The sequence below is a fragment of the Sphingobacterium sp. JUb20 genome (assembly GCF_004342035.1).
GTDB lineage: Bacteria > Bacteroidota > Bacteroidia > Sphingobacteriales > Sphingobacteriaceae > Sphingobacterium > Sphingobacterium anhuiense.
In genome coordinates, this window is the sequence record NZ_SLYV01000004.1 from 115,344 (window position 1) to 173,014 (window position 57,671).

The following is a 57,671-nucleotide window of genomic DNA, read 5'->3' on the forward strand; positions in this document are numbered from 1 at the left end:
GCTACAGAGATTTATAGTGATCAGGAATACTCGATGCGTATTTGGTTGAAACCGGATGTTATGGCCACTCATGGTCTTATACCGGAAGACATTATGGCAGCATTAAGGGAACAAAATATTGAAGCTGCACCGGGAAAAATAGGTGAAAATAGCCGTCAATCATTACAATATGCATTGAAATATACGGGGCGCCTCGAAGATCCTGAACAATTTGAAAATATTATCTTGAAAAGTGGTGTTGCGGGCGATTACTTACGTTTAAAGGAGGTCGCAGATATTGAATTTGGCGCCCTGGATTATACGACATCGCTAATTACGCAGGGAAAGCTTTCTTCCGGAGGTGCCATTAGCCAGATTTCGGGATCTAATGCAAGAGATTTGATCATTGCTTGTGAAAATATTTTAAAAGAAGCGTCAAAGGATTTTCCTCCAGGAGTGGAATATCATACTTTCTTGAATGCAAATGATTTTTTGGATGCTTCGGTTGAGAAGGTTATTTATACAATTATTGAAGCATTTATATTGGTTTTTTTAGTGGTCTTTCTCTTTTTACAGGATCTGCGTTCGACTTTGATTCCAGCGATCGCAGTACCGGTAGCCATTATAGGAACGTTTTTCTTTTTAAAGCTTTTTGGTTTCACCATCAACCTCCTTACTTTGTTTGCACTTGTGTTGGCCATAGGCATTGTGGTTGATGATGCTATTGTGGTGGTCGAAGCAGTACATGCAAAATTAGATCAAGGGGCTAAATCGGCCAAGAAAGCTACATTGCATGCCATGAGCGAAATCAGTGGTGCCATTATTTCAATTACTTTGATTATGTCGGCGGTTTTTGTACCAGTCACTTTCATTACAGGATCTGCTGGAGTATTTTACAAAGAGTTTGGACTGACATTGGCAGTGGCTATTATTATTTCAGCAATAAATGCGTTAACATTAAGTCCCGCTCTATGTGCTTTACTGTTAAAACCCCATGTAGCAGATGTTGAAAAGCCAAAGGGTTTCTTGCCAAAGTTTTTTGCCAGTTTTAATGTGGCTTTTGAAGTAGTAACCAATAAATATATTGGTGTCGTACGCCTTTTAATCCGTTATAAATGGATTTCATTTGCAGGTATTGAAACATTTGCGCTGGTATGTTATTTCTTGGTTAAAACAACACCGACTGGTTTTGTCCCTAATGAAGATGGTGGTGCTATCTATGGAAATGTGGTTTTACCCCCGGCATCTACTCTAGAACGTACGGAAAAGATTGCATTTGAAGTCGACAGTATTGCGCGCAGTATACCGGAAGTCGAATTATCTTCTACACTCTCAGGCATGGATTTATTGCACGGTACAGGAGGTTCTTATGGAGCATTGTTCATCCGATTAAAACCCTGGAAAGAACGTGCCAGGAAAGATCAAAGTGCTGCAGCTGTTGTTCAGAAATTATTTCAAAAAACTGCTCATATCAAAGAGGCAAGTATTATCTTTTTTGCTGCACCGACATTGCAGGGGTTTGGTAATAGTAATGGTTTTGAGCTGCAGCTACAAGACAAAACAGGTGGAAATTATCTACAGTTTAATAAAAATATCGATACGTTCATTGGTGCTTTAAATCAACGCCCTGAAATCAATTATGCTACGAGCTCTTTTAATATTGGTTTTCCTGAGTTGGAAATTAATGTCAACGTAGCCCAATGTAAGGCCGCAGGTGTAAGTGTTAATACGGTACTGACGACACTTCAGGGATATTTTGGAGGTATCTACGCCTCCGACCTTAATCGCTTTGGAAAGCAATACCGCGTCATGATGCAGGCAGGAGCTGATTATAGAGCAAAAGAAGAAGATATTAATAAGATTTACGTGCGAACTTTAAAAGGTAATATGGCACCGATATCTGAATTTGTTACTTTGAAGAAGACGTATGGACCGGAATTTATTCAACGTTTTAACTTATTTACTTCAAGTACCATAACAGGGATACCGAATGAAGGATATAGCTCTGGAGATGCTATTAAAGCAATAGAGGAGACAGCGGCTCAAACTTTAGACCGTGGCTATGCTTATGAATTTTCGGGTTTGACACGCGAAGAGCTGTCCAGCGGTAGTCAAACAGTATTAATATTTTCACTGTGCCTTCTTTTTATCTATTTCCTTTTAAGCGCTCAATATAAGAGTTACATCCTGCCACTTTCTGTTCTTTTATCATTGCCAATCGGTTTGGCAGGAGCATTTATTTTTGCGAAGCTATTTGCGGTAGATAATAACATATTCTTACAGATCAGCCTCATCATGTTGATCGGTTTATTGGCTAAAAATGCGATTCTTATTGTGGAGTTTGCACTCTTGCATCGATTGAGCGGAAGAACATTGGTGCAGTCTGCAATTTATGGCGCAAAATCAAGGTTAAGACCTATTTTAATGACCTCCTTTGCATTTATTTTCGGATTGATTCCATTGATGCTAGCTACTGGTGCCGGTGCATTAAGTAATAAATCTATCGGCACTGCGGCTGTAGGGGGGATGTTGATCGGGACTGCATTTGGTGTATTTGTTATTCCTATTTTATTTATTGTTTTCCAGGCATTACAGGAGAAACTCTTTGGTGTCAAGGAGCCAAGTCATACAGCCCGTATATTAGAAGATGAACAGTAACATCTTATGATTCTAGTTATTCGCTCGTTTAATAAATGAAATTTTCGTGCTTAGCGCATGTAACCTTATGCTAGCTTCATGTTGATCAAACAGAGAAAGCTAGTGTGAAAATTTAAAAATTAAGATATGATTCATTATTATATTCAATTGAAAAAAAAATCCTATGGACTGGCATTCATGTCAATACTGGGACTTTTGGCCTGGAGTTCTTGTCAAGTAACCCGTCCCTATAATGCACCGGAAAATAAGGTAAAAGACAGCTTTCGTTCACCTACTTATAGTGCTCTTGATTCAGGTTATGTGAAGAATATAGCTCATGATACGACCAATATAGCTAAAGTGAAATGGTCTGATATGTTTACAGATACGATGTTGCAGCAATTGATCACAGAGGGGTTACAGGCAAATATAGACATCAAAATTGCAGTTGAGCGGATTACAGAGGCGCAGGTAAATGTGCGATTAAAAAAAGCGGCTTTTTTACCTTCATTGGAAGCTAGTATCTCTGCCAATAAACAACAGGTGCCTACTTTTCAAAGTTTTGGTTATCCGCGTAATAATACCCAATATGATATGCGATTAAATACGGACTGGGAAATTGATATCTGGGGTAAACTTGGAAGTGCTAAACGAGTTGCATTGTCACAGCTTTTAGCGACTGATGCCGCAAAGCGTGCAGTGCAAACACAGTTAATTGCCAATATCGCCTCAGATTATTACGAATTACTGGCACTGGATCAACAGTTGATGATAATTAAAAAAACTGCTGAGAATCGTGCTGAAGATGCTGCCGCAATAGCGGAACTTTTTGAAAATGCAATGCTTAACGGCGTAGCGGTAGTACAGAGTAAAGCAAACTATTATGAAGCAGAACTAGATGTGCCGGATATTGAGCAAAAGATTAAAGAAACTGAAAATAGGCTTAGTTTTTTAGTAGGCCGACATCCTGGTGCCATCCTTAGACAGTCTCTAATGAAACAACAGGTGAATTATGATTTAAATCCTGGAATTCCCGCACAATTGCTCGCGCACCGTCCTGATGTTCAAATGGCAGAATTTAATTTTAGAGCGGCATTTGAGGAAACGAATGTAGCACGTACATATTTCTATCCTGCATTATCTATAACAGCTGCTGGAGGTTTTTCAAATCTTGGTTGGAATCAATGGTTTTCGAGTGCTAGTTTATTTGGTTCTATAGCAGGGGGGATTGCACAACCTATTTTCAATAAAGGTGTCAATAAAGCAAGACTGTCAACTGCTCAAGCAAGACAGCAACAGGCGTTGTATCAATTCGAGAAATCTCTACTGGTAGCCAGCCAGGAAGTTTCTAATGCGCTTTTTGAATATGATACGGCTATGAAAAAAATGAAATCCCGCAAAAAACAACTTGAAGCATTAACGCAGGCTGTTGCATTTAATAAAGAATTGTTCCTGAACCACCAGAACACCAATTATACCGACGTACTAACAGCAGAGCAAAATCTGTTACGTGCAGAATTGAAAAATATAGCAGATCAAAGTCAAAAATTGTATGCTGTGGTTCAATTGTATCGAGCCCTTGGTGGCGGTTGGGATTAACGGCTAGTAATAAAGGGCTACCTGAGATAATGGTAGCCCTTATACTATTGACTGTAGGCTATTAAGCTCCTAAAAAGTCTTTTTCTAAATCTAAAGGGGCAATATAGCTTCCATTTTTGTATACGCGCATATTTCCACCTGAAATCTCGTCGATTAATAATAGATCTCCAGTAGCTTTATCTCTTCCGAATTCCAATTTGATATCGTAAAGTTCTAAATCCTTCTTTGCCAATTCCGTTTTTATGATTCCACAGATTTTTTTTGTTAAAGATTTTAATTCTTGATAATCTGCTTTTGATAAAATATTTAATAATTCCAAAGCATCATCCGAAATTGTAGGATCGCCTCTTTCGTCATCTTTAATCGTTACTTCCACAAAAGCATCTAGCGCATCACCTTCTTGGCAATAAGCAGCGTATCTTCTCAAGAAACTGCCTACAGCACGGTATCTACAAATGACTTCCAATCCTTTCCCAAATGGAGTCGCTTCTTTAACCACCATACTAACCTCATCTAAATCAGCGGATACATAATGTGTTGCAATACCCTGTTCAGCTAAACGCTCGAAGAAGAACTGGGTCATTTTAAGTCCTGACTTTCCAGCACCATCAATGGTTAGCCCAACAGTATTTGCTCCAGGATCAAATACACCATTTTCACCAGTTACGTCGTCTTTAAATTTCAATAGTACTTGATTTTGTTCTAGACTGTAGACATCTTTGGTTTTACCCTTGTAAATTAAATTCATAAATAATAAGAATAGATCAATGTAACTAGCAAAAATAATGTAAATATTATAAAGAAAGTTGATTTCAGATCATAAATATGAATAATGAAAGTTTTGGATTGATAAACAAGTCGACATATCTTTAAGATTCGTGAATAAATACCGATATATAGCTTTAAAGATTATAATCAGTGCTATTTTATTGCGGATGTAATCAAAATTATCTAAGTTTAGCATTTATAAACCATTATAATCTTAAACTAATGTCACCTCTATTCAATTTAGTAAATAAGGAACACTTGGTAAATATTGCCAAGAATGGGAGGGGACAATGGAACTTTAATTTTATTGATTAGAAATTAAATTTGTAACCTAATATTATTTACAAGGGCAGTGATCAAATGTATTTTTCACTGACCTTAAAAAAGAGGAATCTTAAAATATGTTGAAAACTACATTATTGATCAGTGCTGGGCTTTTAATAGGGCAATCTATGTTTGCGCAAGAATCTATCAAGTTGAAAGATCTGGATCTATCTCGTGCTTGGCAGGAGTATGGTATTTTGCAGAAGGGAAGATCAGTTACAGGCGAACCTGTAACGATTAATGGGAAAGTTTATGATGATGTGCTTGGAGTGCAAGCGAAAAGTATGATCAAGATTAAGCTGGACAAAAATGCAACGCGTTTCGTTGCTCAAGTAGGAATAGCTGAATCTAAGATCGATGTTAAGGATAATTCTTTGACCATTATACCATTAGTGGACGGGACCAAATTGCATTTCGTTCAAAAGGAAGGACAAAAGCAGTTTGTAGGTGTTACAAAGAGTAAACCTGTCTTAGAAAAAGGTTCCGTAAAATTTATTTTGAAAGGTGATGGTAAACCTATTTTTACAAGTTCAGTAATTAAAGGCGGAGATCGTCCTCAGCAGATTGACGTCTCGTTAAAAGACATAATGTATCTTGAACTTGTAGCCGAGACAACTGATGATGGACCTAGTGGTGATCACGCCGTTTGGATTGCACCAAAGATTGATTATAAAACTGTAAAACCCGTACTTGTTGACGTTGGGACAGTGGGTTCGGGTTCCACTATGGATGCAGGAATCAGTAAGCAACTTGCTGCGAAAATCAAAACATTACCAGTGATGAAAGAATTGTCATCAGACAAGACTGCATTTGATTGGTTAATTACTCCTCAGAAATCTAAAGCTGGAATTTACACTTCGGCAGATGGTAAAAGTATCATAATTGCAAATGCTATGATGTCGCGAACTTTTCGGATTTTCCCTAATTTGGCGACGGTAGATATTACGAACCGCATGTTAGGGGAAAGCTTGATTAGGGCAGTAAGTAGTGAGGGAACGATACAGATTGATGGTAAAAAATGGAATATTGGCGGTTTAAATGGTCAAGAAGAACGGGGATATCTTAAGAATGAGTGGTTAGATAAAATGACAACATTACCGGAGTCGTTTATGGTAGAAGATTTCGAAATAAAACCACTGGAAGAACGAATCAAATGGGCCCGCAATCGCTGGGCACTTAATAAAGAACCGGTATCAGGCCAGCAACTTGTATTTACCCTTCGTGGTGAACGAGAGTTGAAGGATGTGAAAGTGAAGCTTTATTTTAGGATCTATGATCATATTCCGGTAATTAGTAAAAGAATGGAAGTGATTAATGAATCTACATTACCAATAAATATTGATTTCTTTCAATTGGAATATTTGGCATTCTCAGAACCTGAGTCACCAGGAGATGGTGATCCTTCAGTTTTTAGATTACCCAATATTCATGTTGAAAGTGATTTTGCTGCAGGAGGAGCTTTTACTGAAAAAACAACCGATATTACAGAAAAATGGGTGACAGATCCTGCATACACTTCGCAACGTAATTATCTCTTAGAAACACCTTGTGTATTGGATGTATCACCTAAGCTTGGTCCAGATTACAACTTAGAAAGTAAAGGAACTTTTCAATCCTTCACGGTTTATGAAATGCCATTTGATAGTGATGATCGCGAGCGTAAGGGATTGTTTACACGTAAAATGTACCGAACCATAGCGCCATGGACCAGTGAGAATCCCATCTTTATGCATCTAACCTCAACCGACCCTGAAGTGGTACATAGAGCCATAGATCAGTGTGATTCGACAGGTTATGAGATGATTATACTGAGCTTTGGTTCGGGGTTAAATGCGGAAGATATCTCCGATGCAAACATTGCTAAATTCAAGGGGTTTGTTGATTATGCACGTAGTAAAGGCATTGATATGGGATGTTATTCCCTTTTAGCCAGCAGATGGATCAGTGACGAGGTCGATGTTATTAATCCCGAGACAGGTAAACGTGGAGGTATGCGCTTTGGAAGTTCCCCATGTCTGGCTAGTGATTGGGGGTATGAATATTTTGAGAAAATAAAATATTTTTTTGAAAAGACAGGCATGAAGTGTTTTGAACATGATGGTTCTTATCCCGGAGATTTCTGTGCTTCGACTACCCATGCACATCACGAGGGTTTAGCAGATTCACAATGGAAACAATTTCAGAAGGTTACTGAACTTTATCACTGGATGTCTACGCAGGGAATATACATGAATGTACCCGATTTTTATTTCTTGAATGGATCTAATAAAGTTGGAATTGGCTACAGAGAGGCTAATTGGTCTTTACCTCGCGATCGTCAACTCATACATGCACGTCAGTTAAATTATGACTGTACATGGGATAGAATTCCCTCTTCTTTATGGAGTTTTGTGCCCTTAGTAGAATATCAGGGAGGAGGAAAAGATGCGACTTTAGAGCCATTGAATGACCACCTTCATGAATATAAGATGCATATGATCCAAAATTATGGTGCAGGTGTGCAAGCATGTTACCGAGGGCCTCGTCTCTACGATACACCAAAAACGAAAGAAATGGTCGTCGATGTGATTAAATGGTATAAGCGTTATCGCAATATATTGAACAGTGATATCATCCACTTACGTAAACCTGATGCTCGGGACTGGGACGGAATGATGCATGTGAATCCTGATGAAAAAGAGAAAGCTTTTGCATTATTTTTTAACCCTACAGATAAAGAAATCGTACGTAAAATTCAGGTACCGCTTTATTATACCGGATTGTCCACAACAGCAAAAATTAGAGAACAAGAAGGTAATTTAATATCTTACAAACTGAACCGTGATTATACAGTAGAATTGACGGTTAAAATACCAGCAAATGGATATACTTGGTATGTGGTAGAATAACCTATTTTAATTAAAATTTGAGAGCGCTAAAGCAAGATCTCTGCTTTAGCGCTCTTTTTTATATACATATTTTTCTAAAATTAATGTGGCTTGTTAATTTACATTTTAGAGAGTTTGCGATAGCTCGGATATTATATCAATTTTTAAACATTTTAAGAATAATAAGTAAAAGGATTCATTGATTTTTCCGATAATATAATGAATTTTTACAAATATAAGAGTAGTAGTACTTCTATATTTGTTCCATATTTAATACAATCAAATAGAATAAAATTCCAATGAAAAAATCAATTTTTATAGTGATCGTTGCAATAATGGGAGGTGCTTTTCATACTCAAGCTCAAGAGAACAGTAGGCACGAAGTAAGAATAGATTATAGTGATGCTACACCGCTGGTAATAGCAGATGTATTTACAAATGCTTTTGTAAGTGCAATATCGGGAAGCGAAAGTTCAAATGAAAAAGCATTTGGCATGTTGTCTACGGGATATCGCTATGCGGTGAGTAATCGATTATCTATAGGAGCCGATCTGAGCTATGCTAATGCTTCTTCAGATATGAAAAATAAAAGTACAAATGAGATTACCTACAGAAAGAGTAATTTCTATATGGTATTGCCTACTGCAAAATATTCTTATATAAAACGAGGAATAATTGATTTTTATGGTACAGTTGCTTCTGGAGCAATATTGACAAACGGAAGTGACAGAATCGATCAAGAAAAGACCACTACCAATGATGTAATCTTTGCTTTTCAGGTAAATCCATTAGGTTTGCGAATTGGTAAAAATTGGGGCGGTTTTCTTGAAGCTGGTTATGGTTTTAAAGGCATTGTTGCACTAGGTGCCAGTTACCGTTTCTAATGATGCATTTTTTTACGAAATAAAGGCTATTTTCAAAAGAGAGTAGCCTTTATTTTTAGAGTTATGTTCTAGTAGAGATTGGAACTAATAATCAATTTCATCTTTACTTTTACTGTGCTATTTTTCTTATCTTGACCTGCTGATTTTTTAGACCATTTATCCAAAAACCTTGATATTCATATGATGAATTCTTTTTTGACAGTTGTGTTTTTATTGATTTGGTGTAATAATATATTTGCTATTGCTCCCCCTATTATTCTACCGACACCCCAAAAATGTGAAGTACTAACAGGTAAGTGTCCATTGTCTCAGATTAAAAATTTGAAACGTTTTCATGATGCAACAATTCCTGCAGAGGGATATCGTTTGAAGATAGAAAAAAAAGGTGTTAACATATGGTGTTCGGATGACAGTGGTTATATATATGCGAAACAGACGCTTAAGATGCTAGCGTTTCAGTATGCAACTATAGGTTATATACCGTGTCTGTCGATTGTAGATGCACCTCGAATCAAGTGGCGTAGTTTTATGATGGATTCCGGCAGGCAGTACCAGCGGGTGAGTACGATAAAGAAATATATTGATATGATGTCTATTCTGAAATTTAACCGTTTTCATTGGCATCTGACGGAGGGACTTGGTTGGCGTCTAGAAATTAAAACTTACCCAAAACTAACTTCGATTGGTGCCTATGTTGGTAAAGAGAAGGAACAGCAGGGCTATTATAGTCATGAGGATGTACAAGAAATCATAACTTATGCTAAGGAAAGAGCCATAACTGTCGTGCCGGAAATCGATATTCCAGGACATGCAGAAGCCGCCCTCAATGCCTATCCACATTTGGGTTGTTTTGGTGAAGTACCTTTGGTGCCAAAAGAAGGGTTTACCCAGCATATATTCTGTGCTGGAAAGCCTGAAACGATCAATTTTCTTAAAAATGTTATTGATGAAGTTTGTGATCTTTTTCCTTCAGAATACATTCACTTAGGTGGTGATGAAGCTCCAAAAGGTAACTGGGATAAATGTTCAGATTGTCAAGGTCGAATTAAAGAATTGGGGTTAAAGGATAGCCATGATCTCCAACTATGGTTCTCGGCCGAGATGGCTAAGCATCTCAAAGCCAAGGGAAGGAAAGCAATCTTTTGGGGCGATGTTGTTTATACTAATGGTTACCCATTGCCTGATAATACCGTAATCCATTGGTGGAATTGGAGAGGTCACCAAGATCTTGCTTATCGCAATGCGGTCAAAGGCGGACATTCTGTTATCGCTGGCACAAATAATTATAGTTACCTTAATTTTCCGTTATCACCTTGGCGCGGGTACCATGCAGATCGAACTTTTGATATCGAGGATATTTACAGAAGTAATCCCTCTAATATAAAAGGAGGTGATTCGTTACTGATAGGAATGAGTGCAAGTCTATGGACCGATTATAATGTTACGGAGAGTATGATTGACCGTAGATTATTCCCGCGTATATTTGCTTTGGCACAACAGATGTGGTCACAAACGAATGATATATCTTTTGAACAGTTTTATGGAAATGTGAAGATGCTGAAGCCTTTCTTTGAAAAATTAAATTATGAATTTGGTCCAGGACTTAAATCCGAAGTGCCAAGTAATTATAGTTGGGAATAGTTTGTAACTTATTTAATATATAACGCAGGTCAAGCGGCGCCTCTAAGTATGTTTTTTTCTATTAAAAACTATGTAGTATTTGAGCTCAGGTAAATTAACAGGCTTTTATATATAAAAACTAATAAATAGGAATTACTAATTTATAAAAGTGCTCTCGCTTAGTCTGTTTGTGTCTCCTTTTATTTTTTATATCTTAGGAAGAGTAAACTAAATATGAACCTGAAATCAATTGATTTATCATATCCTGATCCTTTAAGGTTAAATTATTCATTTTAATTGGTGGGGATAGTTATAGGTAAACTTTTGTAATGGCAATCAACGCCTAAATTATGATGAATAGACAAAAATTTATTAAAACCTCTACATTATTAGCGGCATCTGCATTATTTTTTAAAAGAACAAATGTGTTGGCAGATTCAAAAAAAATACGCATTGGTGTAATCGGTGTAAATGGGATGGGATGGTCCAATCTCACCGCAATATTAAAAAATACAAATGTCGTATGCACTGCACTTTGCGATATAGATGAAAATGTTCTAAATAACCGTGTTTCCGAATTGGAAAAGCGTGATATAAACGTTAAGACATATATTGATTATAAGCAATTATTAGCAGATAATAATGTTGATGCTGTGATTATAGGAACTCCCGATCATTGGCATTGTTTGATGATGGTGGATGCCGTTACGGCGGGGAAACATGTCTATGTAGAAAAACCGATTGGCAATTCGATCAAAGAATGTGAACTCATGGTGGCCGCCGCTCAAAAGTATAATGCTATTGTTCAAGTAGGGCAGTGGCAACGTAGTCAACAGCATTTTGAGGATGCTATGAAATTTCTACATGCTGGTAGTCTCGGTAAGGTAAGAATGGTTAAAGTATGGGCCTACTTAGGTTGGAAGAAGGATGTTCCAATTGTCCCGGATTCAGCAATTCCAGCAGGTGTACATTATGATAGATGGTTGGGCCCTGCTACAAAAAGGCCTTTTAATGTAAATCGTTTTCATTTTAATTTCCGTTGGTTTTGGGATTATGCCGGCGGTCTGATGACAGATTGGGGCGTGCATATGCTGGATTTTGCGTTGATCGGTATGAAAGTTTCGGATCCACGTTCGATCATGGCAGCAGGAGGGAAATTTGCTTATCCCGATGATGTTGAGGAGACACCAGATACTTTGACAACTTTATATGAGTTTGATGGGTTTAATGTGCAGTGGGAACATGCAATAGGTATTGATGGTGGACCTTATAACAAAGGCCATGGTGTGGCTTTTATCGGAAACAATGGTACTTTAGTACTGAACAGACAGGGGTGGGAAGTATTGCCAGAAGGGGATCGAATGGCTACGGTACCATTTCAAAAATCAAAAGATAATGGTTTGGAAAGGCATATGGACAACTTTGTTGAAGCAATTCTTACGCGAAATAAAAGTATTCTGAAAGCCCCTGTTGAAGCGGGGGCACATATTGCCATTTTATCTCAAATGGGAAATATTGCATACAGAACGGGTAAAAAATTGTACTGGGATAAGGACAAACGTCAGTTCTCAGATAAAGAAGCGAATAAGTATTTGGCAGCAAATTATCATAATGGTTATTCGTATCCTAAAGTGTAGATATTTAGGATTGCTAGTTACTTGTTGGAAATAATTATTGAAGAATTGTTCAATACTTGTTTGTGTTAGTCTATTATTCTTTTGTCAAAAAGGATTTTTTGAATTTCAAAAATAGCCATGAATGTAAAGTACTATTGGTTAATGTTTACATCATATTTTTCTTTATTAAAATCTAGTTGTTATATTTAGATCAACCAAATAATAAATTTTTGTAAAGTTTAATTCTAAACATGCTATGAAAACTCTCCAATTTAATGTGCCGACAACACAAGGACAAAGTTTAACGATACAAGAAGATGTAATGGATTCATTTTATCCGCATTTGCACAGTCATCAAGAAGCACAATTAATGTGGATTAAAAAGGGTGAGGGAGTTTTGGTTGTCGAAGATACTTTGCACCCTTTTAAAGAAAATGATATATTTTTTTTGGGAGCCAATCAACCTCATGTATTTAAATCGATGTCTCAAGATGGCTTATTCAATGAATCAAGATCAATTTCTATTTTCTTTGATCCGCACGGTAAGTTGAAGTCCTTGTTTTCATTAGGTGAGTTTGAATCCCTGAATCATTTTATTAACCGTAATTCATGTGGATTTAAAGTGCCAGAGGCTTATTTTAATCAAATTTCTGAAAGAGTAGTACAATTAAAGAGTGCTGATGAGCTGGATAAATTAATGCAGTTCTTTTATTTGTTACGCTCATTAGCTTCAATTTCTAAAGAAACAGTTCCACTTTGTACTGAAAGAATTGAATCAGCTATCCAATCCAACGGAAATGTAAGTCGAATGACTTTAGTTTGCAATTACATAAAAGAAAATTATAAAAAAGAACTTACATTGGAAGATGTCGCTAACCATGCCAATTTAACTCCGCAGGCCTTCTGTCGGTACTTTAAAAAACATTGCGGAATTACTTTTGTATCTTATTTAAATCGCATCCGCATAAAAGAAGTCTGCCATAAATTAAATGGAGATCACTTAGACAGTGTGTCGTTTATTGCTTTTAGCAGTGGTTTTAATAGTATAACTAATTTTAATCGCGTTTTTAAACAGATCATAGGATGTAACCCAAAGGAATATACAAACAACTACAGACAGACTATTTTTACAGAAATTTAAAAAATCCTTAGTTGTGAAGATCTTCTAATGATCTCCATAACCAACATCATCCAGTTTACCTTTAAACACTTTAAATTGGATAATGAAATAAACAATAACCAATACAGCGGCGATAGAAAACCAGCCCAGTCCAACAGATAATCCATATTCGTGTGCGGCTACGTTTTGCACCGTTAAAGATGGGTTTACAGTATTTGTCGATGGAAGTAAGATTGGAAACATAGATGCTATAGTAGAGCCAAAACTTCCGAAGATAAATAGGGATGAAAATATAAATCCTGATAAGTCTTTTTTGAATTTTTTAATTTGAAACTGCCCAACTAGTCCGATAGAAGCAATGATCGGGAAAATCCAAAGCCAATAATAAGTTCCAAAATTATGTAGTGAAATTGGTTTCACGTAGTGCCACACAAAAGCGGATAAGATTACTGAAAATAATAAGACAAAGTTGAGCTTAAATATGACCTCTTTTAATCGCTGGCTTAAAGAGCTAGAAGTTTTTAATATAATCCAGTTAGCGCCGTGGATAGTCAGTGTAACAACTGCGACCAGGCCTAATAGTATGGTGAACCAGTCAATGATACCTTGATGTTCTGCCAGTGGATCAAATGTTGGGTTCCAAAGTGCCAGAAAGAAATAATGTGGTTCCTGTGTAGAGACACCATTTTCAACCATACCAAGATTTACTCCCCGGACAACATTACCTAAAGCCGCTCCAAAGAATAAAGCAAGCAGGAGACTAGCTAAACCAAAAGCCTTGTCCCACAATGCTTCCCACATGCGGTTATGTACCTGGCCTCTTAATTCTAAACTTATAGCTCGAAAGATAAGCAACCAGAGAACAAGCATCAAGGGTAAATAGAAGCCGCTGAAAGCAGAAGCATATAAAGTTGGGAAGGCAAAAAATAAGACCCCACCCGAAGCGATGAGCCATACCTCATTAGCATCCCAAAAAGGTCCGATAGAATTTGTTACTGCTTTTCTTTCTTCTTCTGTCTTTGCAAAAAAGAGATGAACAATTCCTGCTCCAAAGTCATAACCATCTAGAATAACATAGATTACCAGCATGACCATTAATACAATAAACCAAAATATTTCCATGATCAATTACGTTAAGGAGATTTGAGGCTCAGGACCTTTTCTTATTATTTTTAACACAAGCATTAAAAATAATAATCCTAATAAAATATATAGTCCAACAAACCCTAGTAAGGTAAATAGGGCATTGCCAGAAGAAACGGTTGGAGAAACACCATCTACCATGCGCATCAGGTTGTACACAAGCCAGGGTTGTCTTCCTAGTTCAGCTGTATACCATCCGGCAGTATTAGCGATGTAGGGAAAAGGAATCATAAACATGATGATCCAAAGCAACCATTTTGTCTGAAATAATTTGTTTTTCCAAAGTAAAAACGTGGCCGCTACCATTATTGCAATAAAAATGGTACCTAGGCCCGCCATGATATGATAACCATAATACAGTCCAGGTACATTGGTAGGATGTATGGATTCGTCAAATTCATTCAAACCCTTAATCTCTGCATCCCAACGTTGATAGGTAAGAAAGCTAAGGACATTTGGAACAGCAATTTTGTTATCTAATTTTTTATTTTGCATATCTGGCTGACCAATAAGTACGATTTCTGATCCCCCTTTTTCGGTCTTAAAAATACCTTCCATAGCCGCAAAGGTGACCGGTTGATATTTGACAACATTCTTAGCAGCCATATCACCTGTTGGAAAAGCAACTATAATAGAGGATATAACACCGAAAATGACACCAGTTTTAACGAACATTTTTCCAAATTTGCTGTGTTTATTACTCAATAAGTAAAAAGCACCTATGGACGCTACAAAGAATGAGCTCGTAATCAGAGAACCTGCCTGATTATGTAAATAGGAAGGCCATAGCCATGGATTATTAAAAAGCGCTGTAAAATTATTTAATAGAAATTTTCCATTTTCTAATATTTCATATCCTACTGGATACTGCATCCAGGAATGGGTTGCAATGATGAGAAAACCGCTCGCCCAAGAACCGATAAATACCATTAATCCAGAGAGGAAATGGAGTTTGTGTCCAAGTAACTTTTCTCCAAAAAGAAACATCCCAAGAAAGGACGATTCTAGAAAGAATGAGAACATGCCCTCCATGGCTAATGTTTGTCCGATAATACCACCCGTTAATTCGGAAAATTTTGCCCAGTTGGTCCCAAATTGAAACTCCATAGGAATTCCCGTAACGACTCCCATGGTGAAGTTCAATGCAAAGATTTTCATCCAGAATTTTGCGGCATGATTGTAATCCTCAATTTTGGTACGTAAGAATTTCCATTTGAAGTAAACGATCATCAGGGAGAGGCCCATCGTTAATTGCGGAAACAGGTAATGAAAGGTAATGGTGAAAGCAAACTGTAACCGATTGTAAAGTATCATGTCTTCCATACGACATTATATGAGGTTAAAATATAACCTAAATATAATTGTTTTTTATATGGGAAACAATAAGGTGCTTTTACTTATTTGTGATGATTTTTATAAACCATCCTGCAGACTGTTTAAAATGCAGGATGGTTTATATGTTACTTTAAAAATTAAAAGCTATACCTACAGATGCATTGTTGAAGATATTGCTAATGAGATTGAATTGAGAATTTTTATAATCATCTTCTTTATTACTTTTTTTATTGTAAGATACCAAGTGATTGATGCGTGCTTCAATTCCTAGGGTTTTAGTGAATTGGTAGCGGCCACCTAAATTTAGGCCAGCTTCAAAGGAATTATATTTTTGAGAATTTGGACTAAAACTTATACCGTCAGGTACATCTACCATTTTGCTTTTGTAATTTCCAAATAATCCGTTGATTTCAGTAAATAATTGAATCGTACCATTATCATATAAATATCTTTGCATGCTAAGTCCGTATTTTATTGTAGTAGCTTTTTGGCCATACGACGTATTTGAAGGGATATAGTTATTATAATTTTTCATATCATAGGATTGTTTACTTATGCCTATGCTCACAATTGGCCCTAGAGCCCAATGTATATTTATGCGGTACATTAACTGTGGATTGATCAGGAAATTACGGGCTTTCGTTAACGGTGAGTACTCGTCACCGTAGTTATCAACAGTATATTGTAATGGAGCAGATAAGACAAACTTTTTTTCCTGTGCCTGACTAACTTTTGTAAGACAAATGACTAAAGTCAGCAACAGTATAGATTGAATAATTTTCATGTTAAAATTGATATTGTACGCTAAAAAAATTGTTAGATAAGATTTGTTCGAAAAAGCGGTATTGTGTTGTCTTTTGATCACCAAATTCGTGTTGAATCTGCATGATTGATCGTAAACTTAACTGAAGAGCCCAATTATGATTGAGCTGATAAGAAGATCCAATGGATAAGGAACCATCTAAAGTTTTAAATGCTCTATCAATGTGTATATTTACTATATTTTGGGGTTGATCATAAGCATTGTTATAATATGTACTAGATAATTCATCGATATTCTCTTTGCTTTTTCGAAATGAAGGAGAAATTTCTACAAATATATTCCATTTAGAACTTTCCTTTTCTCTAAAATAATAGCGATAAAATATACCAAAGTTGTTTGTTTTGGTAATGTTTTTAAATGATCTTTCACTACGAAACTCATGGAACACATACCTATTATCTTGTTTCTGATTAAAAGTTTCATATGCATATCGTAATCCGATTGCAGAATGTGAGGATAATTGATAGCCAAAATTTCCGTCAATAACCGAAGTTTTACTTAAGTTATAGAAATCTTCAGATCGCTTGTCTTTGAATTGTTGATAAGATCCTCCGGCTTCAATAAATAATTTTGACTGTTGCGCAAGCACAGTTGATGCGGACAAGATTAAAAAACTTGAAAATATATATTTGTTCATAAAAAAGGTTGTTCGGTTGTAAATTTAATTAAATTTATTTCATTTTCGAAATATTTAATTAATTCAATGTTGGTTTTAAGGGATTTATTGGCTGAATAAAGGTTATCAAATAATAATCTTTAGTAAAGCAACATGGTTGCATTTGTAATATTATTTATTATATTTGCAACATAGTTGCGTATATGGCGACTTTGAATTGTTTTACTTAAATCAAAATCTAATCATGAAAATGAAATTTATCAAACGTATTGCTGTAGTATTATTGGCGTTAGTAGGGTTATTAATTGGAGTCAGCTCTTGTAAGAAAGATGAGCATGTCCCTGTTGCAGGTGAAGAAGTAAGGGCATCTCTCCAGTTTACTGAGCTTTTGGAAACCAAGGGAGCAGGTCATGGGGACCATTTTCACGGTGTTACTACCGCGAAAGAGGGTGCCGTGATTACTGTAAACTTTGATGCATCAGGAAACTCTCTAACAAAGGGTGCGATTAATTTAGATGCTGAGCTCGCCTACAAAATAGATTTAAAAGTTTACGATGAAAAAGGAATAGAAATTCAAGATAATTTTGTAAAGAATCAGGCAACAGCCGGCGAATACAAGGCATTTTTAATAGGAGATAAATTAATCGCAAATGCAAATACGGAGACAAATGGAGGTGCTATTTTTCAACCACGCGAAACGGATTATGCTGATGGAACTAAAGTTAATGGTAAATATGAGATGACAGGCCTAAAGGCATTTTTTACGTTGGGCTCTGAAAATAAGGGAAAAACTAAAAAATTAATTTATTCCTTGCGTAAAATAGAGCCTGGAGTAAAAGCTACCATTGAACGCGTCGATTTACTTGATCCAGGCTATGCAAACAAATTTAAAGGTGCAAACGTGCTCGAATTAAAATTTGATATTAAATAAAAGACCTTATTTAATCTGAAAAAGGCAAAAGAGGTGTAACCATTTTGATTACACCTCTTTTAAATCATATTGCGTTACTTAAGAAGTAATTTTTCTGCTCGTAAGATCTATGACTGTTTTAGTTCCTAAAAATCATTAGCCCTGTGATTTTTCTAATAGTGAAATCGCATCAAACAATACGCCAGCTTCACCTCTAAAGGTGCCTGATCCTTCAGGTTTATTATCCTTTGTGTACCACTCATAAAAGCCTTTATTTTTTATTACGCGATCCAACATCGGTTTCATTTGTTCATATGCCTCCTTTTCGTAACCATTTTTCACCAACTGTTGTATCATACGGCCACCAAACCAGGTCCAATCCCCACCGTTTTGATATCCATATGGATACATACCTTTATTTTTGAATGAACCTGCAGGGTAAGTCGGATAGATCGTCAAGCCGATTGTAGCGGCACCGGAATCTTTCACATTTTTGACCATCTCATCTAAGGCTGTTTTTATTTGCTCCTTACTCAGTAAATTGGCTTCGATAGCAATAGCAGTACCACCATGATAGTAGATCTGATTCTCATCGAAATCTGAAGAAAATGGTGATCCGTTGATGTAAATATGGGGGATAAATTTTTGATTTTTCTCATCCCAAAGATGCTTCATTGTATTGGCAGCGATTTCATCGCGAATGGGTTTCCACTGGGATGCTTTTTCAGGAACAAGTTCCATATAGTTATCCAATGCAATTAGAAACATTGCATTATCATAAATGTCTAATGCAATATGAGAATTTTCATCTAAATGGACACCCCAATCATGTTCAGGTTGTACATCACCCCAATCAACCGTGGTTGCGCCCCAAAGTAAACCATAAGTTTTATTGTATCGTTCATTCATTAAGAACTGGAGGGCATTTTCCATTTTGTCTTTAACGATACTATTACCCACCTTGGCCGATAAGAAAGATGTATCCTGTGATGCGTTCACATACTTGTAAACAGCCTGAATCAAAGAAGTTTCCTGATCTGTTTCTACTGTATTTTTATGCCCCGCATAATCTGGAGCTAATACATTTGTTATCGTATAGTAGTCAGATGTGCCATTTTTTAAGCTCGCTTTTTTAACAAAGCCATCTGCAATATTCCCATCAGGCCCCTGTAGTTTCAGAAATATAAGCAATTGATCTTTGATTTGCTCATGAGGATGCACTTGTGTAGCTAAATTGATAAAGGTATTGTAATCTCTGATCCATACCTCTCCATATCCATCTCCAGCATTGAAACCGGATTTTATGGTATTGGTTGCCATATCTTTGACTAGTTGAAAACTACTGTCTTTTTTCATGTCGGCCTGCCAACTGTTTTGTGTTCCTTTGCTTCCACTTGGATTGCAGGAAAATAAAAGGGCAGAGGAAGCTATTGCAAAAAATAAGTTTTTCATATTTTTAAATGTTTAGTTTAAAATTGGTTGCATTTTGAATCTTTAACGTATGATTGGATCACTTTTGCCGGCTGTTTTCCAAGGTTACGAAGTGTATATGATCCTGTTGCAGCTGGAATGGCAAATGTCTCAACATAATTAAAAACTTCCCTCATACCATTTGAAGTTGTTAATTCCACAGCCTCCCCTTCAACAAGCATCAGAATATGACACTGATTTTTTGTTTCAATCGTTACCTCTTGGTCAAAGTCATAGCGTACGACATCATAAAAATGATCTTCATGTGTAGCTAAATGAACTTTAGTTGCTTGATTATCAATTTTGTGGAAAACAGGTTTCGCAATTAAGGTATCGTTGACCACTTGTCCTTTTCTTTCAAAATTAAGATTGTCAAAAGCACGGTCGATATTTAAAGGACGTGGTTTGCCATCCAAATCCGGTCTTACCCAATCATACATTTTAAAGGTGAAATTGTATGGAGTCGCACTAATTTCTAAAACTAAATTATCGATACCAGATGAATGCACTGTACCATGCGGTATCAAGTATAACTCATGCTTTTTAGATTCAAATTTTTGAATATATTGATCTACCTCAATGGCTTCTCCGGTTTTAAAACTATGCTCTAAAGCACTTTGAAATTCATCTTTATTGATATCATCTTGAAAACCTAGATATACCTGTGCATCTCCTTTTCTGTCTACAATGTAATAGGTTTCATCTTGGGTAAAGTTTTCTCCAAATTGTGACTTTGCATACTTCGGGCTAGGGTGACACTGTATTGATAAATTTCCTCCATCAAAGGTATCTAAGAAATTAAATCTAATTGGGAAATCTACACCAAATCTTGGTTCAGCCAAGCCTAGGACATTTTTGCTTTCAGTGAACATCAATTGATCAAATGAAATTTCCAGAAGTAGATCATTAAATTTTAATGACAACCCATTTTCCGGAACAATCATCTCGAAGGACCAGGCGTAGTTTTTTGCACTTTGATCTATCCCTGTTAGATGATCTTTCATCCATTGTCCACCCCAAACACCAGATTCAAATGTAGGTTTTACTCTAAAATAATTGACAGACATTTGATGCAAGGTCTGTCTTAAATCAGATCCCTTTATCCAAGGTAATGTGTTGTCAGATTGCTGATCTGCCATGATTTCTATCCGAGATAGAATTGAATTTTTGTGGCTATTTAACGCTTGCCAATCCACAAAATAATATCGTTTGTAAATCTGTTTTGGATCTTTTGAATTGCTGCATCCTAAGTTCCATGCTTTTCCAGCTCTCATGCGCTGAATTAGAACACTTTTAGGCAAATCAACATACATGATAGAAGCTTCATTATCTAAAAGAGCTGCTCCAGGTCCGTAAAAGATGATGTACTCTTGGTTATTTACGAGCATATCATGGAATTTCGCTAATTTTTCACCATTAAAATAAGAAGATAATGGAAGAGGGGATTTTTTTCCAAATAAGGGATCATTACCACCAAGATAAGGTGCTACCTGATTATTAATAATCTCTTCTGATAAAAGTGCCTCATCAATAGCGATGAAACGTGGTTTAATATCGTAATTTTTAAATTCTTTTGAAATCTCTCCAATGACAAATTTCCAATCTACACCAACAAAACCATCGATGATACGTATATTATTGTCGTGCAGTACACGAACTAATTTTTGAAATGAGCTTGAGATTTCACCTGTAGCAGGGAAAGCGGGCATAATATTGTACTGGCCTATTGCTGAGTCTTTAGTGGTATGCATATTTAATTATTTTATTGAAATCTGTTGAATGTATAGCTAACTTATTTACGGGCTTTATCTTTCCAATATTTCTCTATTTCTTCCAGGGGTTTACCCTTAGTTTCAGGTAAAAATAGGAGTACGGTTATAAAAGCAATAGCGCAGAAGAATGCAAATAGCCAAAAGGTGTAGCGAGCTCCCCAAGCATCTAGGATGATGGGGGTCAATTGACCGATAATGGCATCTGAAATCCACATAACCAAGATACTGATACCCATGGCGCGCGCTCGGATGGAATTTGGGAAAATCTCTGAAGCAACTACAAATTTTAAAGGACCAATAGAAAAGGCAAAGAAAAACATAAATGAAAGTATCGAAATGATTAAAGCCGTATTGTTAATCTCTTGATTTGTTGCAAATAGAAACCCGGTCACAATTAAGCTGAGGGTAGCCCCCAATGTTCCAAATACATATAGAGGTCTTCGTCCCCAGTTATCCACTTTCCATATTGCAAAGCATGTGAAAAGTACGTTTGCAAGACCAAAGAACAATTGCGCATGATAGGAATTGCTCATCGAAATGCCCGAATCCAGAAGAATCGTCGGACCATAGTAAACAATGGCATTAATACCACTAAGTTGTGAGAATAGCGGTAGGAGTAACCCCAGTAAGAATGCTTTTCTGTAAACCGGAGAAAAAAGGTCTTTTAGTTTTCCTTTTGTTTCAGGTGGGCTATCTTGTAAATTTTGGAGATTAAGTTTAGCACTTATTTCAGCAACCTCAGCATTTCTTCCAACTTTTAGTAACCAACGTGGGCTTTCTGGAACAAAGTATGCTCCAATAGAAAGTAATATTGCAGGTATTGCACCAACTAAGAACATAGTCCGCCACTGTCCATGAGTTTGTGAAGGAAGATGTTGAATAATGAGATAATTACTAATATAAGCGATCAGAATACCAAAAGTGATTGCCAGTTGATATGAAGTCACTGCCCGGCCTCGAAATTGACTTGGGGATATCTCTGCAATGTATAGTGGAACAACGATAGAAGCAATGCCGACACCGATGCCACCAAGTCCACGAAAAAGAATAAGCATTATATAGCTCGTGCTTAGTCCACAGCCTATTGCTGATACTAAAAAGAGAATAGATGCAACGATAAGCGCAGGCTTGCGGCCGTACTTATCGCTAAAGCTACCTGTAAAAATCACGCCCACTATACAGCCAATTAAAGCTGAACTGACAAATATGCCCTCTTGATTTGGTGTTAATCCAAAAAATTGCTTTACTAAAGGTAATGCTCCTGCTATAACGGCCATATCAAATCCGAAAAGTAGCCCCCCTAGCGACACGATACATAGAATAAGGATGAAAAATTTATTCATATTAAGGTTTTATAATTAGTATGTATATACATACAAACATATATTTATTTTTTTAATAATGCAAAAAATCTTACTTTAGCCTAAGTAATAAATATGATGAATCTTAAAATAGACCATAAAAGTCCGATACCATTACATATACAGGCCGAGAATTTGTTGCGCGAACTGATCAAGCAACCGGAATATATTGATGGGAAATTATTGCCAAATGAAATTGAACTGGCTAAGCGCTTGGCAATTTCACGTTCAACATTACGGCTGGCAATCAATAAGTTGGTTTACGAAGAGCTGTTAATCAGGAAGAAGGGGATAGGTACCAAGGTAGCAAGTGCTAAATTTAGTTCAAAGTCTAAAAATTGGTTAAGTTTCTCGCAAGAGATGAAAAATCGGGGTCTCGAGGTGAAAAATTTTGAACTTCATGTTAGTTGGGAAATTCCTGATAAAGCAGTTTCACAATTTTTTGATGTACCAGAAGATTTGAAGTTACTTAAATTAGAACGTTTGCGAGGTAAAAAAGACGATCCGTTTGTTTATTTTATCTCTTACTTCCATCCGCGTATTGGTTTGACCGGAGATGAAGATTTTAAACGTCCGCTTTATGAAATATTAGAAGCCGATTTTCATATTGTAGCCGATCTGTCTCAGGAAGAACTGGATGCGATGGCAGCTAATAAATTTATCGCCGACAAGCTTGAAATAGCTATTGGTGCACCTATTTTGTCAAGGAAGAGATTTGTCTTCGATCAATCAGGAAGGCCTATTGAATACAATCTTGGATATTATCGTGCTGAGAGTTTTACGTATACTGTAGAAAGTAGACGCGATTATTAGTATATAAAATGAATCTGGATAATTAATTATCCAGATTCATTTGTAAGAAAGTTTTTAGTTTTTATCTAAAGTTTCTTTAGCCCAATCGTTCATTAATAGAATCGCTTTGCTTAAAACTCCGGCAGAGCCTTTGAATTTACCAGAACCACTAGGAACATCATTTTTTCCATACCATTCGTAAAATCCTTTATTTTTGACCACTCGGTTTATCATCGGTTGAATCTCTTCATAGGCTTCTTTTGGATAGCCGTTTAATACTAATTGTTGTATCATTCTACCACCAAACCAGGTCCAGTCTCCACCATTTTGATAGGCGTAAGGTTTTGACATCCAGCCTTTGAAAAATCCTTCAGGATAGGTCGGATATAGTGTAAGGCCGATACTTGGCATGCCAGATAGACGTACATTTTCCAACATTTGATCATTGACTGTTTTAATTTCTTCTTTACTTAAAAGTCCCGATTCAATAGCTATGGCTGTTCCACCGTGGTAATGAATTTTATTCTCATCAAAGCCTTCAGGCAGTGGCGAATCTTTAGGATAAATATGGGGAATGAATTTTTGTTGTTTTTTATCCCAAAGGTGTTTCATGGTGTTGATCTCAATTTCCTTTTTCAGACTTTTCCATTCGTTTATTTTTTTTGCGTCGGGCATAATATCAATAAGTGTTTTAAGAGCAATGATGTACATGGCATTGTCGTAAACATCAATCGCTTCATTGGATAGATTATTCCAGTCACAACCAAAATCATCATGTGGTTGGACATCTCCCCAGTCTGCGGTCATTGCTCCCCACAAGAGTTTATATTCTTTATTGTATCGCTCACGATGTAAATAATCCAGCATCAGTTGAATGCGGTCCTTTACAAGTATACCACCGATGTTTTCTTCAAGGATACTATGATCTTTTGTTTTTGTAATGTATTTGCCCAGAAGTTGAATAAGCGAGGTTTCTTGATCAGTCTCTACGGTATTCTTAAAGCCCACATGTTCAGGGTCGTTATCCGAATAATAAGGAGTATCATCGTGCCAGGTGAAGTCTTTTTTCAAGACGTAACCATCAACCATTTCGCCGTTCTTTTGTTGCATCTTGAAGAATACTAAGATAGCTCCTCTTACCTCCTCTTTAGTACGTTCTTCTAGTGCGGTTTCGATAAAAGTATTCAAGTCGCGCGCCCATATTTGCGAGTAGCCGCTTCCAGCATTGAACCCCTCTTTAATGACCTGTCTCGCTAGGCTGTCAACAAAAGCTAATTTTTGATCAGCTAAAATAGTTTTTGCAAGTTCAATATCTTGACTTTTCTGTTTCGATGTGCAGCCTGCTAGCAGTAGCGCGAAAGTAAGGATCGGTATGCATCTTTTCATAACGGATTAAATTTTGGTTTATTCTTATGTATATACATTCAAAAGTATGAAAAAACAATCTTTAATTCCAAATTATCCTGCTTTAAATTGTTTGGTATTCATAATTTTACAATTATTCATATCTGTTTTTATTTTTTAATGCTTTATTTTTTGATCTTTAATTTTAATCTATGTCTATACATTTGAAATTTATTTTATAAGTTTGCGTGTAAACCTTATAAATAAAGATGATAAAAAATATAATCATGTATTGCTGTGGAGTATTGATCTTTATTACATGCTCTTACGCACAGCAAAAACAACATTTAACCCAATATGTTAAACCCAATATAGGTTCGGTGCATAGTCGGTATTTTTTTTATACTCCAGCGGCAGTGCCTTTTGGAATGGCTAAATTAGCACCTAGTACAGATGGTAGTTATGGAAACCGCTCCGGTTGGGAGGCTGTTGGTTATGATGATAGACATCATTCAATAGCAGGATTTCCTCATTTTCATGAATTTCAAATCGGTGGAGTTGTCTTTGCACCAACAGTTGGGGAAATAAAAACCAATGCTGGTAAAGTGGATATGCCCCATAGTGGTTACCTTTCTTCTTTTGATAAAGTAGATGAATTTGCTACATCAGGATATTATCGTGTAAAATTAAAAGATTATGGTGTTCAGGCAGAATTAACGGCCACAAAAAGGGTAGGTTTTCATAAATATACATTTCCTTCAACTGATTCAGCAAATGTAATTTTTGATATTGGTCATGTCATGGGGGAAAGCGGTCCTGTCATTGATGCTGAGGTTACTTATGATCAGAAACATGTATGGGGTTATGTGATAACAAGTCCGCTTTATGTACAGAAATATCAAAAAGGAGCCGATATAAAAATGTATTTTTTTGCTGAGATTGATAAATTGCCTGTCGCTTATGGTACCTTTCTAGATTCAGAAATTTTTGCGGATAAAAAAACGATAAAAGGTAAAGGAGCAGGTCTCTATTTACGCTTTAAGACCAAAAAAGGGGAAGCGATTGAACTAAAGACAGGTCTATCCTATACTTCGACTGAAAATGCTAAATTGAACCTGCTTCAGGAAGCTAAAAAGTTAAATTTTGAAGAAGCTAAGAAGAATGCGATTCAGATTTGGGATGCCGAATTGGGGCGTGTTCTTGTTGAAGGAGGTAAAATTGAAGATCGGACTAAGTTTTATACAGCGCTTTATCATGCCTTATTGGGAAGAGGCTTAGCCAGTGATGTCAATGGTGCATATCCTAAGAATGACGGTAGTATCGGACAGATTCCTTTAAATGGGAAAGGTATTCCGGTACATCATCATTATAATACTGATGCAATCTGGGGAGCTTTTTGGAATCTGACACAATTATGGTCTATTGCATATCCTGATTATTATAATGATTGGATCCAAAGTCAATTGCTTGTATATAAAGATGCAGGTTGGTTAGGAGATGGTATTGCTAATAGTAAATATGTGTCAGGTGTGGGTACTAATTTTACTGGTTTGGCAATCGCTGCCGCATATAATGTTGGAATCAGAAATTATGATGTTGACTTAGCCTATCAGGCAGTTAGAAAAAATGAATTAGAATCTAAAGATCGGCTTCCGGGTGCAGGCAAACTGGATGTAGGAGTTTTTGTCGATAAGGGATACTCCCCTTATATAAAAGATGAAACAGGTAATCCAGAGCTCTTAACGAATGGGTCTCCATTTGGTGCTTCGCATACTTTAGAGTATGCCTTTTCAGCAGCAGCAGCAGCACAATTTGCCAAGTCTTTGAAACATGAGTCGGACTACAGTGTGCTCAATAAATTATCAGATGCATGGCGGACATTGTATGATCCTGCAACCAAATTTATGAGACCTAAGGATAGTGAAGGGAGATTCATTCAAAATTTTAATCCCTATGAATCATGGCGCGGTTTTCAGGAAGGAAATGCCTGGCAATACACTTTTTACGTTCCACACGTACCGCAGGAGTTAGTAAAACTTGTCGGCGAAGATTTGTTTAATCGACGTTTGGATAGCATCTTTACAATTTCGCAAAAGAATATCTTTGGAGGAGGTGCACATATTAATGCTTTTGCGGGGATTGAAAGCCTCTATAATCATGGTAATCAACCTAATTTACATATTTCCTGGTTGTTTTATTTCTCAGGACGACCAGACCTGAGTCAGAAGTGGGTACGTGCAATCTGTAATGAATTCTATGGAACAGAAGCAATACACGGTTACGGTTTTGGACAAGATGAAGATCAGGGACAATTGGGGGCCTGGTACGTCATGTCAAGCATGGGGTTGTTTGATGTAAGAAGCTTAACCAGTGAAAACCCATCTTTTCAAGTTGGGGCTCCTCTTTTTGATCGTATAACCATCTCGTTGCCTAAAACACTACGCAAAAATAAATTTGAAATCGAAGTTAAAAATCAAGATACAAGTAGGATATATCTGGATCAGATCCAATTGAATGGAAAGATCTTGTCTGGTCAGGAGTTGCCGTTTCAAGACTTGGTAAAAGGAGGGAAGATGAGTATTGTTTTAAAGAATAAATAATCATCATAATTTATATTGTGATCCATGGTGGTCCATATTCGCTAATTGGGAATATGGACCATTTTTCATTTCAATCTATCGGATTTAAATTAGCTTTCATTGTGATTGAATAGTACCATACCAGAATTAAGTGCTATTCAAAATATGCTAATTTGAAGAAAAAGTTTTCATTCGTTGAGGAATTTTATTTTTAAGTATTGACGCCTGTTTTGTTAGTTAAATTGATAAAACTTGCAAAGATGTGTTAAGTTTTTGTTAACTTAACATTGACATTATCAAATTCTACATTTGATAATGTATACTTAACAATTAACCAATATTGTAAACCTTTTCTTTGTTGCCAAAGGAAATGAAACCAAAAACCATGAAAAAAAAGTATGTTCTACTGCCCATAATGATTGGGCTGTCCCTACCCAATTGGGCCAACAGTAAACCTGCATTTCTGTCTTCTGCCATTGATTTCGAATGGAAAGATCTAAAGCAAGAGACCATTAAAGGAAGTGTGAAAAATCCAAACGGTAGCCCTGTTGTGGGGGCTTCCATTACGAACCTATCAACTGGTAAATCTACGCAAACAAATGCTGATGGGGCATTTGAAATTGCTGGAACCATGGGACAAAACCTTAAAATTACAATGGTGGGCTACCATGCACAAACACTCAAAATTGAATCGAATGTTTTAAAGGTAATGCTGCAAGAATCCGATCAATCATTGGACGAAGTTGTTGTAGTAGGTTATGGGAGACAGAAGAAAGTCAACCTGACGGGAGCAGTGACTCAGATCGATTCCAAATTTTTAGAAGATCGACCCGTAGCCAATGCAACACAAGCATTACAAGGTGCAGTTCCCAATGTAAATGTAACGTTCACCAACGGACGTCCTGGAGGTGGAGGAAATGTCAATATCCGTGGATTTGCTTCCATTAATTCCGCCAATGCACAGCCCCTTATTTTAATCGATGGAGTACCCGGAAATATCAATACCATCAATCCGAGAGATATTGAATCGATTTCGGTATTAAAGGATGCCGCGGCTGCGGCAGTCTATGGTGCTAGAGGTGCATTTGGAGTCATGTTGATAACGACCAAGAAAGGAAAGGCTGGGAAGATGAACATCAACTATAGTAACAACTTTGGTTGGGCAGGTCTTACAGTAAATACGGACTTTATGACCAATGGTTATGATGCTGCTAAATTGAATGATGAAGCTTTTGTACGCGCAACGGGTAACCGTTATACCGGTTACACCGATGAAGATTATGCCGAGCTATTAAAACGTAAAAATGACCCTTCATTACCATCTGTGGTGATTCAAAATAGAAATGGTAAGGATCAATATGTCTATTATGGAAATACAGATTGGTGGAATGAAATATACCGGAAGACACAAGCTTCCATGGAGCATTCGTTGAATTTTTCGGGAGGTACAGATAAAATCGACTATTATATCTCGGGTAGATTATACGAGAAAGGTGGATTGATGAAAATCAATCAGGATAAATATAATGCCTATAATGTTCGCTCTAGAATCAATGCACAAGTTACACCATGGTTGAAAGTAAGTGCGAATACCCAATTAAATTATCAAAACTATACCTATCCAGGATGGAATTCAAGTCCTGATAACAATAACAATTTTATTTCAACTACCGTACATGCTTTGCCGTCGTATGTTCCTTTAAATCCTGACGGCACAGCAACTTATCGTACCGAGTTGAATAATTATAATATCGGTGATGGTATTTTTGCCGATTTGTTGCATGGCAAATCTAAAGGCGGTCAAGATCAATTTGAGTTTATCAATATGTTTGAGGCTGTTGTTAAGGTCAATGAAGATTTGAATATTACCGGTAATTATACCTATACCCACAATCCGGTTCACAGTTGGAACCGCCGTACCCAAGCACCATGGTCCGTTTTCCCTGGGGTAGTAGATTTATTGGGTAATGATACATTTACGGAAAATATTGTTAATAATCCAAAACACTCGCTCAACATTTTTGCCAATTATAACAAGCAGTTAGGCGATCATCAAATTGGTGTAACAGTAGGTTTCAATCAAGAAACGACAGGCTATAAACGCATTGGTGGTACTGGCAACAATTTATTGTCAGAAGATCTGAACGATTTTAATTTAGCTACAGGACAGATGCAATTGCTGGGCGGAGCAAACACCTGGGCACTGCGAGGATATTTTGCTCGTGTTAATTATAATTACAAAGGTAAATATCTATTGGAAGTAAATGGTCGATATGACGGTACCTCTAAATTTCCTGTAAAACAGCGAAATGGATTTTTCCCTTCTTTCTCAGGAGGATGGCGCTTGTCTGAGGAAACATTTATGGAGGGTGCAAAATCCTTTATCAATGAAGCTAAGCTTAGAGTCTCGTATGGAGCTTTAGGTAACGCTCAGGAAGCAGATGCGTACGGATACCTAGAATTGTTACGGTCAGGTCAATCTAACTATATTACGCAAGGGGCCAAATCACAATATTTGAGTATACCCCTGCCTATATCAGCCGATCTCACCTGGGAACGTACAAGTACACTGAACTTTGGTACAGATCTCGAATTTATGAAAAATCGGTTGAACGTTTCATTTGATTATTACATCCGAAATACATTGGATATGCTGATTCCCGGTAAGACTTTATCTGCTGTATTTGGTGCAGCTTCACCTAAAACAAATGCCGGCGATCTTCGAAATAATGGTTGGGAAGTTTCGCTAGCATGGAAAGATCGGGTGGATTTGAATGGAAAACCATTTGGTTATAATATCGGTTTAGGATTGTCAGATTCTAAAGCTAAGATTACCCGATTTGACAATGAAAAGATGTTATTAAGCAACTACTATGTTGGCCAAGAATTAGGAGAAATCTGGGGATATAAGACCGATGGATTTTTCAAATCAGAAGATGAAATTGCGAACTGGAAAGTCAATCAAGATTATGTCGATAAGCAACGTTTAGCAGCGACAGGAGATTGGTCTAAGTTGCATCCGGGCGATTTAAAATTTGTAGATATCGGAGGTAAGTTAGATGAAAATGGTAAGAGTATCGGACCTGATGGGAAAGTTGATGCAGGTGATAATACATTGCAAAATCCAGGGGATCAAGTGATAATCGGTAATAGTCGCGCACGCTATACTTTTGGTGTTAATCTTGGCGCTAACTGGCAAGGTTTTGATGTTTCTGCATTCTTCCAAGGTATAGGAAAGCAAAATTGGTGGCCTGGAGCCAATGCCGATAAATTTTGGGGCCCTTATTCGCGACCTTATTATTCATTCGTTCCAAAAGATTTCGAACAGGATGTTTGGACACCTGACAATACCGATGCATATTTTCCGATGTTACGTGGATATATTGCGCTAAATGATCGTGGCTCGCTAAATGTAAAATCAGATCGTTATTTGCAAGATTTGGCTTATATCCGTTTAAAAAATCTAACCTTAGGTTATACTGTACCGCAACATCTTTTAAAGCGGTTGAAGTTGAGTAATTTACGTATTTATGCTTCAGGTGAAAATCTATGGACAGCAACGAAATTAAGGTCTAAATATATCGATCCAGAGCAAGCTGCTCAAGAAGCAAATGGACGGTCCTATCCCGTGTCTAAAACTATTTCCTTTGGTTTAGATTTAACATTTTAAAATATGAAAAAGACATTTTTAATATATGCATTGCTAGGTTTGGGTCTTGGATCTTGCAATAAAGACTACCTGGGACGAGAGCCTGAGTCCAGTATTAAACCTGAAGATTCCTTCAAAACAGTAAAGGATCTAGGTTTATTTACCAAATCATTTTATGATGTTGCTCTTCCTTCAGCAGAAGGGGTTTACAACGAATCTGTTGATAATATAGTTAAATCCACTTTGGATGATGAAATAACGGGTAAGCGAATTGTACCTGTAAGTGGAGGTGGATGGACATGGGATAATTTGCGTAATATCAATTTTTTTCTTGAAAACTGTTTTAAAACTGTACCTGAAAATTTAGCGGCACCTTACGCTGCTGAAGCCCGATTTTTTAGAGCCTATTTTTATTTTGATAAACTAAAGCGTTTCGGAGATGTGCCTTGGTATGATAAAGTGATCAGCCAATATGACGAAGAGCAATTGTCACGTTCGCGCGATCCACGGACGTTAGTTGTCAATAATATTATGGCCGATTTGGACTATGCAATTAAGAATCTCGGTACCGAAGTCAATGATGAACAAGTAAATAAGTGGACCGCATTGGCATTGAAATCACGGGTAGCATTGTTTGAAGGAACGTTCCGGAAATACCATAAGGAATTTAATTTACCGGATGCCGAAGTCCTGCTCAAACAAGCCGCTGCTGCATCGTATGAAATTATGGAGAGTAAGAAATACAGTATCTATAATGCGGCCGGTACAGACTCCTATGGTGCTTTGTTTCGAAGTGTCGACAACATCGATAAAGAGGTGATGTTAACAAGAAAATTTTCCGATGGACTACAGATCTGGCACAATGTTAATTATTATACCATCACGGCATCTTATGGTAAACCAGGTTTAGAAAAAAACTTAGTAAACTCCTATTTAATGAAAGATGGATCACGATTTACTGATAAGCCTAATTATGATAAAATGACCTTTAAAGATGAGATTGTCGATCGCGATCCACGTTTAAGTCAGACAATCCGTACACCGGGATACAAACGTATCGGTGGAGCAGCACTTGTTGCACCAAACTTTGGTAATTCAGTAACGGGTTATCAATTAATCAAATTTGTCGGCGATGTCAAATACGATAATTTTAATCGATCCGTGAATCCGATGCCGGTCTTTCGATATGCAGAAGTACTGTTAAATTATGCCGAAGCTCAGGCAGAATTAGGAGTTATAAAACAAAGTGATTTGGATATGTCGATCAAGCTGCTACGCGATCGGGTAGGAATGCCAAATCTAGATTTAGCCCAAGCTATAAGTCGGCCAGATCTTTACTTAGCACAAGATTACGATCCCAACAATGTTATGGGAGCTTTTAAAGGAGTAATTTTGGAAATACGGAGAGAACGTCGTGTAGAATTGGTCATGGAATCTTTCCGCTGGGATGATATCAGAAGATGGAAAGTCGGTCAAATGGTGACACGTCAATTTAAAGGAATGTATTTTCCGGGAACTGGAAAGTACGATCTTGATAATGACGGAAAAGATGATGTTTGGATTTATGAGGGAGAGAAGCCCGTTGCGAAAAACATACAGTTGTTAAAGTTGGGATCAGAAATATTGTTAGAAAACGGTAACAGTGGAAATGTCATTATCAATAAACATATTACCAAGAAGTTTGATGAAGGACGGGATTATTTATATCCACTCCCAGTACAGGAGTTGCAGTTGAATCCTAATTTAAAACAAAACCCTTTTTGGGTAAATTAATCTAATAAAAGTTCCTATCACAATCTATATGTTTGTTGATAAGAACTTTTTTAAAACCAAACCTTTATGATGAAAATTAAGCTAAAACCCCTGTTGGTATTTTGCTTGTTACTTTTATTAACTACTGGTGTTTTTGCGCAACAACAGGAGAATATCAACATTACCCATTTACCGTATATACAGGGGGTCACCAATAGTTCTGTTCATATTATCTGGACGACTAATAAACCAGCTACAGGTTGGGTGGAACTCGCACCGGACGATTCATCCCATTTTTATCATACAGCGAGACCTAAGTTCTTTGCTACCGAATATGGTTTCAAAAAAGTTGGAACTGTACATCAGGTTACCTTAACCAACCTTAAGCCGGGCACCGTGTATCGTTATCGGGTATACAGCCAGGAGGTTTTGAAGCATGTTGGCGTTCAGGTTGAATATGGAAAAATCGTTGCAACGAATGTCTATAAGGAAAAGCCTTTGTCTTTCCGGACACTCGGTTCTTCCTCGAGGACCCAATTTGCTGTGGTCAATGATATTCACGGACGAAATGAAGTGCTCAATAAACTTTTAGATCTTTCCGACCTTCCGAAACAAGATTTTATTGTCTTTAATGGCGATATGGTTGATAATTTATTAAGCGAAAATCAGATGTTCGCAGGTTTTATGGATACAGCTATTAAACGCTTTGCAAGTGAAAAACCCATGTTCTATTCAAGGGGTAATCATGAAACCCGTGGTCCTTTTGCGATTGAATATCCACGTTATTTTCAAACACCGACAGGAAAGCTTTATTATCAATTTAATCATGGAGAAACAGGAGTTATCGTACTTGATTGTGGCGAAGATAAACCTGATACCGATATGGAGTACAGTGGCATTGTCGATATGGATCGCTACCGCACAGAACAGGCTGAATGGTTAGAGAGAGCAGTGGAAAATACTGAATTTAAAAACGCCAAATATAAAGTAGTTATCTGTCATATGCCTCCATTTGGTGGTTGGCATGGTGAACAGGAAATTCTGGATAAGTTTGTTCCCATTCTTAATCGTGCCGGTGTGCAGGTCATGTTGAGCGGGCATTTACATCAGCATATTATCAAACCGGCAACAGCAGAGATCAAATTTCCAATTATAGTAAACTCAAATAATAATGTGTTAAAAGTTGATCTGACATCTGTAAAAGGAACTTTTCAAGTTGTCGATCAACAAGGTAAAATGGTGGATGAAGTAGTCATAAAACCATTGCACTAACTTACACAATGGTGCTGGTCAAAGAACAGCATCAATAATTTAAAATAGCAAAAGCAATCACGGGAGATCTCCTATGGTTGCTTTTTTTATCCTAAATAGTATCAGTTGTTTATCAAAAATAAAAAAAATCACCTGTACAGATCAAAACCTGATAAGCAGTCGACATTCATAATATATTACATGAGAATCATATTTTTATCCATTTAATAGATTTCAATACTTGGTTACATTTGTAGTAAGAGTTTAATTTATATTCACTAATTATTATGATAAAACAATACCTAGGGATTTTTCTATTCCTATTTTTTATACATTATTCTGCAACAGCTCAGGAACATCAGAAATTAGATGGGGTATGGCGTTTCCGGTTGGATGAAAAAAATGTAGGGCTGGCACAAGGTTGGCAAAAACAAGATTTAGATAAACGTATTGCTATTCCTGGGACAACCGATCAGGCCAATTACGGTGAAAAAACTACGGGTTCAGATTTTGGGATCTTGACCCGAGCCTATAAATATTACGGTCCCGCTTGGTATCAAATGGATTTTGTTGTACCTGCGAACTGGAAAGATAAACGTTTATATCTAAATTTAGAACGTGTGATGTGGGAGTCTAAGGTTTTTATTGATGATAAAGAGATTGCAACGTACGATGCGTTAAGTTCTGCACATCTTCATGACCTTGGATATGTATCACCCGGAAAGCACCGATTGACGGTACGTGTCAATAACGATATGATCCACAATATAGGAGACAAAGGTCACGTCTACACAGAATATACACAAAGTATCTGGAATGGCATGGTTGGTCAGGTAGAGTTGATTGCTAAAAATGCGATAAGATTACAAAATCCGCAAGTATTTACGAAGATCTCTCCAAAAAAGCTGCAGATAAAAGATACTCTCGTAAATGAAGGCGGGAAGCGTAGAAATCTTTCGCTATCCATCATATTATCAGATTGTAAGACGAAGGATAAAGTCTTTGAGACAAAAAAGAATATTGACGTGCGAGGCGTACGACAAGTATTGGATATAGAAGAGCAGATGCCGGATTTAGTGAAATTATGGGATGATATGAACCCAAATTTGTACACGCTTTCTATTCAAGTTCTAGATAAGAAAAACAATGTGTTGGACACGAAGGAAATGGAAATAGGCTTTCGTGAGATTACAGCTTCTAAGTCAAAAATAATGATTAATGGCAAACCTGTTTTCTTTCGCGGAAACCTAGATTGTGTCCATTTTCCTTTGACAGGATATCCAGCAATGCACGTTGAAGAATGGGAACGTATCTTTAAAATATACAAAGATTATGGTTTAAATCATGTTCGCTTTCATTCTTGGTGTCCTCCTGAAGCCGCATTTCAGGCAGCAGATCGTCTAGGGTTATATCTACAGCCTGAAGTAATATGGTTAGACTGGTGGATGGCCGCAGATAACCCAGGCCGTGAAGAGATGAATACAAAAGGCAGACCGCAAGGGCTTGGCAGTAATCCTTCGGCAGATGCTTTCACACAGAAAGAGATTTACCGCATGTTTGCATCTTACGGTAATCATGCTTCTTTTGCAACCATGTCTATCGGTAATGAGTTAGGCAATTCAAATTTCGATGTAATGGAGTCATGGTTAAAACCTTATAAGGAAAATGATAACAGAAGATTGTATGCAGTTTCATCCGCACGTAAGATCACTGATATGGACCAGTTTATCGCGACACATTACATCGATAAGCTTGGTGGAACCAGAGGTATACTCGGAGCACATACCGATTGGGATTTTGAAAAAGTATACAGTCAGTCTAAAATACCTGTCATTGCACATGAAATTGGGCAGTGGCCCGTATATCCGAAATGGGATGAGATAAAAAAATATACCGGAGTATTAAAAGCACGCAATTTTGAAGAATTCAGAGAGCAGGCGCGCAAGAACAATATTGAGGAACAGAATGAAGAATTTGTTCAGGCATCAGGAGCATTGAATCAAATCATGTATAAACATGAAATCGAATCTTTCCTAAGAACACCATCTGCAGCAGGTATACAGTTGTTAAGTATGCAGGATTATCAAGGTCAAGGCGAAGCACTGATAGGCTGGTTGGACGTATTTTACGGTAGTAAGGGAATCACAACACCCGATAAATTTAGAATGCATAATGATACCACTGTTACCCTCTTGCGTATACCCAAATTTGTATGGAAGGCCGAAGAACCATTTTTAGCCAAAGTGCAACTGGCACATTATGGATCAACCGATATACAGGATGGTATCTACTGGAGTATCAAAGATGAAGAGAGTCGTGTAATTGCAAAAGGTACCTTTGCAAAAAGAACATTTGCTAGAGGAACTTCAGATCTCGTTGGTGAAATTAAAACTAATTTATCTGCGGTTCAAAAAGCGGGTAAATTGACAATCGAAGTAGGTTTAGAAAATCGAGCCAATAAAAATGAATGGCAAATATGGGTATATCCTACAGTTAAAAAGGAGGAAACGAAAAAGGTCTATGTTGCAAATAGGTTTGATGCAAAAACTGAAGAAGTCCTTAGAAATGGAGGGACGGTATTACTGGATGCTTCCGATCTTGGAAACTTAGAGAGCTCTGATATCATCAGTTATTATCCATTGTACTGGTCATTAACGTTCTTCCCGGGACAAGGGAAAAATACCATTGGTATGATCGTAAGAGATAAGCATCCTGCATTCAAAAGTTTTCCTACAGATTCACATAGTGACTGGCAGTGGCAGCATATTTATGGTGGAGCAAGAGCATTTTATATCAATGAGTTTCCTGCCTCATACAGACCATTGGCACAACCGGTAGATGATTTTCATAGAAATAATAAATTGGCATCTATATTTGAACTGAAAGTGGGTAATGGAAAGTTATTGGTGACAGGTTTTAATATACAAGATGAAAAAAATATTGTAAGTCAGCAACTTCGTTCAAGCTTATTAGCTTACGCAGCTTCAGACGATTTTGATCCTAGTTACGGTCGTGATGCTTCTTTGTTACGTAAAACGTTTACTTATATCGAGCCCTTAAAGACAGCTGTACCCTCTGAATTTTCAAAGGCAGTTTTATATGTAGAAGCAGGTAAGTTGTCTAAGAAAATCAATCAAAATATTGACTGGACTAAAGATCTAGATCAGAGTGAGAGTAAAAAGGGGACAACCTATACTGTTAAAGCAGATGGTGTTTGGAAGGAGGAAACAAGTGCCGCTTGGCAGGGAAAGGAAATAGAGGTAGACGTAAAAGTACCACAAGGCATGATCGGTTCTCTTTATCTGTTTTTCCATGACTGGAATAGTAATGGACGTGAGGCAGATATCAATTTCGAAGGACGTGACTATACACTCACACGCCATGATAAAGAGGGTAAATGGGTTAAACTTCATGTAATGCGAGAAGATTCTAACGATGGCAACTTAAAGCTTAAGATAAAAGGAACGAAAGGACCTAATATTATGCTTTCTAAGCTGTCGCTTGTTGAAGATGTCGAATAATTTATATCAACGTGTTATAAAAAGGCCTTCCTATTCGGAAGGCCTTTTTACGTATCATCCATTTATGATATGTCAAAATGGATATCTCGATTAAAAATTATCATATATTAACCTATTTGATAACGAAATTTAAATCAGTGGAGCACCTTGTAATACGTCAACAGATAGATGTTGTATTTAGTTTTGCTAAACATTTTGTGTTTTTTAATATGTAATTGACTGTTTATTAATATAAAATTTACATTAAAGTTTACTTATATTAAATTTTTGTTTATAAATTTGAAATTAATCCATGTTGTTTTTTGTATGCTATTTACATCTTTAAGTGGAATGATTTAATAATGGGAAGAACTACAATTAATGGCAATTAACGTAATTAAAGAACCAAATATTTATGATGAAAATGAAAAAAATTATCGCAATTAATTTATTGTTGATTTTGACCACTGTTTGTACAGCGCTAGCTGGTGGACCTAAAAGTAAGCGAATAGTAATGATCGCATTGGACGGAATTTCTGTCGAAGGATTCAAGCAGGCACATACACCAAATCTTGATGCTTTAATGGCAGAAGGAGCATTATCGATGACTACTAGGGTGGTCATGCCTTCCGTAACCCTTCCAAATTGGACCAGTCATCTTACTGGAAGTGGGCCAGAACAGCACGGAGTAGTAGATAATGGCTGGCAGATCGATAAATTTAAGTTACCGGCAGTGGTAAAAGATGCTCAGGGCTATTACCCTTCTGTATTTACCGTTGTCAAAGAACAAATGCCAAATGTTAAAACTGCCTTTTACTATAACTGGATTAATCTCTTCTACCCGCATAATCAGAAAAATTTTGATGAAGTTAGCTACTTAAAAGATGATGCCTATATTGAAAATTACGATAAAGCATTTAATTTTATTGTGAAAAATAAGAAAGATCCAACCCTTGTATTCCTTTACTCAGTACATACCGATCATGCCGGGCATAGTCATAAATGGATGTCTCCAGAATACATCAAATCGATTGAAGAAGCTGACGTGCAAATAGGCATATTTTTAGAGAAAATGAAAAAAGAAGGTCTATATGAGGGCACCAATTTTATGTTCTTATCAGATCATGGTGGTATTGAATATGGACATGGTGGTGTAAGTGTCGATGAGATGATCGTACCATGGGGAGTTATAGGACCAAAAATTAAGAAAGGATTAAAAATTGAAGAACCTAACAATACGGTAAATACGGCAGCTATGATCTTGCATTTGTTTGGACTTAAAAAGCCCTTAGCGTGGACAGGGGAAGTGCTGGAATCTGTGTTTAAATAGAGAAATAGTTATAGTGATGAAAGCCAGTCAAAGGAAATCCATTTTCTTTAACTGGCTTTTTTTGATGTTTATGTTAAATGGGCATGTTTTAATGTCAACATAGCACTAATAGATGGTAAAATAGTGTCTTTTACTTTTAGTGGAAAGCGCTATTTTAGAAGTAATTGGAGAAACACTATATGAATAAAATATTGGGCCAGGCGATTCTTTTTTTGATGGTATGCTTTGTAACGGTTGGTCATGGAGCACTTGCGCAGACAATTCAAGCAAATGAGCATGGCATACAACCCAATACATTTGTAGATGTATCTGCTGCGATGCAACAGGTGTTAAAGCAGTGTAAAGATAAAAAAGCGAAGAAACTTGTCTTACAATCGGGACGTTATGATTTTTGGACAGAGAAAGCTGCGCAAAGAAAACTATACATTACCAATAGTTCTTCAGAAACAGAATGGCCAGATAAAACCAAACATATCGGAATGTTAATAGAAGATATGCATGATCTGGTGGTAGAAGGAAATGGCGCTGAATTTGTATTTCATGGTAAGATGACCACATTTTCGATTATCAGGAGCAGTAATATTCGTTTGCAGGATCTGACTATTACCTTTGAACGACCTACGATGTCCGAAATGACTATACAAGAAGTAGGATCTGGATATTTGGTAGCTAAGGTAAACCCCACCTCTACTTATACCTTAAAGAATGATAAATTATATTGGTATGGGGAGGGTTGGACACCCGGAGACCATTTACACACGATGATGGTAGATACGGCACAGGGGATAAGTCTTTATAGTAAATATGAACCATTAGCCAAGGCCAGAGTAAAAGAAATAGCACCCAATATTTTGCGTTTTGAGGGGGAACTAAAGGCTGATTATAAAGTTGGGGGTATATTAAGTATGCGTAATACTGTTCGGGACGAAGTTGGGGGATTTATCTATCGGTCTAAAAACATCAAACTCTTTAATCTCACCATGAACTATATGCATGGCATTGGTATTACCTCTCAGTTTTCCGAAAATCTGGATTATGAACAAGTAAAAGTCGTGCCCGTTAAAGGAAGGTCTATTGCTGCTTTTGCTGACGGGATGCAGTTTTCGGGTTGCAAAGGGAAGATCAAAGTTTCCAACTGTCATTTTAAAGGCCTGCATGATGATCCGATCAATGTTCACGGAACATATCTACAGATCGCTGAAATTGTATCTCCGAAAGAATTAATAGTCGAATTTAAACATCATCAATCTTACGGCTTTGATGCTTTTACACTTCATGATACGATTAGTATTGTGAGTAGAGAGGCTATACAACCATTGGGACAGTTAACGGTTACAGGTATTGAAACATTATCTTTAACTAAAATTCGATTGAAATTGAATGGTAGTATACCTACAAATACAAAAATTGGCGATGCCGTTGAAAACTTAACATGGACGCCCGAAGTCGATATTCGTAACAGTCGATTTGAACGGACTAATGCAAGGGGGATATTGGTAACAACTCCACGTAAGGTACATATTGAAGGTAATATATTTTACCGGACAGGGATGCACGGTATTTTGATCGCAGGAGATGTGAACAGCTGGTTTGAGTCAGGGGCTGTTAGCGATGTGACCATTAAAAATAATTCATTTGTTGAATGTGGCTACAATCTACCTGGATTTAATTATGCAATCGCCATCCTTCCTGAAAACAAAGTGCAGCTAAAAGGACATTATGTTCACCGTAATATAAACATTCTTGACAATGACTTTAAGGTTTTTTCTCCTTATGTGTTACGGGCAAAAAGTGTTGATGGTCTTCAATTTGAAAGAAATCGGATAGCAGTTAGTACTTCTAATTTTCCTTTAGCTGTAGATTCAAACCAGACTATTCCAGCCATCGTATTGGATAACTGCCAGCATGTGGTGATCAAAAATAATACAGCGACAGCAGGAGATGATTTGTCACTAGGTATCCATAATATGAGTAAAAGTGATGTTAAGACAGATCTTAAAATACGTTAATAAGAATAGGATCCAGTTTGTAAAATATTTAGGCAATTGTGATTGAATGTAAATGTGTGGGTTGTTTATTTTGTAGAAACAATATTAATGCAACTATTGTATTTTATGAACTGTATGCCAAAGGAAATACACTATAAAAAGCAAAGCGGGCTGAAATAATTCCAGCCCGCTTTGCTTTTTATAAATTTTATCTTATTTAAGACTATCAACCTGCGTAGCATCTAATGCTTCAGTAATCCTTTTATAAGTGCCTGCTAGCGATCCGCCACCCGAGCAGTAATAATTTAAAACTCCATCATCTTCAGATTTTTCTGGTGCTATCGTTAAAGAAGTACCATCGAAAGTAAATAATACATTCTTTCCTTGAAGTGAGGCCTGATAAACTCCCTCTTTAATTTTGGTTGCATTTTTATCAAGTGTACAAGTCGGTTTTTTCTTGTCAGCACGAGATCTCACCTGTATCGTGATACTGCTGTCCTGTTCGCTTTTAATCGTGACACCAACCCAGTCAAATCCCTCTCTTCTTTTATCATATTCAGCAGTTACATAATTACCGTCTATGGTTAATGCAGGAGCCGTTTCAGTCGCTGCTGCCGGTGCTTGGGTTTTGGAAGTTGGTTGATTGCAGCTACTGAGTGTCAAAAGGAAAAATCCGGACACAATCATGCTTTTTAGAATATACATTTGAAGTGATTTTATAGTTGCTTTAGTATAGCAAAAGGCCGACCAAACTACGTCTAAATGAAAAAAAATTAAAATTCGCTAACCTTCTTGACTACCAATTTTCGGGAAGCCTCTCCATCTTTTAGTTCATACTCGATTTGACGTGTTTTACCTGTTGGTTTTGCATTTGTATCACGATCTTTATATATCGGGAAACGCTGTGCCAGAGATGTTTCTACCATAGCGAACTCATCATGCCCTTGATAACCTTGATTTATCTTAGCGTTTTCAGATACTGAGGGAAAGAATATTGTACTCATCGATTTACCGTTATTAACGGAATAGCCAATTACATTTCCATAACTTCCACTGCCATGAGATTGCGTATAAATAAGTAATTCTGGATATCCATCGCTATTCATATCTTCTATTTCTGCATTTAAAACTGTCTCTCCAGTGATATCATGAGTTACGATTTGGTTGTCAACACTAAGACCGGCAGGAGTAATACTTAATTGTTCTTTTCCATCTTTGTTGATACTTTGTATATCGAAAGTGATACCTTGAAGACTTAAAGTTTTTTGATAGGAGGTTTTATCTATTTGCGTTGGATCCAGTGCTTCAGCATTTTTCTTGTATGTTCCAGCTAAAGATCCTCCACCTGAACAGTAGAAATTTAATACTGCTGCATCAGCAGGATTTTCTGGTGTAATCGTCAAACTAGTTGCATCAAATGCAAATAATACTGCTTTCCCTTCTAAAGTTGCTCTGTATGTATTATCTTTTGTTTTCGTTGCTTTCGCATCAAGTGTACAAGTCGGTTTTTTATTGTCGGCACGGGACCTAACCTGTATCGTAATGCTGCTGTCCTGTTCGCTTTTAATAGTAACACCAACCCAGTCAAATCCCTCCGCTCTTTTATCATATTCAGCGGTAACATAATTGCCATCAATGGTTAATGTTGGTGCCGTTTCGGACGGTGCTGCCGGGGCTTGGGTTTTGGAAGTTGGTTGATTACAGCTGTTAAGTGTCAAAAGGAAAAATCCGGACACAATCATGCTTTTTAGAATATACATTTGATGTGATTTTATAGTTACTTTAATATAGCAAAAGGCCGACCAAACTGATGTATAAATGAAGAAACATAGAAATATCATGATTTTAAAATTCCCTGTAGCCTGTATTATTGAAGATCGGATAATATAGCATTATAACGGGTTAATATAGTTTCATTTAATTGTTTTCTATCCGACTAACTTTATCCTGATTATCAATGATTGCCTGAGATAAAAAAATGATTGATGGTATCTGCCATAATGTTACAAATTTTCTTACGCTCAAGTAGAAATTATAAACGATTTAAAATTTAGCATTCAAAATAAATTATGATCAATAAGAAAAACATCCTCGTGTTGATGCTTTTAGCGATAGGTTCCTATACCTTTGGGCAATCAAAGGTACATGTGCCGGCATCATCTGCACAGCCTAGCAAATATCAGTTGGAGCAAATCAAGCGTAAATATGGCATGTTCGTGCATTTTGGTATCAATACTTTTCATAATGAGGAATGGACAGATGGATCAAAACCAGCCTCCTCTTATAGTCCAACCACAATCGACGCGAAGCAGTGGGTAGCTACAGCCAAAAATTCGGGAATGAAATATATTATCCTAGTTGCCAAACATCATGATGGTTTCTGTCTTTGGGATAGTAAATATACGGAGTATGATGTTGCCAATTCTGGTAATAAAACAAATGTTGTAGCAGCTATAGCTAAAGAGTGTGAGGAACAAGGTATCCGTTTAGGACTTTATTATTCACTATGGGACCGGAAAGAAAATGGAGATGTAAAGAATGTTAAAGCAGACTTTGCCTACAATAAATATATGCTGAACCAAATCAATGAACTACTGGAGCTGGCGCAGAAACATACTAAAGTGGTCGAGTTATGGTTAGATGGAGGTTGGGAAAAAGAAAATTACCGTTGGCCTATTCAGCAACTTTATTCAAATGTAAAAGAGCGTGCGCCGCAATGTCAAGTAGGAGTTAATTGGACCATCGGTTCTCCAAAAAATGTTGACCAGCATCCTGTACTTCCAAATGACCAGCAGGAGTACTTCCCGATCCGTTATTTTCCGAGTGATTTCCGCTTAGGGGATCCCTATCTTCCTAAAGATCCAGATCCAAAATTATTTGTTAACCAAGGGCAGGTTTATTATATGCCGTTTGAAACAACAGTAGTTTTGGGAAAAAGATGGTTTTACCATACGGATGATAATACGCCCCGCCCTTTAGCTGAACTAGCCGATCTATATCATAAAGCAACTGCCCAGGATAATATTTTGATTCTAAACGTAGGTCCAAATCGTGAAGGTCGTGTCAAAGACTCGGATGTAGTGGTATTAAAGAAATTAAAAGATAATTTGCAATTGTGGTAGGTCTGAAATGTCTAAGAGACTATTCGTATCCTATTATTTCTAACTAGTCGAATCAAAGGTTTTTGCGGCACTTGAAAGCTAAAACTACACTCATATCGTAGTGAAATTCTATTATACCTTGAACTTGTTTCAAGGTATTTTATTTTGGACATTGGTTTACCAAATTAGGAATCCCAAATCTGTTTCAGAATACATATAAAAATAAGTATATCTCATCATCTAAAATAATGTCTCACATTTTCTAAAAATGCATTTCTAATTCTGCTACAGTGTACTTCATTATAGCATATTTAAAATTTGCTCATTCTTAGATATTTTTACCATAGTCCATCTCTTTGTGACTGCTTAAATCATTTTGTAACTGCGGCTTATCATTTTTTGTCGATTTAAGACTTTTGACATTTGCTCCAAATCGTCAAAAAACACTGTATTTCCATAATATTCTTGTCCAAAATTTTGTCCAAAAGCGTGTAACTTGTTGATTTTAATCTTTTTATAAAATGGAGATATTGATTAACTTTTGTATACCCAAGAGCTCATTAGTAGCTATTTGTAATAGCTAATTTAGATCGATTAACTTACCAAAACCTAAATTATTATGAAATTGAATGGTCGTTATTTGTTTCAAATGCACTATTGTCGGTCGGTTTCGAAAACTAACCTAAACGGTCTGGGACTGTATACTAAATTATGGATGAAAGGAGGTATTATGTATTATTGATACTCTTTTTCTAAAAGAATTATTGCGAATAAAAAATAACCAATTAAAACATAATTAAAATATTATTTAATGAATTACATTAGAAATCTGGAAAGGTGCATCCTTTTAATCTTGATTTTTTCTTTTCTGCCGATATTTTCTAAAGCCAAATTGGCTTTGAAAGAAAGAAGTGAAATTTCTAGACCACATTCTATAGGGCGTTTAGCTTCAACGCACCAACAAAATCTTGAAATTATTGGATCTATAACTGATTCCCTAGGGAATCCAATTGTTGGAGCATCTGTTCAAGTCAAAAATCAGCCTAAGATCGGAACAGCGACCGATCAAAATGGAAAGTATCTTATAGAGGTACCAAGTGGAGCAACTTTGATTTTCAAATCCATTGGCTTTGTAACCAAAGAGATCACTAACGTAACGAGCAACCGTTTGGACGTGGTGATGATTGAAGATAGGCTTGGGCTTGAAGAAGCAGTGGTTGTAGGGTTTGGAAAACAAAAGAAAGAAAGTGTTGTCAGTTCTATCAGTTCGGTCAAAGGTGAGTCTTTGAGGTTTCCAACTCGAAGTCTTTCCAATAGTCTTGCAGGACAGGTTTCTGGACTTATTGCCATTCAGAGAAAGGGTGAACCTGGCTACGACAATTCAGAATTTTGGATACGTGGAGTTAGTACTTTCGCAGGAGGGCGATCACCTTTAGTTTTGGTCGATGGGGTGCCAAGGGCTATGAATGACATTGAACCCGATGAGATTGAGACTTTTACCGTATTAAAAGATGCTGCTGCTACAGCCGTTTATGGTGCCGAAGGTGCAAATGGAGTGGTGATCATTACCTCAAAAAGAGGAACTGTACAGAAGCCAGTTATATCTTTTAGAACCGAACATTCAATAGCATCTCCTACGAGATTACCTGAATTTGTGAGCTCTTCTCAATATTTGAGAATGTATAATGAGGCTTTAAAGAATGATGGTGAAGCGCCTGTCTTCTCCGATGAATTAATTGCAAACTACGATAACAATATCGATCCAGACCTCTATCCTAATGTCAACTGGTTGGATGTCATGTTGCGCGATCATACGGCCTCGCAGCGGTATACACTTAACGCTAGAGGAGGTGCCGAAAGAGCAAAGTATTTTGTGTCTGGAGCCTATTTTTCTGAAAACGGCATGTTTGTAGACGATCCTAAGAATAGATATAATAACAATATAGGGGTGGAGAGATTCAACTTAAGAAGTAATATCGATTTGGCTATTTCGAATACTACTTCGGTAGGCGTGGATCTTAGTGGACAATATTTGATGACAAATTATCCGGGAGTTTCGACTGCCAATATCTTCAGACAAATGTTGCTGACGCCTGCTTATGTATTTCCGCATATATACAGTGACGGCACATTGTCTACTTTCCCCAAAGAGCGAGATGGAAATATGCGAAATCCTTATAACCAACTTGTGAATTCTGGATATTCGCGTGAATATAGATCTTCTATTCAGTCTAATATCAGCCTAAACCAAAAGCTTAATTTCATTACAGAGGGGCTATTATTCAAAACAAATGTGAGTTATGATTACAATGGTAATTACTATTTTAATAGGGCATATAATCCGAGTCGATACTACGCAACTGGTAGAGAAGATAATGGTGCTCTGAAATTGGAAAGAACCTATTTCGGTAGCGAAGATTTGGCAGATCCTACAATTACATCTAATTCAGACAAGAAAATATACATTGAATCATCTTTCAACTATAATAGAACATTTGGAGCACATACAGTAGGTGGTTTACTGCTCTATATGCAGAAAGAAACACAACTAAATAATCAACCATTGGTTTACAGAAAACAAGGATACGTGGGTCGATTTACCTACGCATTTGACAATCGCTATTTTATTGAAGGAAATTTTGGATATACGGGTAGTGAGGCTTTTGCAGATGGATATAGATATGGTTTCTTTCCAGCAATAGGTGCAGGTTATCATCTGTCAAATGAAAGATTCTTTCCTGATTTTTTAAAAAATACAATAAGTTCACTGAAACTAAGAGGTTCTTATGGAAGAACGGGAAATGACAATACTGGAACAGATAGGTTTCTTTATAGACCCACATTTACCACAGACGCCTCAGGATTTAATCAAGGGATAACTAGCGGTGGTGGTAGTAATGGACTTGGGGGTGGAATTATAGAAGGACGCTTTGAAGCACCTTATCTCGGCTGGGAAATAGAAGATAAAATGAATCTTGGTATTGATCTTTCTTTATTTAATGGTAAAATAAACGTGGTAGCAGATTACTTCAATAATGAACGTTTTAATATTCTACTGCAGCGTAGGACCACCTTACAAAGTTCGGGTTATAGACAGAGTCCATGGATGAATTACGGCAGGGTAAATAATAAAGGATTTGATGCCAGTATTGATGCTCATCACAAAATTGGAGACGTGAAGATTTCTACGCGGGGTACATTTACCTTCGCACGGAATAAAATTTTGGAATATGATGAGTTACCTCAACCTTATGATTGGATGAATGTAACGGGAACTAGAGTAGGAGAAAATCAAGTGTATATTGCCGAGCGCTTATATGAAGAATCAGACTTTGACGTGACACTGAACAATGAAGGACGTAAACAATATACAATAAAGACCGGAATACCTGTCTCTACTTTAGGAGGTAATATTGGTCCAGGTGATATTATGTATAAAGATCTAAATAACGATGGTGTCATTGATAATTTTGATGTTAAAAGAGGAGAAGGCGATCCTTATAATCCGGAGATCGTTTACGGTTTTGGATTAAATGTAGAATATAAGGGGTTTTATATGAGTGCTTTCTTTCAAGGCGTAGCAAATACATCTGTAATATTGGGTAATAATACCCCAGAAGGATGGTTCCCGTTTTATTGGGCGGTAGACCAAGGAAATTTAAGATCTTTTACAATGGATCGTTGGACAGAAGAAAATCCTAGTCAAGACGTTATGATGCCTAAGCTACATCGCCATAGAACATTAGCTTCCAATAATTATGTGGCGAGTACATGGTGGATGAGAAGCGGAAACTTTTTAAGGTTCAAAAACTTTGAATTTGGCTATAATTTTAATGAAAAATTCTTGGAAAAGCTTAAAATAAAAAAGACCCGGCTCTATGTAATGGGACACAACCTCGCGGTATGGGATAGTATCAAATTTTGGGATCCTGAGACAGGAAATGAGTCTGGAGGGTTATCCTACCCGATGCCCAAATCTATTACTTTCGGTCTTGAAGCCAGCTTTTAATATTTAGAATCTCTTATTAAGGGAATAACTATTTTTTTCCTTAAAAACAATCATACTTGATTCTGCCTGCTGGCGGATGGCCATTAAAAAACAGAATATATACATATGAAAAAGAATATATTTACAACCCTATTCATCGCACTTGTTGTGCTCCAATCCTGTTCAAAGGGTTATTTGGATGTATCGGACGAGCTTTCTGGTGGAATGAAAAATATTGAAGAAGTCTTTAAAAGACCTAGTTATGCCAAACGCTTTTATGCGAATGTATTTACTGGAATACCAGACTATTCATCTATGATTAGATCAGGGCAAACTGGTTTGCACAATCCGTGGGCTGGTATGACAGACGAAATCAGCAATATAGTAGGAGACAATAGAGTATATATGCTGTCAGCAAGAAATGCCAACAATATGTCTTTTCATCGGTGGGGTACCTTATATAGCTTAATTCGCCAAGCCAATATCTTTTTGGAGCGCGCAAAAGTGATTGAACCATCAGGGACGGATGCAGAAATGCTGACACAAGAAGAATTGTCGACATTAAAGGCCAATGTAAGATTTATGAGAGCTTACTATCATTTTTTGTTATTTGAACAATATGGGCCAATCATCATTATGAATAAATCTTATGAACCTACCGAAGAGCAAGATTTGCCCCGTAATTCACTAGATGAGGTAATAAAATATATCGACGATGAAATCCTTGCCTCTATAGAGGGAATGGAACCACGACCATTTGCCGATGAAAACTATAGGGCAGTTCCAACAAAAGGTGCAGCACTTGCCGTTCGCGCAAAATTATGGCTTTATGCTGCTTCTCCACTATTTAATGGTGGAAATACTGAGTATGCCAATTTATCTAATCTGGATGGGAAGAAACTATTTCCGGTGGCGGACCAAAACAAGTGGAATAAAGCGGCAGAAGCGACAAAAGATTTAATTACCTATGCCGAACAAGGTAACCATACATTATACAAGGTTTTGGAAAATGGTGTTATTAATGCTAATCTGTCCGTTTATGAACTTTTTCAAAAGTATAATGACGAAATTATTTGGGCTACACCTAATACAGGATGGGGAGGAATGGATGGAGATATGTTCGAAAGGAGGTCTACACCACGCAGTGAACCCAATGGTTTGGGTAATACAGCTTTACTGCAAGAGTTGGTAGATGATTTTTATATGAACGATGGATTGCCAATTAATAAAACTGATTTTTTGAGCGAATCTCCAAAATATAGTGAAGCAGGTTACGGAACCTTAGACGGTCAAAAAGTATCCAAAATGTATCTAGACAGAGAGCCTCGCTTTTACAATACGGTGTTCTTTGAAGGTAGAAAATGGCATGTCTCCAATAGAAGAATAGATTTCCACTTTGGCTCTGCTAATGATCGATCCAATAATCAGCACACGGCTAGTGGCTACATGCTTTATAAGCGATTCAATAAAAGAGTTCATAAAACAGCTCCTGGGGTAACTAGTATATTTAGACCCTCAATTATTTTTCGCCTAGGAGAATTTTATTTGCGCTACGCAGAAGCGTTGAATGAAGTTGATCCGCAGCATCCAGATATATTAAAATATCTAAATTTGATAAGACAGCGCGCAGGCATACCTAATATTGAACAGCTTAATCCAACAATTATAGGTAATAAAGATTTGCAACGTAAATCCATAAGAAGAGAATGTCGGGTAGAATTAGCGACTGAAGGGCAAAGGTATTTTGATGTAAGGCGTTGGATGATTGCTGAAACAACAGAAGGAAAGCAGGGAGGACCATTCTATGGTATGAACATGCAAGGAGATGAAACTAATTTTCATAAGAGAACGGTTATTGAAACGCGTATTTTTGAACCAAAATTATACCTGTATCCAATACCTTTTACTGAAATGCAGAAATCAAATGTATTGGTTCAGAATATAGGCTGGTAATTTTATAATGTTGGCATAAGGGAGCTCTTTCTATAAGGAGCTCCCTTTTTAATGTCCCGTTAATGAGTAATCTGAAAATGTCCCGACACCCGAAAACATCAGATTTATACCTAATACTTTACCGATACTTTTTTCATATTTAGTTTCAAATACTTGATGGCCATCTAATAAAACTGTTACAAATTTGTTTTTTATTCGTAAGGTAAATTGCCCGCCTTTTGTCAGGTCATGTCCTAGAAATCGCAAATCTTTCGATTTTCCATTCATTATTTGTTCTGAAAATTTATAGTGACACCAGCTTGTACATTCTGGTTTCATGATGGATAAAGCATGACTGTCTTTTTCTCCATAGATCGTGATGTCGAATTGGGAACAACGGACTCCAGGTCGATTAGGAGAGGTCTTTACAAACATACTGATCTGCATGTTATCACCGGATAGATCTGAGGGTTGAAGATTGGAATAATTCGTAAAAAATGTGTGGAGAGTATCGATGCCTGAAGCATGCACTTGATTCATTGTTACATTTGGAAGTAAGTTTTTACCAATATTGGTTTTTAATATAGGATAAACTCGAAAGGAGTCTGCTTGTAAATAAGCTGTTACTTCCCATCCACGGGTTTGTAAGTAGACTCTTGTTGTATCTATTACTTTATTTTTGAATAATAGGGTAGGGTAATAAACTCCTGGTAGCTCATAATAGTGTGTCACTGTACTATCTAGGAATGAATCTTTTGCTTTTTTCCAATCTTTGAAGTCAATTTCGTAGTCCGAAGTGTTTAATGCATCAGATTTTGTCGTCGATAACTTGAATATGGCAGAATGTGGAGTATGGCCTATTGGGTTAACGCAGTGAAGAGTAGGATGTTGAATGGATCTTGTTGGCCAAAATAGAAATATTATAATAGCAATAACGAATAGCAATAAAAATAATAATGGGATAATTTTCCTCTTTCTTATCGGTTTTGGATCTATGGTAATACTCGGCCTTTGCTCTTTATTAATTTCTGGTAATACCGTTGATTCAGATTCTTGGTAAGCTCTTTGCACATTTTCGAATTCAAGCCAATCGCGGTAGCCAATGAATAATGCGAGAGCATCACGGGTTGCTTTTTGGGGGTAGTATCGTTCAGGTGTTTTAAGTTTTCCAAAAATTCTTTTCAGGGTATTCTCACTGATGAGCACTTTAGTTTCTCTTCTCAAAAGTGCGCTTAGTCTTACATAGTCACTGTTTTTCCATTCTGATATATGAACATTACCAAGCTTAGTAGCCAGTTCCTGACAACAAATATCCAAAAGTGTGAAGTTTCTACTACCTCTATCTTGTTCAGAATTCAATTTTTCCATAATTAAGTATTTGGTTTATAACGTCTTGCCTTGTCATTTATATTAGCTTACTGATTGTACAGCAACATCTGATATATATTTGACCTTGTTGATTAGTTTTGTAAGTAGGAAGTCTTAAGAAACTAATTATAATCCAACATCTAAACAAGTGCAAATATATACACTTGGCTAAGATTACAAAATTTAAATATCAATAAATGAACCGAAACATTCACAAGAATAAACGCATTGCTATTTGGAACAATAAACTAGCATATGCCTTATTATTATCGGGCACAATGTTGTATCAACATGCAGGCGCTCAGCAACAAGAGTATAAATCAGTAAGTGGTATTTATCCACATCTAGCAATGTATAATAATGAGGGGGAGGCTGGTACAGGAGCCGTGATGCCATGGGCAGGGAAACTATGGGCGATTACCTATGGGCCACATTTGCCGCACGGATCCTCCGACAAATTATATGAGATTGATGTCAACCTCAATCAGAATGTCCGTAAAGAAAGCATAGGTGGTACTCCCGCTAACCGGATGATCCATAAAGAAAGTAAGCAGCTTTTTATTGGCCCCTATGCCATCAGCGAAACAGCTGCGGTACGGGTTATCCCAAATAAAGAAATGCCTGGAAGGCTTACAGGAAACGCACGTCACTTGACAGATCCTGCAAATAAGATCTTCTACGGTACTATGGAGGAAGGATTTTACGAGGTCGATGTAAAGAGCTTAAATGTGAAATGGCTCTATTCAGATACCAATCTAAAACCTTCTGACAGGCGCAATGTTCCAACCGCAAATTTACCTGGGTATCACGGAAAAGGATTGTATTCTGGGCAAGGCGTATTGGTTTATAGTAATAATGGCGAATATGGAGATAAGGCGCTTACACAATTTGATACACCTTCTGGAAGTTTATCAGAATGGGATGGAACTAATTGGAAAGTTATCCGTCGAAATCAGTTCGTTGAAGTGACAGGACCTGGAGGTGTGGAAGGAAATGCAAATCCACAGACAGATGCTATATGGGCAACAGGTTGGGACCATAAATCTATTTTGCTAGGTGTAAGAGGAGCGGGACAATGGACCTTCTTTAGACTACCAAAAGCAAGCCGTAGTTACGATGGTGCTCATGGTTGGAATACCGAGTGGCCTCGTATTCGTAATGTCGGAAAAGAAGGACAGAACGATTATATCATGACTATGCACGGTATGTTCTGGTCATTCCCGGGGACATTTACTAATAACACGACAGCAGGAATACGTCCTAAGTCAGCTTATCTAAAAGTAATTGGTGATTTCACAAGATGGAACGATAAACTTGTCTTTGGTACCGACGATTCTGCGCAAAAGGAATTTTTAAATAAAAGAAAAGCAAAAGGTAATCTAGAAGGACCTGGGCAGTCACATTCCAATCTTTGGTTTACCGATCGCAGTACGATTGATCATTTAGGACCAAACGCCTCAGAAGGTTCAGTATGGCAACAGGACGATGTAAAAGCTGGCGTATATTCCGATCCGATGTTATTTGCTGGTTGGAACAACCGTTCATCATGGATGCGCAATCACAGTGATAAGGCTATTGTACTGACGGCAGAGGTCGATCTGAACGGGGATGGTAAATGGTCTAAAATAGGAGAATATCCCCTAAGAGCAGGTGAAACGCTTCATAAATCCTTCTCCTCAAAAGAGCAAGGCGAATGGATTCGTCTCAAGACAGATCAAGACGCAAAGTTAAGTGCGCATTTTACCTATCACGATGCAGATAAGCGTGAAACAAAAGCGGATAAAATATTTACAGGTATATCTACTGATGGTGAGTTTTCCGGTGGTCTTTTGTACAGTTTGGGGCAAAACCGCAGAAGTTTGGGTCTATTAGCTTATGATTATAATAATAAAGGACAAAAGCAAAAAGTCGGTTATTATGAAATGGATGACAAGTTCAATTTAGTGCCAAAATCCGATGCAAAAACAGAACAAATAATTGAGACAAAGTATAGCATTCCACAGCAGGTTGTCAATATTGAACCATCATCGGCTTTGATTGTCGATGACAAGGGACGTCGTTGGAGATTGCCTTTAGGAGACGACTCTTATACATCATTGACCAATGAAGCTGCTTTGCGTATCTGTCGAGAAGTCGCAACCGAGCGTGATTTATTTAATCTGCACGGAACGTTTTATGAACTTCCGGCAGAAAATGCAGATGGTTATGCAAAAATACGTCCTGTATCATCGCATAATCTCAAGATTAATGATTACGCTTCTTATCGCGGTATGCTGATCATGACGGGACTAGATCTGGATAAAGCAAATTCCAATTCAGAGCACATCTTTGTTTCGACAGATAAAAAAGCTGCGGTATGGGCGGGAGCCATTGATGATCTTTGGAAGTTGGGTAAACCAACAGGGCATGGCGGTCCTTGGTACAAAACTGCCGTTCAAAAAGGAACTTCTTCAGATCCTTACCTGATTGGTTTTTATGACCATAAATCATTAGCGCTCTCGCATAATGCAAAGGGAACCGTAAATATAACATTAGAGGTTGACCCTGGAGGAGATGGTAATTGGATGACTTATAAAACACTAGCGGTGAAAAATGGACAAACACTCAAATTTGATTTTCCGAAAGACTTCCAAGCAAGATGGATCCGTTTTGTAAGTGATCAGAATTGTGAAGCGACAGCTTGGTTAGATTATAAATAATAGGCGTAATTTTATTGTCAGTTATAGGACGATTATCATCCTGTAACTGACAATATAGTTTAAAACAAAATTTATTAATATCCGGAACAAATGGAAATATTAAATGGTATCAGTGCACTCACATTAATTTTTACCGCGTTACTACTGTTGGCCATCGGTTACCGATTTTATGGTCTTTTCATCGCGCAGAAAGTTTTAAGGCTGAATGCTAAAAACAGCACACCTGCTACTGAATTTGCTGATGGGCAGGATTATGTTGTGACCAATAAGAACGTATTGTTTGGCCATCATTTTGCAGCCATTGCCGCAGCGGGTCCATTAGTCGGTCCGGTATTGGCAGCTCAATTTGGTTATCTTCCTGGCACACTTTGGATTTTGATCGGCTGTGTTTTAGGTGGCGGAGTACACGATATGCTCGTATTGTTTGCCTCAATCAGGCATAAAGGACAAAGTTTAGCATCTATTGCTGCTAAAGAAATTGGTCCCACTACTGGGTTAGTTGCTGGCTTTGCCATCCTTTTTATACTCATCCTTACGTTAGCAGGATTGTCCTTAGCCTGTATCAGTGCTATGCATGAGGCCCCATGGTCGCTTTTTACGGTAATTATGACTATGCCTATCGCAATCATCATGGGCTTGATCATGCGCTACCGTAAAGATAGTGTTCTATTTGCAAGTGTCTTAGGAGGTGTATTGCTCATTGCTGGCATCATTGGTGGACATGGTTTGATGCAGATGGAGCAGATCAGCGACTTATTCCACTGGCGTGTTTCTACGATTTCCATCGCCATTGCGGTATATGGCTTCTTAGCATCTGTATTACCTATGTGGTTGCTTTTAGTACCTCGCGATTATCTGTCCACCTATTTAAAAATAGGTACGATCATTATGCTTGCCGTAGGTATTATATTTGTCAATCCGAATATGGAAATGCCTGCTTTGACAAGTTTTATACATGGGGGTGGACCGATTATCGGAGGTCCTGTTTTGCCTTTCATCTTTATTGTTATCGCTTGTGGTGCCATATCCGGATTTCATGCCATTATAGCGACAGGTACAACACCTAAAATGATCGGAAATGAAAAGGATATTCTCTTCGTTGGCTATGGAGCCATGCTTGTAGAAGGTTTTGTGGCTTTGATGGCTTTAATAGCGGCCTGTACATTAGTGCCAGGAGATTATTTTGCAATCAATACACCTGCTCATCTATATGCCGATTTTCTGAAAGCAAACCCTAGTCTGCACATGGTCGATCTGCCTCATTTCAGTGAAAAGATAGGAATTGATCTGCAGGGACGCACAGGAGGTGCGGTATCATTAGCAATAGGAATGGCACATATTTTTAACAGTATCCCATTTATGGATCAGTTCATGGCATACTGGTATAATTTTGCGATTATGTTTGAAGCTGTTTTTATCTTAACAGCTATTGATGCAGGTACGCGTGTTGGACGTTATTTTCTACAGGAAATGATTGGTGGATTTGTTCCCAAGTTTAAAGATAAAAATTGGTGGCCGGGTATTATTTTGTGCAGTTTACTTTTTACGTTCGCATGGGGATATCTTGTATTCACTGGAAATGTGAGTAGTATTTGGCCTTTATTTGGGATCAGCAATCAGCTTCTGGCTGCTTGTGGCTTGATCGTATGTACGACCATGTTGCTACGTATGAACCGGGGGAAATATGCTTTATGTTCCGCTATTCCTGGTGTATTTATGGCATTAATAACATTCTGGGCAGGCTATTTGCAAGTTGTAGATATTTATTTGCCCGCACATGATTATCTCTTAGCAGGTTTAGCAATAGCAGCAATGCTGCTGATGTGTATCGTGTTTGTAGCCGCATTCAGGAAGTGGAATAGTCTCTTAAAAAGTAAGGGCAGTCATGTTGACTATTATGGAGAAACAGTGAAGGAATTAGTGGAAAGATAAGAGGTTTTGATAATTGTAAATCGAGAATACTTTAGAAATGTCAATTGGGATTTTCAAAATTAATTAAAATCCATTCAATAATTTAATCTTGCAATTTAAAAGAAAACTTCCATATCAATTACATATGGAAGTTTTTTGCTCATATAGCTTTTGTATTGTAAAAGACGTTTTGCGGTTGTAGTTATACTTATTCCTCTGTTTTGTCTGAAACCTTTTCGTACTCAAGCGTTCCCAGTTTATCACTTGTGATTATCCTCTTTTTTGTATCAAAATAATCCACATTGAATGGAACAGTTAGTATACTGATTTTGACAGTAAGTATTTTGTTATCATCAGAAAGTTTCCATTTGCCTTTGCGGGAATTTTTACCACTGATTCCTTGAAACTTACCCCCATCCATAAATATTTGGTAGGTTTCTTCTGGAGTCGTTACCTTGCCATCTTTGGTTTGTTTAATAAGTTTCCATTTTCCGATAAGTTCTTTTGAGGTTTGACTATAGCTTAATAAGCCAGTCAAACAAAGAATAAGTGTAAGTAAAGTTTTCATAGATTGAATAAATTGTATAGGCAATTTAAGATTTTTACTTTAATTTTCTTATAAGAATCTTGATATATTTGAATAAGAGATCTTTCAGGTTCTCTTGACTAATAGGAATTCACAGTGTTTTACCGTTGTGAAATGAAGAATTGAAACTGCAGTTTATTTTACCTTAAGTGCAGCTCATGGAAAAGAAACATTTTAAAGGTAATGTTAGAGTGTTTTAAACATCAGCTTATGTCAGCTCTGTGTTTGCTTTTGAGCTTAAAACCATTTATTTGTCCAAGATTAGGTATCTTGCAAGGAAATTTTAAGGTAGAAAATTGTGACGCATCAAGAACGGACAAGTAAAATCAGAAAAGAGATAATAGAGTCTTATAAAGCATTAAAATGTAAATACCCTTTGCTAAAATACCAAAATGCGATCGGACTCAGCATTTTTTTACTCTGTGTGGGCGTGAGTCTACTGTTGGGATATCTGTGGTATATTGATGTTGTTCCAGCTTGGATCTTAATCGTAGTAAATGCATTTTTGTTTGGCGTTTTGCATGAATTGGAACATGATTTAATTCATTACATGTACTTTAAAGGTAATAAAGCCATTCATAATGTGATGTTATTTTCGGTATGGATCCTAAGACCTCTTACTTTAAATCCTTGGTTCAGGCGCACACTGCATTTACATCACCATCGTTTTTCGGGTACCTTACATGATGTCGAAGAAAGAGGTGTTACTAATGGTGAAAAATGGACATTGAAACGTCTTTTGTTTACTCCGGATTTGGTATTAGGAAATTTACTTCGCGTCAGAGGATTATTCTCTGATATTAAACGTGAAGTAGACAATGGCAATTTGAAATTTGAAACTGCTCATAAACTTAAACTGTACGGTGTCTTTGGATTAATTCCTCTGACCATCGTTTCACATCTAATTTTATATTTCTTTGGTGCAGATTTATTACTTGACTTTTTAAATCGAAAATTTGAAATAGGCTTCGTTTTTCCAGCAATGATTAAAGAAATATTAAGCTGGTGCAATCCTATTATCTATATTATCCTATTACCAAATTTATTGCGCCAGTTC

Annotated in this window: 35 protein-coding genes (2 of these 35 cut by a window edge); 22 read left to right on the forward strand and 13 right to left on the reverse strand. The window is 37.1% G+C overall.

Annotated elements, in window-relative coordinates; translation table 11 throughout:
- A protein-coding gene (locus EDF66_RS08400) for an efflux RND transporter permease subunit (RefSeq protein WP_132841934.1) crosses the window boundary here: on the forward strand, window positions 1–2,637 show its 3' portion. It extends 519 nt beyond the left edge of the window; the window shows 2,637 of its 3,156 coding nt (coding positions 520–3,156); the start codon falls outside the window, past its left edge; its stop codon occupies window positions 2,635–2,637.
- Window positions 2,638–2,763: 126 nt separating this feature from the next.
- Window positions 2,764–4,215, forward strand: a complete 1,452-nt coding sequence (locus EDF66_RS08405) for an efflux transporter outer membrane subunit (RefSeq protein WP_243656012.1) — start codon at window positions 2,764–2,766, stop codon at window positions 4,213–4,215.
- 61 nt (window positions 4,216–4,276) lie between these two features.
- Here EDF66_RS08405 and EDF66_RS08410 read toward each other — a convergent pair whose 3' ends face one another.
- The gene (locus EDF66_RS08410; protein ID WP_132841936.1) at window positions 4,277–4,963 is read right to left on the reverse strand and encodes a phosphoribosylaminoimidazolesuccinocarboxamide synthase; all 687 of its coding nucleotides are present in this window, start codon (window positions 4,961–4,963) and stop codon (window positions 4,277–4,279) included.
- Window positions 4,964–5,384: 421 nt separating this feature from the next.
- Here EDF66_RS08410 and EDF66_RS08415 point away from each other — a divergent pair, with 421 nt between their 5' ends.
- The 5 genes from EDF66_RS08415 to EDF66_RS08435 all read left to right on the forward strand — a co-directional run bounded on the left by EDF66_RS08415 (window position 5,385) and on the right by EDF66_RS08435 (window position 13,435).
- Entirely contained in the window at window positions 5,385–8,195 is a 2,811-nt protein-coding gene (locus EDF66_RS08415; RefSeq protein WP_132841938.1) for an NPCBM/NEW2 domain-containing protein, read from the forward strand.
- Window positions 8,196–8,473: 278 nt separating this feature from the next.
- Window positions 8,474–9,058, forward strand: a complete 585-nt coding sequence (locus tag EDF66_RS08420) for a hypothetical protein (protein ID WP_132841940.1) — start codon at window positions 8,474–8,476, stop codon at window positions 9,056–9,058.
- Between the two features lie 180 nt (window positions 9,059–9,238).
- A complete protein-coding gene (locus tag EDF66_RS08425) occupies window positions 9,239–10,699 on the forward strand; it encodes a beta-N-acetylhexosaminidase (protein WP_132841942.1) in 1,461 nt (486 codons plus the stop codon).
- A gap of 329 nt (window positions 10,700–11,028) precedes the next feature.
- Window positions 11,029–12,315, forward strand: coding sequence for a Gfo/Idh/MocA family protein (locus tag EDF66_RS08430; protein ID WP_132841944.1), 1,287 nt, complete (start codon window positions 11,029–11,031; stop codon window positions 12,313–12,315).
- Window positions 12,316–12,550: 235 nt separating this feature from the next.
- Window positions 12,551–13,435, forward strand: a complete 885-nt coding sequence (locus EDF66_RS08435) for an AraC family transcriptional regulator (protein ID WP_132841946.1) — start codon at window positions 12,551–12,553, stop codon at window positions 13,433–13,435.
- A 24-nt stretch (window positions 13,436–13,459) separates the two neighbouring features.
- Here EDF66_RS08435 and cydB read toward each other — a convergent pair whose 3' ends face one another.
- The 4 genes from cydB to EDF66_RS08455 all read right to left on the reverse strand — a co-directional run bounded on the left by cydB (window position 13,460) and on the right by EDF66_RS08455 (window position 17,352).
- Window positions 13,460–14,536, reverse strand: coding sequence for a cytochrome d ubiquinol oxidase subunit II (cydB, locus tag EDF66_RS08440; RefSeq protein ID WP_132841948.1), 1,077 nt, complete (start codon window positions 14,534–14,536; stop codon window positions 13,460–13,462).
- 6 nt (window positions 14,537–14,542) lie between these two features.
- Entirely contained in the window at window positions 14,543–15,880 is a 1,338-nt protein-coding gene (locus tag EDF66_RS08445; protein WP_132841950.1) for a cytochrome ubiquinol oxidase subunit I, read from the reverse strand.
- A 142-nt stretch (window positions 15,881–16,022) separates the two neighbouring features.
- Window positions 16,023–16,676 (reverse strand): outer membrane beta-barrel protein, encoded by a 654-nt coding sequence (locus EDF66_RS08450; protein ID WP_132841952.1) that lies wholly within the window; start codon window positions 16,674–16,676, stop codon window positions 16,023–16,025.
- Window position 16,677: 1 nt separating this feature from the next.
- Window positions 16,678–17,352, reverse strand: coding sequence for an outer membrane beta-barrel protein (locus EDF66_RS08455; RefSeq protein WP_132841954.1), 675 nt, complete (start codon window positions 17,350–17,352; stop codon window positions 16,678–16,680).
- A gap of 223 nt (window positions 17,353–17,575) precedes the next feature.
- Between EDF66_RS08455 and EDF66_RS08460 the strand changes: the two genes are divergently transcribed.
- Window positions 17,576–18,262, forward strand: coding sequence for a hypothetical protein (locus EDF66_RS08460; RefSeq protein ID WP_021192402.1), 687 nt, complete (start codon window positions 17,576–17,578; stop codon window positions 18,260–18,262).
- Between the two features lie 135 nt (window positions 18,263–18,397).
- Here EDF66_RS08460 and EDF66_RS08465 read toward each other — a convergent pair whose 3' ends face one another.
- Genes EDF66_RS08465 through EDF66_RS08475 form a run of 3 tightly spaced genes read right to left on the reverse strand, consistent with a single transcriptional unit; the run spans window position 18,398 to window position 22,826 of the window.
- On the reverse strand, window positions 18,398–19,693 hold the full coding sequence (locus tag EDF66_RS08465; protein ID WP_132841956.1) for an amylo-alpha-1,6-glucosidase: 1,296 nt from the start codon (window positions 19,691–19,693) through the stop codon (window positions 18,398–18,400).
- Window positions 19,694–19,710: 17 nt separating this feature from the next.
- On the reverse strand, window positions 19,711–21,462 hold the full coding sequence (locus EDF66_RS08470; RefSeq protein WP_132841958.1) for a class I mannose-6-phosphate isomerase: 1,752 nt from the start codon (window positions 21,460–21,462) through the stop codon (window positions 19,711–19,713).
- A gap of 41 nt (window positions 21,463–21,503) precedes the next feature.
- Entirely contained in the window at window positions 21,504–22,826 is a 1,323-nt protein-coding gene (locus EDF66_RS08475) for a sugar porter family MFS transporter (RefSeq protein WP_132841960.1), read from the reverse strand.
- A gap of 93 nt (window positions 22,827–22,919) precedes the next feature.
- Here EDF66_RS08475 and EDF66_RS08480 point away from each other — a divergent pair, with 93 nt between their 5' ends.
- Window positions 22,920–23,657, forward strand: a complete 738-nt coding sequence (locus EDF66_RS08480; RefSeq protein WP_231576925.1) for a GntR family transcriptional regulator — start codon at window positions 22,920–22,922, stop codon at window positions 23,655–23,657.
- 54 nt (window positions 23,658–23,711) lie between these two features.
- On the opposite strand, the gene EDF66_RS08485 is transcribed toward EDF66_RS08480, so the two are convergent.
- Window positions 23,712–25,022: a hypothetical protein gene (locus EDF66_RS08485; protein ID WP_132841962.1), complete on the reverse strand. Its 1,311-nt coding sequence runs from the start codon at window positions 25,020–25,022 to the stop codon at window positions 23,712–23,714.
- 227 nt (window positions 25,023–25,249) lie between these two features.
- Here EDF66_RS08485 and EDF66_RS08490 point away from each other — a divergent pair, with 227 nt between their 5' ends.
- The 7 genes from EDF66_RS08490 (at window position 25,250) to EDF66_RS08520 (ending at window position 41,050) form a co-directional block, all read left to right on the forward strand.
- Complete coding sequence (locus tag EDF66_RS08490) at window positions 25,250–27,580, forward strand: GH92 family glycosyl hydrolase (RefSeq protein ID WP_132841964.1); 2,331 nt, start codon at window positions 25,250–25,252, stop codon at window positions 27,578–27,580.
- Between the two features lie 364 nt (window positions 27,581–27,944).
- A complete protein-coding gene (locus tag EDF66_RS08495) occupies window positions 27,945–31,229 on the forward strand; it encodes a SusC/RagA family TonB-linked outer membrane protein (protein WP_243656013.1) in 3,285 nt (1,094 codons plus the stop codon).
- Between the two features lie 3 nt (window positions 31,230–31,232).
- Window positions 31,233–32,981, forward strand: a complete 1,749-nt coding sequence (locus EDF66_RS08500) for a RagB/SusD family nutrient uptake outer membrane protein (RefSeq protein WP_132841968.1) — start codon at window positions 31,233–31,235, stop codon at window positions 32,979–32,981.
- A 66-nt stretch (window positions 32,982–33,047) separates the two neighbouring features.
- A complete protein-coding gene (locus tag EDF66_RS08505) occupies window positions 33,048–34,232 on the forward strand; it encodes a metallophosphoesterase (protein WP_132841970.1) in 1,185 nt (394 codons plus the stop codon).
- A gap of 266 nt (window positions 34,233–34,498) precedes the next feature.
- Window positions 34,499–37,732 (forward strand): sugar-binding domain-containing protein, encoded by a 3,234-nt coding sequence (locus tag EDF66_RS08510; RefSeq protein ID WP_132841972.1) that lies wholly within the window; start codon window positions 34,499–34,501, stop codon window positions 37,730–37,732.
- A gap of 394 nt (window positions 37,733–38,126) precedes the next feature.
- The gene (locus EDF66_RS08515) at window positions 38,127–39,041 is read left to right on the forward strand and encodes an alkaline phosphatase family protein (protein ID WP_132770256.1); all 915 of its coding nucleotides are present in this window, start codon (window positions 38,127–38,129) and stop codon (window positions 39,039–39,041) included.
- A 179-nt stretch (window positions 39,042–39,220) separates the two neighbouring features.
- Window positions 39,221–41,050: a right-handed parallel beta-helix repeat-containing protein gene (locus tag EDF66_RS08520; RefSeq protein WP_132841974.1), complete on the forward strand. Its 1,830-nt coding sequence runs from the start codon at window positions 39,221–39,223 to the stop codon at window positions 41,048–41,050.
- A 192-nt stretch (window positions 41,051–41,242) separates the two neighbouring features.
- On the opposite strand, the gene EDF66_RS08525 is transcribed toward EDF66_RS08520, so the two are convergent.
- Window positions 41,243–41,734 carry a hypothetical protein gene (locus EDF66_RS08525; protein WP_132841976.1) on the reverse strand — a complete coding sequence of 164 codons (492 nt, stop codon included), beginning with the start codon at window positions 41,732–41,734 and terminating at the stop codon, window positions 41,243–41,245.
- A 68-nt stretch (window positions 41,735–41,802) separates the two neighbouring features.
- Window positions 41,803–42,789 (reverse strand): PliI family lysozyme inhibitor of I-type lysozyme, encoded by a 987-nt coding sequence (locus tag EDF66_RS08530; RefSeq protein WP_132841978.1) that lies wholly within the window; start codon window positions 42,787–42,789, stop codon window positions 41,803–41,805.
- Window positions 42,790–43,098: 309 nt separating this feature from the next.
- Between EDF66_RS08530 and EDF66_RS08535 the strand changes: the two genes are divergently transcribed.
- From EDF66_RS08535 to EDF66_RS08545, 3 genes are all read left to right on the forward strand, one after another.
- Window positions 43,099–44,151 carry an alpha-L-fucosidase gene (locus EDF66_RS08535; RefSeq protein ID WP_132841980.1) on the forward strand — a complete coding sequence of 351 codons (1,053 nt, stop codon included), beginning with the start codon at window positions 43,099–43,101 and terminating at the stop codon, window positions 44,149–44,151.
- 790 nt (window positions 44,152–44,941) lie between these two features.
- Window positions 44,942–48,139: a SusC/RagA family TonB-linked outer membrane protein gene (locus EDF66_RS08540; RefSeq protein WP_132841982.1), complete on the forward strand. Its 3,198-nt coding sequence runs from the start codon at window positions 44,942–44,944 to the stop codon at window positions 48,137–48,139.
- Window positions 48,140–48,244: 105 nt separating this feature from the next.
- Entirely contained in the window at window positions 48,245–50,071 is a 1,827-nt protein-coding gene (locus EDF66_RS08545; protein ID WP_132841984.1) for a RagB/SusD family nutrient uptake outer membrane protein, read from the forward strand.
- A 48-nt stretch (window positions 50,072–50,119) separates the two neighbouring features.
- Here the strand turns inward: EDF66_RS08545 and EDF66_RS08550 are convergent, their stop codons facing one another.
- Entirely contained in the window at window positions 50,120–51,418 is a 1,299-nt protein-coding gene (locus EDF66_RS08550; RefSeq protein WP_132841986.1) for a hypothetical protein, read from the reverse strand.
- A 197-nt stretch (window positions 51,419–51,615) separates the two neighbouring features.
- Between EDF66_RS08550 and EDF66_RS08555 the strand changes: the two genes are divergently transcribed.
- Together EDF66_RS08555 and EDF66_RS08560 are read left to right on the forward strand one after the other, a co-directional pair.
- Window positions 51,616–54,117, forward strand: a complete 2,502-nt coding sequence (locus tag EDF66_RS08555; protein WP_207898532.1) for a hypothetical protein — start codon at window positions 51,616–51,618, stop codon at window positions 54,115–54,117.
- 90 nt (window positions 54,118–54,207) lie between these two features.
- Window positions 54,208–56,049 carry a carbon starvation protein A gene (locus tag EDF66_RS08560; RefSeq protein WP_243656014.1) on the forward strand — a complete coding sequence of 614 codons (1,842 nt, stop codon included), beginning with the start codon at window positions 54,208–54,210 and terminating at the stop codon, window positions 56,047–56,049.
- 187 nt (window positions 56,050–56,236) lie between these two features.
- Here EDF66_RS08560 and EDF66_RS08565 read toward each other — a convergent pair whose 3' ends face one another.
- Complete coding sequence (locus EDF66_RS08565) at window positions 56,237–56,596, reverse strand: lipocalin-like domain-containing protein (protein ID WP_132841988.1); 360 nt, start codon at window positions 56,594–56,596, stop codon at window positions 56,237–56,239.
- Between the two features lie 316 nt (window positions 56,597–56,912).
- On the opposite strand from EDF66_RS08565, the gene EDF66_RS08570 reads away from it, so the two are divergent.
- Window positions 56,913–57,671, forward strand: the 5' portion of a protein-coding gene (locus EDF66_RS08570) for a fatty acid desaturase (RefSeq protein WP_165902404.1). Its footprint extends 285 nt past the window's final position; 759 of the gene's 1,044 nt are visible here — the first part of the coding sequence; the start codon lies at window positions 56,913–56,915; its stop codon lies off the right edge, out of view.

Bases quoted from the DNA above. Each gene is read 5' to 3' on its own strand.
- EDF66_RS08405 (WP_243656012.1), top strand. From the start codon at position 2,764: ATGATTCATTATTATATTCAATTGAAAAAAAAATCCTATGGACTGGCA.
- EDF66_RS08410 (WP_132841936.1), bottom strand. From the start codon at position 4,963: ATGAATTTAATTTACAAGGGTAAAACCAAAGATGTCTACAGTCTAGAA.
- EDF66_RS08415 (WP_132841938.1), top strand. From the start codon at position 5,385: ATGTTGAAAACTACATTATTGATCAGTGCTGGGCTTTTAATAGGGCAA.
- EDF66_RS08420 (WP_132841940.1), top strand. From the start codon at position 8,474: ATGAAAAAATCAATTTTTATAGTGATCGTTGCAATAATGGGAGGTGCT.
- EDF66_RS08425 (WP_132841942.1), top strand. From the start codon at position 9,239: ATGATGAATTCTTTTTTGACAGTTGTGTTTTTATTGATTTGGTGTAAT.
- EDF66_RS08430 (WP_132841944.1), top strand. From the start codon at position 11,029: ATGATGAATAGACAAAAATTTATTAAAACCTCTACATTATTAGCGGCA.
- EDF66_RS08435 (WP_132841946.1), top strand. From the start codon at position 12,551: ATGAAAACTCTCCAATTTAATGTGCCGACAACACAAGGACAAAGTTTA.
- cydB (WP_132841948.1), bottom strand. From the start codon at position 14,536: ATGGAAATATTTTGGTTTATTGTATTAATGGTCATGCTGGTAATCTAT.
- EDF66_RS08445 (WP_132841950.1), bottom strand. From the start codon at position 15,880: ATGGAAGACATGATACTTTACAATCGGTTACAGTTTGCTTTCACCATT.
- EDF66_RS08450 (WP_132841952.1), bottom strand. From the start codon at position 16,676: ATGAAAATTATTCAATCTATACTGTTGCTGACTTTAGTCATTTGTCTT.
- EDF66_RS08455 (WP_132841954.1), bottom strand. From the start codon at position 17,352: ATGAACAAATATATATTTTCAAGTTTTTTAATCTTGTCCGCATCAACT.
- EDF66_RS08460 (WP_021192402.1), top strand. From the start codon at position 17,576: ATGAAAATGAAATTTATCAAACGTATTGCTGTAGTATTATTGGCGTTA.
- EDF66_RS08465 (WP_132841956.1), bottom strand. From the start codon at position 19,693: ATGAAAAACTTATTTTTTGCAATAGCTTCCTCTGCCCTTTTATTTTCC.
- EDF66_RS08470 (WP_132841958.1), bottom strand. From the start codon at position 21,462: ATGCATACCACTAAAGACTCAGCAATAGGCCAGTACAATATTATGCCC.
- EDF66_RS08475 (WP_132841960.1), bottom strand. From the start codon at position 22,826: ATGAATAAATTTTTCATCCTTATTCTATGTATCGTGTCGCTAGGGGGG.
- EDF66_RS08480 (WP_231576925.1), top strand. From the start codon at position 22,920: ATGATGAATCTTAAAATAGACCATAAAAGTCCGATACCATTACATATA.
- EDF66_RS08485 (WP_132841962.1), bottom strand. From the start codon at position 25,022: ATGAAAAGATGCATACCGATCCTTACTTTCGCGCTACTGCTAGCAGGC.
- EDF66_RS08490 (WP_132841964.1), top strand. From the start codon at position 25,250: ATGATAAAAAATATAATCATGTATTGCTGTGGAGTATTGATCTTTATT.
- EDF66_RS08495 (WP_243656013.1), top strand. From the start codon at position 27,945: ATGAAAAAAAAGTATGTTCTACTGCCCATAATGATTGGGCTGTCCCTA.
- EDF66_RS08500 (WP_132841968.1), top strand. From the start codon at position 31,233: ATGAAAAAGACATTTTTAATATATGCATTGCTAGGTTTGGGTCTTGGA.
- EDF66_RS08505 (WP_132841970.1), top strand. From the start codon at position 33,048: ATGATGAAAATTAAGCTAAAACCCCTGTTGGTATTTTGCTTGTTACTT.
- EDF66_RS08510 (WP_132841972.1), top strand. From the start codon at position 34,499: ATGATAAAACAATACCTAGGGATTTTTCTATTCCTATTTTTTATACAT.
- EDF66_RS08515 (WP_132770256.1), top strand. From the start codon at position 38,127: ATGATGAAAATGAAAAAAATTATCGCAATTAATTTATTGTTGATTTTG.
- EDF66_RS08520 (WP_132841974.1), top strand. From the start codon at position 39,221: ATGAATAAAATATTGGGCCAGGCGATTCTTTTTTTGATGGTATGCTTT.
- EDF66_RS08525 (WP_132841976.1), bottom strand. From the start codon at position 41,734: ATGTATATTCTAAAAAGCATGATTGTGTCCGGATTTTTCCTTTTGACA.
- EDF66_RS08530 (WP_132841978.1), bottom strand. From the start codon at position 42,789: ATGTATATTCTAAAAAGCATGATTGTGTCCGGATTTTTCCTTTTGACA.
- EDF66_RS08535 (WP_132841980.1), top strand. From the start codon at position 43,099: ATGATCAATAAGAAAAACATCCTCGTGTTGATGCTTTTAGCGATAGGT.
- EDF66_RS08540 (WP_132841982.1), top strand. From the start codon at position 44,942: ATGAATTACATTAGAAATCTGGAAAGGTGCATCCTTTTAATCTTGATT.
- EDF66_RS08545 (WP_132841984.1), top strand. From the start codon at position 48,245: ATGAAAAAGAATATATTTACAACCCTATTCATCGCACTTGTTGTGCTC.
- EDF66_RS08550 (WP_132841986.1), bottom strand. From the start codon at position 51,418: ATGGAAAAATTGAATTCTGAACAAGATAGAGGTAGTAGAAACTTCACA.
- EDF66_RS08555 (WP_207898532.1), top strand. From the start codon at position 51,616: ATGAACCGAAACATTCACAAGAATAAACGCATTGCTATTTGGAACAAT.
- EDF66_RS08560 (WP_243656014.1), top strand. From the start codon at position 54,208: ATGGAAATATTAAATGGTATCAGTGCACTCACATTAATTTTTACCGCG.
- EDF66_RS08565 (WP_132841988.1), bottom strand. From the start codon at position 56,596: ATGAAAACTTTACTTACACTTATTCTTTGTTTGACTGGCTTATTAAGC.